The organism is Kitasatospora sp. A2-31 (assembly GCF_022288725.1).
Lineage (GTDB): Bacteria > Actinomycetota > Actinomycetes > Streptomycetales > Streptomycetaceae > Kitasatospora.
Window position 1 is genome coordinate 1 of sequence record NZ_JAKNTA010000004.1, and the last position, 57,329, is coordinate 57,329.

The 57,329-nt window shown below is 73.4% G+C and carries 49 protein-coding genes and 6 tRNA genes (1 of these 55 running past the window's edge); 39 read left to right on the plus strand and 16 right to left on the minus strand.

Annotated elements, in window-relative coordinates; all coding sequences use genetic code 11:
* Both cobT and cobA read left to right on the plus strand, forming a co-directional pair.
* The coding region (gene cobT / locus MCM47_RS12355; protein ID WP_238861506.1) for a nicotinate-nucleotide--dimethylbenzimidazole phosphoribosyltransferase at positions 1-2,595 on the plus strand (2,595 nt) is incomplete at its 5' end.
* A gap of 100 nt (positions 2,596-2,695) precedes the next feature.
* Positions 2,696-4,006, plus strand: a complete 1,311-nt coding sequence (cobA, locus tag MCM47_RS12360) for a uroporphyrinogen-III C-methyltransferase (RefSeq protein ID WP_238861512.1) — start codon at positions 2,696-2,698, stop codon at positions 4,004-4,006.
* 84 nt (positions 4,007-4,090) lie between these two features.
* Here the strand turns inward: cobA and MCM47_RS12365 are convergent, their stop codons facing one another.
* Positions 4,091-6,859: a SpoIIE family protein phosphatase gene (locus MCM47_RS12365; RefSeq protein WP_238861514.1), complete on the minus strand. Its 2,769-nt coding sequence runs from the start codon at positions 6,857-6,859 to the stop codon at positions 4,091-4,093.
* 99 nt (positions 6,860-6,958) lie between these two features.
* Between MCM47_RS12365 and MCM47_RS12370 the strand changes: the two genes are divergently transcribed.
* Complete coding sequence (locus MCM47_RS12370) at positions 6,959-7,768, plus strand: RNA methyltransferase (protein ID WP_238861522.1); 810 nt, start codon at positions 6,959-6,961, stop codon at positions 7,766-7,768.
* Between the two features lie 162 nt (positions 7,769-7,930).
* On the opposite strand, the gene MCM47_RS43995 is transcribed toward MCM47_RS12370, so the two are convergent.
* On the minus strand, positions 7,931-10,303 hold the full coding sequence (locus MCM47_RS43995; protein ID WP_374209119.1) for a serine/threonine-protein kinase: 2,373 nt from the start codon (positions 10,301-10,303) through the stop codon (positions 7,931-7,933).
* A 431-nt stretch (positions 10,304-10,734) separates the two neighbouring features.
* Here MCM47_RS43995 and MCM47_RS12380 point away from each other — a divergent pair, with 431 nt between their 5' ends.
* On the plus strand, positions 10,735-10,932 hold the full coding sequence (locus MCM47_RS12380) for a hypothetical protein (protein WP_238861524.1): 198 nt from the start codon (positions 10,735-10,737) through the stop codon (positions 10,930-10,932).
* Between the two features lie 334 nt (positions 10,933-11,266).
* On the opposite strand, the gene MCM47_RS12385 is transcribed toward MCM47_RS12380, so the two are convergent.
* From MCM47_RS12385 to MCM47_RS12400, 4 genes are all read right to left on the minus strand, one after another.
* A tRNA-Val gene (locus MCM47_RS12385) sits at positions 11,267-11,338 on the minus strand.
* A gap of 41 nt (positions 11,339-11,379) precedes the next feature.
* A tRNA-Val gene (locus tag MCM47_RS12390) sits at positions 11,380-11,451 on the minus strand.
* A gap of 34 nt (positions 11,452-11,485) precedes the next feature.
* A tRNA-Cys gene (locus MCM47_RS12395) sits at positions 11,486-11,559 on the minus strand.
* A gap of 40 nt (positions 11,560-11,599) precedes the next feature.
* Positions 11,600-11,672 (minus strand) — tRNA-Gly (locus tag MCM47_RS12400).
* A gap of 352 nt (positions 11,673-12,024) precedes the next feature.
* On the opposite strand from MCM47_RS12400, the gene MCM47_RS12405 reads away from it, so the two are divergent.
* The 3 genes from MCM47_RS12405 to MCM47_RS12415 all read left to right on the plus strand — a co-directional run bounded on the left by MCM47_RS12405 (position 12,025) and on the right by MCM47_RS12415 (position 15,011).
* Positions 12,025-13,074, plus strand: coding sequence for a chorismate-binding protein (locus MCM47_RS12405; RefSeq protein WP_238861527.1), 1,050 nt, complete (start codon positions 12,025-12,027; stop codon positions 13,072-13,074).
* A 159-nt stretch (positions 13,075-13,233) separates the two neighbouring features.
* A complete protein-coding gene (locus MCM47_RS12410) occupies positions 13,234-14,064 on the plus strand; it encodes an aminotransferase class IV (RefSeq protein WP_238861529.1) in 831 nt (276 codons plus the stop codon).
* 104 nt (positions 14,065-14,168) lie between these two features.
* Complete coding sequence (locus MCM47_RS12415) at positions 14,169-15,011, plus strand: GNAT family N-acetyltransferase (protein WP_238861531.1); 843 nt, start codon at positions 14,169-14,171, stop codon at positions 15,009-15,011.
* A gap of 19 nt (positions 15,012-15,030) precedes the next feature.
* Here MCM47_RS12415 and MCM47_RS12420 read toward each other — a convergent pair whose 3' ends face one another.
* The gene (locus MCM47_RS12420) at positions 15,031-15,531 is read right to left on the minus strand and encodes a DsbA family protein (protein WP_238861533.1); all 501 of its coding nucleotides are present in this window, start codon (positions 15,529-15,531) and stop codon (positions 15,031-15,033) included.
* 118 nt (positions 15,532-15,649) lie between these two features.
* Between MCM47_RS12420 and MCM47_RS12425 the strand changes: the two genes are divergently transcribed.
* The gene (locus MCM47_RS12425) at positions 15,650-16,198 is read left to right on the plus strand and encodes a hypothetical protein (protein WP_238861535.1); all 549 of its coding nucleotides are present in this window, start codon (positions 15,650-15,652) and stop codon (positions 16,196-16,198) included.
* 67 nt (positions 16,199-16,265) lie between these two features.
* On the opposite strand, the gene MCM47_RS12430 is transcribed toward MCM47_RS12425, so the two are convergent.
* Both MCM47_RS12430 and MCM47_RS12435 read right to left on the minus strand, forming a co-directional pair.
* The gene (locus MCM47_RS12430; protein WP_238861537.1) at positions 16,266-16,835 is read right to left on the minus strand and encodes a CGNR zinc finger domain-containing protein; all 570 of its coding nucleotides are present in this window, start codon (positions 16,833-16,835) and stop codon (positions 16,266-16,268) included.
* A gap of 395 nt (positions 16,836-17,230) precedes the next feature.
* A complete protein-coding gene (locus tag MCM47_RS12435; protein WP_030056266.1) occupies positions 17,231-17,644 on the minus strand; it encodes an SsgA family sporulation/cell division regulator in 414 nt (137 codons plus the stop codon).
* A gap of 194 nt (positions 17,645-17,838) precedes the next feature.
* On the opposite strand from MCM47_RS12435, the gene MCM47_RS12440 reads away from it, so the two are divergent.
* From MCM47_RS12440 to MCM47_RS12450, 3 genes are all read left to right on the plus strand, one after another.
* Positions 17,839-18,372, plus strand: a complete 534-nt coding sequence (locus tag MCM47_RS12440; RefSeq protein ID WP_238861539.1) for a TIGR02611 family protein — start codon at positions 17,839-17,841, stop codon at positions 18,370-18,372.
* Positions 18,373-18,527: 155 nt separating this feature from the next.
* Positions 18,528-18,599: transfer RNA gene (locus MCM47_RS12445), tRNA-Val, on the plus strand.
* A gap of 220 nt (positions 18,600-18,819) precedes the next feature.
* Positions 18,820-18,891 (plus strand) — tRNA-Val (locus tag MCM47_RS12450).
* A gap of 75 nt (positions 18,892-18,966) precedes the next feature.
* Here the strand turns inward: MCM47_RS12450 and MCM47_RS12455 are convergent.
* Positions 18,967-19,734, minus strand: coding sequence for a 3'-5' exonuclease (locus MCM47_RS12455; RefSeq protein WP_238861545.1), 768 nt, complete (start codon positions 19,732-19,734; stop codon positions 18,967-18,969).
* A gap of 148 nt (positions 19,735-19,882) precedes the next feature.
* On the opposite strand from MCM47_RS12455, the gene MCM47_RS12460 reads away from it, so the two are divergent.
* The 4 genes from MCM47_RS12460 (at position 19,883) to MCM47_RS12475 (ending at position 24,435) form a co-directional block, all read left to right on the plus strand.
* Entirely contained in the window at positions 19,883-20,437 is a 555-nt protein-coding gene (locus MCM47_RS12460) for a DUF4365 domain-containing protein (protein WP_238861547.1), read from the plus strand.
* Between the two features lie 31 nt (positions 20,438-20,468).
* Positions 20,469-21,632, plus strand: a complete 1,164-nt coding sequence (locus MCM47_RS12465) for a hypothetical protein (protein WP_238861549.1) — start codon at positions 20,469-20,471, stop codon at positions 21,630-21,632.
* A gap of 181 nt (positions 21,633-21,813) precedes the next feature.
* Positions 21,814-23,793: a threonine--tRNA ligase gene (thrS, locus tag MCM47_RS12470; protein ID WP_238861551.1), complete on the plus strand. Its 1,980-nt coding sequence runs from the start codon at positions 21,814-21,816 to the stop codon at positions 23,791-23,793.
* A gap of 81 nt (positions 23,794-23,874) precedes the next feature.
* Positions 23,875-24,435, plus strand: coding sequence for an HIT domain-containing protein (locus MCM47_RS12475; RefSeq protein WP_238861553.1), 561 nt, complete (start codon positions 23,875-23,877; stop codon positions 24,433-24,435).
* A gap of 74 nt (positions 24,436-24,509) precedes the next feature.
* Here MCM47_RS12475 and MCM47_RS12480 read toward each other — a convergent pair whose 3' ends face one another.
* Entirely contained in the window at positions 24,510-26,162 is a 1,653-nt protein-coding gene (locus tag MCM47_RS12480) for a hypothetical protein (RefSeq protein ID WP_238861558.1), read from the minus strand.
* A gap of 222 nt (positions 26,163-26,384) precedes the next feature.
* On the opposite strand from MCM47_RS12480, the gene MCM47_RS12485 reads away from it, so the two are divergent.
* Positions 26,385-26,813 carry a thiol-disulfide oxidoreductase DCC family protein gene (locus tag MCM47_RS12485; RefSeq protein WP_238861560.1) on the plus strand — a complete coding sequence of 143 codons (429 nt, stop codon included), beginning with the start codon at positions 26,385-26,387 and terminating at the stop codon, positions 26,811-26,813.
* Here MCM47_RS12485 and MCM47_RS12490 read toward each other — a convergent pair.
* Positions 26,810-28,870: an elongation factor G-like protein EF-G2 gene (locus MCM47_RS12490; protein ID WP_238861562.1), complete on the minus strand. Its 2,061-nt coding sequence runs from the start codon at positions 28,868-28,870 to the stop codon at positions 26,810-26,812. The genes MCM47_RS12485 and MCM47_RS12490 overlap by 4 nt on opposite strands.
* A 267-nt stretch (positions 28,871-29,137) precedes the next feature.
* Between MCM47_RS12490 and pgsA the strand changes: the two genes are divergently transcribed.
* The 16 genes from pgsA to MCM47_RS12570 all read left to right on the plus strand — a co-directional run bounded on the left by pgsA (position 29,138) and on the right by MCM47_RS12570 (position 45,264).
* Positions 29,138-29,785, plus strand: coding sequence for a phosphatidylinositol phosphate synthase (gene pgsA / locus MCM47_RS12495; RefSeq protein WP_238861564.1), 648 nt, complete (start codon positions 29,138-29,140; stop codon positions 29,783-29,785).
* A 16-nt stretch (positions 29,786-29,801) separates the two neighbouring features.
* A complete protein-coding gene (locus tag MCM47_RS12500; RefSeq protein WP_238861565.1) occupies positions 29,802-30,791 on the plus strand; it encodes a phosphatidylinositol mannoside acyltransferase in 990 nt (329 codons plus the stop codon).
* 73 nt (positions 30,792-30,864) lie between these two features.
* Positions 30,865-32,049, plus strand: coding sequence for a glycosyltransferase family 4 protein (locus MCM47_RS12505; protein WP_238861567.1), 1,185 nt, complete (start codon positions 30,865-30,867; stop codon positions 32,047-32,049).
* A 58-nt stretch (positions 32,050-32,107) separates the two neighbouring features.
* Entirely contained in the window at positions 32,108-32,473 is a 366-nt protein-coding gene (locus MCM47_RS12510) for a 5-carboxymethyl-2-hydroxymuconate Delta-isomerase (protein WP_238861568.1), read from the plus strand.
* 74 nt (positions 32,474-32,547) lie between these two features.
* Positions 32,548-33,048: a hypothetical protein gene (locus MCM47_RS12515; protein ID WP_238862124.1), complete on the plus strand. Its 501-nt coding sequence runs from the start codon at positions 32,548-32,550 to the stop codon at positions 33,046-33,048.
* Positions 33,049-33,224: 176 nt separating this feature from the next.
* Positions 33,225-34,136, plus strand: coding sequence for a pyridoxal 5'-phosphate synthase lyase subunit PdxS (pdxS, locus tag MCM47_RS12520; RefSeq protein ID WP_031072591.1), 912 nt, complete (start codon positions 33,225-33,227; stop codon positions 34,134-34,136).
* Between the two features lie 135 nt (positions 34,137-34,271).
* A complete protein-coding gene (gene pdxT, locus MCM47_RS12525; protein ID WP_238861570.1) occupies positions 34,272-34,895 on the plus strand; it encodes a pyridoxal 5'-phosphate synthase glutaminase subunit PdxT in 624 nt (207 codons plus the stop codon).
* 98 nt (positions 34,896-34,993) lie between these two features.
* Positions 34,994-35,752, plus strand: a complete 759-nt coding sequence (locus MCM47_RS12530) for a YebC/PmpR family DNA-binding transcriptional regulator (protein WP_238861571.1) — start codon at positions 34,994-34,996, stop codon at positions 35,750-35,752.
* A gap of 226 nt (positions 35,753-35,978) precedes the next feature.
* Positions 35,979-36,569 (plus strand): crossover junction endodeoxyribonuclease RuvC, encoded by a 591-nt coding sequence (gene ruvC, locus MCM47_RS12535; RefSeq protein ID WP_238861574.1) that lies wholly within the window; start codon positions 35,979-35,981, stop codon positions 36,567-36,569.
* Entirely contained in the window at positions 36,566-37,177 is a 612-nt protein-coding gene (gene ruvA, locus MCM47_RS12540; RefSeq protein ID WP_238861576.1) for a Holliday junction branch migration protein RuvA, read from the plus strand. The genes ruvC and ruvA overlap by 4 nt, the downstream gene beginning before the upstream one ends.
* A gap of 46 nt (positions 37,178-37,223) precedes the next feature.
* On the plus strand, positions 37,224-38,315 hold the full coding sequence (gene ruvB, locus MCM47_RS12545) for a Holliday junction branch migration DNA helicase RuvB (RefSeq protein ID WP_238861578.1): 1,092 nt from the start codon (positions 37,224-37,226) through the stop codon (positions 38,313-38,315).
* A 248-nt stretch (positions 38,316-38,563) separates the two neighbouring features.
* Complete coding sequence (gene yajC, locus MCM47_RS12550) at positions 38,564-38,968, plus strand: preprotein translocase subunit YajC (protein WP_238861580.1); 405 nt, start codon at positions 38,564-38,566, stop codon at positions 38,966-38,968.
* Between the two features lie 148 nt (positions 38,969-39,116).
* The gene (gene secD, locus MCM47_RS12555) at positions 39,117-40,955 is read left to right on the plus strand and encodes a protein translocase subunit SecD (RefSeq protein ID WP_374209120.1); all 1,839 of its coding nucleotides are present in this window, start codon (positions 39,117-39,119) and stop codon (positions 40,953-40,955) included.
* A gap of 4 nt (positions 40,956-40,959) precedes the next feature.
* Complete coding sequence (gene secF, locus MCM47_RS12560; RefSeq protein WP_238861581.1) at positions 40,960-42,066, plus strand: protein translocase subunit SecF; 1,107 nt, start codon at positions 40,960-40,962, stop codon at positions 42,064-42,066.
* Positions 42,067-42,092: 26 nt separating this feature from the next.
* Positions 42,093-42,644: an adenine phosphoribosyltransferase gene (locus MCM47_RS12565; protein WP_238861583.1), complete on the plus strand. Its 552-nt coding sequence runs from the start codon at positions 42,093-42,095 to the stop codon at positions 42,642-42,644.
* A 169-nt stretch (positions 42,645-42,813) separates the two neighbouring features.
* Positions 42,814-45,264, plus strand: coding sequence for a RelA/SpoT family protein (locus tag MCM47_RS12570; RefSeq protein WP_374209121.1), 2,451 nt, complete (start codon positions 42,814-42,816; stop codon positions 45,262-45,264).
* A gap of 67 nt (positions 45,265-45,331) precedes the next feature.
* Here the strand turns inward: MCM47_RS12570 and MCM47_RS12575 are convergent, their stop codons facing one another.
* The 3 genes from MCM47_RS12575 to MCM47_RS12585 form a co-directional block, all read right to left on the minus strand.
* Positions 45,332-46,489 carry an IS30 family transposase gene (locus MCM47_RS12575; protein ID WP_238740475.1) on the minus strand — a complete coding sequence of 386 codons (1,158 nt, stop codon included), beginning with the start codon at positions 46,487-46,489 and terminating at the stop codon, positions 45,332-45,334.
* A 198-nt stretch (positions 46,490-46,687) separates the two neighbouring features.
* The gene (locus MCM47_RS12580) at positions 46,688-47,917 is read right to left on the minus strand and encodes a DUF349 domain-containing protein (protein WP_238861587.1); all 1,230 of its coding nucleotides are present in this window, start codon (positions 47,915-47,917) and stop codon (positions 46,688-46,690) included.
* Between the two features lie 267 nt (positions 47,918-48,184).
* The gene (locus tag MCM47_RS12585; protein ID WP_238861590.1) at positions 48,185-49,024 is read right to left on the minus strand and encodes a peptidylprolyl isomerase; all 840 of its coding nucleotides are present in this window, start codon (positions 49,022-49,024) and stop codon (positions 48,185-48,187) included.
* Between the two features lie 242 nt (positions 49,025-49,266).
* Here MCM47_RS12585 and MCM47_RS12590 point away from each other — a divergent pair, with 242 nt between their 5' ends.
* The 4 genes from MCM47_RS12590 (at position 49,267) to MCM47_RS12605 (ending at position 53,633) form a co-directional block, all read left to right on the plus strand.
* The gene (locus MCM47_RS12590) at positions 49,267-49,974 is read left to right on the plus strand and encodes an MBL fold metallo-hydrolase (RefSeq protein ID WP_238861592.1); all 708 of its coding nucleotides are present in this window, start codon (positions 49,267-49,269) and stop codon (positions 49,972-49,974) included.
* An 11-nt stretch (positions 49,975-49,985) separates the two neighbouring features.
* Complete coding sequence (gene hisS / locus MCM47_RS12595) at positions 49,986-51,248, plus strand: histidine--tRNA ligase (RefSeq protein WP_238861594.1); 1,263 nt, start codon at positions 49,986-49,988, stop codon at positions 51,246-51,248.
* Positions 51,245-53,035 carry an aspartate--tRNA ligase gene (aspS, locus tag MCM47_RS12600; protein ID WP_238861596.1) on the plus strand — a complete coding sequence of 597 codons (1,791 nt, stop codon included), beginning with the start codon at positions 51,245-51,247 and terminating at the stop codon, positions 53,033-53,035. Before hisS ends, aspS begins: the two co-directional genes overlap by 4 nt.
* A 91-nt stretch (positions 53,036-53,126) precedes the next feature.
* Positions 53,127-53,633, plus strand: a complete 507-nt coding sequence (locus tag MCM47_RS12605) for a GNAT family N-acetyltransferase (protein WP_238861598.1) — start codon at positions 53,127-53,129, stop codon at positions 53,631-53,633.
* Between the two features lie 125 nt (positions 53,634-53,758).
* Here MCM47_RS12605 and MCM47_RS12610 read toward each other — a convergent pair whose 3' ends face one another.
* Positions 53,759-54,724 carry a LysR family transcriptional regulator gene (locus tag MCM47_RS12610; RefSeq protein ID WP_238861600.1) on the minus strand — a complete coding sequence of 322 codons (966 nt, stop codon included), beginning with the start codon at positions 54,722-54,724 and terminating at the stop codon, positions 53,759-53,761.
* Between the two features lie 278 nt (positions 54,725-55,002).
* On the opposite strand from MCM47_RS12610, the gene ppk2 reads away from it, so the two are divergent.
* From ppk2 to MCM47_RS12625, 3 genes are all read left to right on the plus strand, one after another.
* The gene (gene ppk2, locus MCM47_RS12615) at positions 55,003-55,785 is read left to right on the plus strand and encodes a polyphosphate kinase 2 (protein WP_238862126.1); all 783 of its coding nucleotides are present in this window, start codon (positions 55,003-55,005) and stop codon (positions 55,783-55,785) included.
* Between the two features lie 165 nt (positions 55,786-55,950).
* Positions 55,951-56,553 carry a hypothetical protein gene (locus MCM47_RS12620; RefSeq protein WP_238861603.1) on the plus strand — a complete coding sequence of 201 codons (603 nt, stop codon included), beginning with the start codon at positions 55,951-55,953 and terminating at the stop codon, positions 56,551-56,553.
* Positions 56,554-56,644: 91 nt separating this feature from the next.
* Positions 56,645-57,329 carry the 5' portion of a replication-associated recombination protein A gene (locus MCM47_RS12625; RefSeq protein WP_238861605.1) on the plus strand. The gene runs 665 nt beyond the window's last position, so 685 of the gene's 1,350 nt are visible here — the first part of the coding sequence; the start codon lies at positions 56,645-56,647; the stop codon falls past the right edge of the window.

Here is a 57,329-nt window from a genome sequence, read left to right on the forward strand (position 1 = left end):
CCCGCCGCTGCCGCGGAGGCGGCGCCGGCCGAGCCCGCCGCCCAGGCCGAGCAGCAGGCCGGCCAGGCCGGCCAGCCCCGTCGGATCTCCGCCTTCCTGGCGGCGCCCACCCCGCACGGCCTCCCGCAGGTCGAGGCCACCGAGCCGGTCCGGTCCGGCGAGGACGCGGCTGTGGAGCAGTCCGTGCCCATAGCGCCCGCCGACCAGCACGAGGTCGTGACCGCCGAGGCGGCCCAGCCGGCCGGGGCCGCGCAGGAGGGGCCGTCCGTGCAGTCCGCCCCCGGCGCCGAACCCGTGGCCGAGCCGGTGGACGCTGCGGTCGTGGAGCAGCCCGCGGAGCAGTCCGAGGCCCTGCCGGAGGCCGCCGCCGAGACGGCTGTCGGCACCGGCGAGATGCCGTCCGGCCAGGTCGTCGCCGGCCCGGAGGCCGAGCAGGTCCAGCCGGCTCCGGCCGACGCCGCCACCCCGGCCGCGGAGACCGCGGAGACACCGGAGACCGTCGAGACCATCGAGCCCGCGGGTCAGCCCGAGACACCGGCCGGCGAGGCGGCCGGCGAGCCGGCCGTCGCGCCCGAGCCCACGCCGGCCACCGAGCCCGTCGCCGAGGCCGGGGCCGAGGCCCAGCCCGAGGCCGCCCCGGCGGACCAGGCTCCCGGCACCGGTGCCCCCGTCGAGTCCTCCGTGAACGAGGCCGTCGCCGGCGAGCCTGACAGCGCCGCCGAGGCCGTCGCCGCCGAGGCCGGCCCGGACGCGCCCGCCGAGCAGCCCGCCGCCGAGGAGGCCCCGGGCGAGGAGACCGCGCCCGAGGAGACCGCGCCCGAGGAGCCCGCCGAGCCGCGCGGCCCTGCCGCCGTCGGCTTCGACGACGCCGGCCGCGAGGCCGTCCACCAGGTCATCCGCGAGCGCCGCGACATCCGCAACGGCTTCCGCCCGGACCCGATCCCGCACGAGGTGCTGATCCGCGTCCTGGAGGCCGCCCACACCGCGCCCAGCGTCGGCTTCTCCCAGCCGTGGGACTTCGTGGTGATCCGCTCGGCCAAGACCCGCCGCAAGATGCACGAACTGGCCGAGCGCCAGCGCGAGGCGTACGCGGACACGCTCCCCAAGGGCCGGGCCAAGCAGTTCAAGGAAATCAAGATCGAGGCCATCCTCGAGACCCCGGTCAACATCGTGGTGACCGCCGACCGCACCCGCGGCGGGCGCCACACGCTCGGCCGCCACACCCAGCCCCAGATGGCCCCGTACTCGGCGGCGCTCGCGGTGGAGAACCTCTGGCTGGCCGCCCGCGCCGAGGGCCTCGGCGTCGGCTGGGTGAGCTTCTTCGACGAGGACGAGATGGTCCGCGAGCTCGGGCTGCCCGAGCACCTGGAGGTCGTCGCCTACCTGTGCGTCGGCTACGTCGACGCCTTCCCGGACGAGCCCGAGCTCCAGCAGCAGGGCTGGGCCAAGAAGCGTCCGCTCTCCTGGGTCGTCCACGAGGAGCAGTACGGCAACCGCGCGCTGCCCGGCGAGGAGCCGCACAGCCTGCTCGCCGAGACCCTGCGCGGCATCCGCCCGCTGGACGCCAAGGCGCTCGGCGAGGCCTGGGACCGCCAGAAGCGGATGACCAAGCCGGCCGGCTCGCTCGGCATGCTGGAGATCATCTCCGCCCAGCTGTCCGGCCTCTCCCGCAAGTGCCCGCCGCCGATCCCGGAGCCCGCCTGCGTCGCGATCTTCGCCGGCGACCACGGCGTGCACGCCCAGGGCGTCACGCCGTGGCCGCAGGAGGTCACCGCCCAGATGGTCGGCAACTTCCTGGCCGGCGGAGCGGTGGTCAACTCCTTCGCCAAGCAGATCGGCACCGAGGTCTGCGTGGTCGACGTCGGGGTGGCCGCCGAGCTGCCCGAGGCGATCCAGCAGGGCCGCACCACCGGCCTGCTGCCCCGCAAGGTCCGCCCCGGCACCGGCGACATGACGCAGGGCCCGGCGATGACCCGCGAGGAGGCGCTCAAGGCCGTCGAGGTCGGCATCGAGACCGCCCGCGACCTGGTCGCCGCCGGAAACAAGGCCCTGGTCACCGGCGACATGGGCATCGCCAACACGACCGCCTCCGCCGCGCTGATCTCCGTCTTCACCGGCCTGGACCCGGCCGAGGTCACCGGCCGCGGCACCGGCATCGACGACGAGACGCACGCCCGCAAGGTCGAGGTGATCCGCGCCGCGCTCGCGCTGCACCAGCCGGACCCGGCCGACCCGATCGGCGTCCTCGCCGCCGTCGGCGGCCTGGAGCACGCCGCCATCGCCGGCTTCCTGCTCGGCGCCGCCTCGCTGCGCACGCCGGTCATCCTGGACGGTGTCATCGCCGGCTCGGCGGCCCTGGCCGCCAAGGCCATCGCCCCCGAGGTGCTGGCCGCCTGCATCGCCGGCCACCGCTCCGCCGAGCCCGGCCACCAGGCCGCGCTCGCCAAGCTCGGTCTGCGTCCGCTGATCGACCTCGACCTGCGGCTCGGCGAGGGCACGGGTGCCCTGCTGGCCCTGCCGCTGGTGCAGAGTGCGGCCCGCGCGATGCACGATGTAGCCACGTTCGATTCCGCCGGGGTCACCGAGAAGGCCTGACGCCCGCCCGCACCGCTCCGTGTACCGGCCCGAGGGCGCCCGGCACACGGGGCGGTGCCGCGCACCCCCACCACCCTCACCCGACCCAGGAGCACCGCCCATGACCGCGCCCAACCAGCCCTCCGTGCCGGCCGTCCGGCCGGACGGGCCCCACCCCCACCCCGGCACCGAGGGCCGCACGCCCTACCCGGTCGGGCTGCTGCTCGCCGGACGCCGGGTGGTGGTGGTCGGCGGCGGCCAGGTCGCCCAGCGCCGGCTGCCCGCCCTGATAGCCACCGGTGCCGACCTGCACCTGATATCGCCGGCCACCACCCCGGCCGTCCAGGCCATGGCCGACGCCGGCGAGCTGACCTGGCACGAGCGCCCGTACCGGGACGGCGACCTCGCCGACACCTGGTACGTCCTGGTCGCCACCGACGACCCGGCGGTCAACGCCGCGGTCAGCGCGGAGGCCGAGCGCGAGCGGGTGTTCTGCGCCCGCAGCGACGACGCGGCCGCGGCCACCGCCTGGACCCCGGCCAGCGGGCGCGACGCCGGCGCCACCGTGGCGGTGCTCACCGGCGACCCCCGGCACTCCGCCGCGCTGCGCGACTCCATCGTGAACGGCCTGCGGGACGGCTCGCTGGCGGCCCGCCGCCACCGTGCCGAGGACGTCGCCGGGGCGCCGGGCCCGGGGAGCGTCGCCCTGGTCGGCGGCGGCCCGGGGGATCCGGACCTGATCACCGTGCGGGGCCGCCGGCTGCTGGCCGACGCGGACGTGGTCGTCGCGGACCGGCTGGCCCCGCGGGAGCTGCTGGCCGAGCTGCCCGAGCACGTCGAGGTGATCGACGCGTCGAAGATCCCGTACGGGCGGTTCATGGCCCAGGAGGCCATCAACCGGACGCTCATCGAGCACGCCAAGGCCGGCAAGTTCGTGGTCCGGCTCAAGGGCGGCGACCCGTACGTGTTCGGGCGCGGCGGCGAGGAACTGCTGGCCTGTGCCGAGGCCGGCCTGCCGGTGACCGTGGTCCCGGGGATATCCAGCTCGATCAGCGTGCCGGCGGCGGTCGGCGTGCCGGTCACCCACCGGGGCATGACGCACGAGTTCACCGTGATCTCCGGCCACGTCGGGCCGGACGACGAGCGCTCGCTGACCAACTGGGAGGCCGCCGCCCGGATGAGCGGCACCCTGGTGCTGCTGATGGCCGTCGACAAGATCGGCGCGATCGCGGCCAAGCTGGTGGAGTGCGGCCGCCCGGCCGACACCCCGGTGGCCGTGGTCCAGGAGGGCACCACCGCGGCCCAGCGCCGGGTGGACGCCACCCTGGCGACCGTCGCGGCCACCGTCGAGGCCGAGCGGATCAAGCCCCCGGCGGTGATCGTCGTCGGCGACGTCGTCAACGTGCTGGCCCCGGCCTTCACCGGCTCCTGAGCGGCCCGGGCCCGGGGGACACGGGAGCCGGAAGTCGGCCCGGCCGACTTCCCGCTCCCGCCTCCCGCCCCGGCCGCGCCCCGCTCACTCCAGCGGCTGCTCCGTCCAGATCACCTTCCCGGTGGCCGTGTACCGCGTCCCCCAGCGGTCGGCGAACTGCGCGACCAGGAACAGCCCGCGTCCGCCCTCGTCCGTGGTGGCCGCGTACTTCAGGTGCGGCGAGGTACTGCTGGCGTCGGACACCTCGCAGATCAGCGCCCGGTCGCGGAGCAGCCGCACCCGGATCGGCTCCGACCCGTACCGGATCGCGTTGGTCACCAGCTCGCTCAGGATCAGCTCGGTGACGAACGCCGTCTCGTCCAGCCCCCACTGCGCCAGCCGCTCCGCCACCGCCGCCCGCACCGCACCCACCGCAGCCGGGTCGGACGGCACCTCCCACTCCGCCACCTGGTCCGGCGCGAGCACCCGGGTCCGCGCCACCAGCAGCGCGATGTCGTCCTGCGGATGCGCCGGCAGCATCGCGCCCAGGACGTCCGCGCAGGTCTGCTCCGGCGTCCGCGGCGGTCCGGTCAGCGCCGCCCGGAGCAGCTCGAGCCCCTCGTCGATGTCCCGCTCGCGGTCCTCCACCAGCCCGTCCGTGTACAGCACCAGCCGGCTGCCCTCCGCCACCTCCACTTCCACCGTCTCGAACGGCAGCACCGCCAGGCCCAGCGGCGGCCCGGTCGGCAGCTCCGGGAACGCCACCTGACCGTCCGGCGAGACCAGCGCCGGCGGCGGATGCCCCGCACTGGCCAGGGTGCAGCGCCGCGACACCGGGTCGTAGATCGCGTACAGGCAGGTGGCCCCGGTCACCGCCCCCGAACCGCCGGTCGCGGACTCCTCCTGGTCGATCCGGTTCACCAGGTCGTCCAGGTGCCCGAGCAGCTCGTCCGGCGGCAGGTCCAACGTCGAGAAGTTGTGGATCGCCGTCCGCAGCCGGCCCATCGTCGCCGCCGCGTGCAGCCCGTGGCCCACCACGTCCCCGACCACCAGCGCCACCCGGGCCCCCGGCAGCGGGATCACGTCGAACCAGTCCCCGCCGACCCCCGCCTGCGCCGGCAGGTACCGGTGCGCCACGTCCAGCGCGTTCTGCGCCGGCAGGCTCCGCGGCAGCAGGCTGTGCTGCAGCGTCACCGCCATCGCGTGCTCCCGGGTGTAGCGGCGCGCGTTGTCGATGCAGACCGCCGCGTGCGAGACCAGCTCCTCGGCCAGCGCCAGGTCCTCGTCCTCGAACGGCTCCGCCCGGCCCGCCCGCCAGAACCGGGCCACCCCCAGCAGCACCCCGCGCGCCTTCAACGGCACCCGCACCAGCGAGTGCACCCCGTACTCCAGCGCCTGCGCCGCCCCCTCCGGGTCCTGGTCCCGCCACGCCGTGCTCTCCGCCAGCCGCGGCTCCACGCCCGGCAGCCCGGTGTCGAGCGCACCCGCCAGCGGCGTCGACGGCACCACGTCCAGCACCGTGCCGACCGGATAGAACGGAGAGTCGTCCCGCACCCCGGCGAACGCCGCCCGGCGCACCCTCTCCAGTGCCACGCCCGCCGGCGGCTCGTCGCCGTCCAGCACCTGCTGGGCCAGGTCGACGGTGACGAAGTCGGCGAACCGCGGCACCGCCACCTGGGCCAGCTCCTGCGCCGTGCGCGTCACGTCCAGCGTGCTTCCCACCGCGAGGCCCGCGTCGTACAGCAGCCGCAACCGCCGCTGCGCCACCTCGGCCCGACCGGAGAGCGCCAGCAGCTCGGTGGAGTCACGCAGCGTGGCGACCAGGCCGGGCGGGCCGCCGTCGCGGTCGGTGAGCCGGATGTTCACCGCCAGCAGCCGCTCCCCGGACAGCACCACCTCGTCCGTGACCGGCCGGTCGGCGGTCAGCAGCTCCTCGGGCGCCTGGTCCAGGCCCAGCTCCGTCACCTGCCGGCCCTCGGCGTCGGCCGGCAGGTCCAGCAGCCGGCGGGCCTCGTCGTTGCAGAGCAGCAGCCGACCGTCGCCCTCGACGATCAGCACGCCCTCGCGGACGGCGTGCAGCACGGCCGCGTGGTGCTCGTACATCCGCGTCATCTCGGCCGGCCCGAGCCCGTGCGTCTGCCGCCGCAGCCGGCGGCTGATCAGCGCCGTCCCGCAGGTGGCCAGCCCCAGCGCCACCGCCGCGGCGCCGAGCACCACGGGCAGCTGCCGCTCGCTGGCACTGCTCACGTTCTCGATCGTGATGCCGGACGACACCGCGCCGATCACCTGGCCGGTCGGCGCGCGCACCGGCACGGTCGCCTGGACCAGCGGCCCGAGCGTGCCGTCGATCTGCTCGGTCACCACCTGCCCGTCGAGGGCGGGCTCGTAGTTCCCCACGAACTTCTGGCCGATCCGGGCCGGATTGGGGTGGGTGTAGCGGATGCCGTCGGTGTTCAGCACGACGATGAAGTCCACGCCCGCGTTGATCCGCGCCGCCTGCGCCTTGGGCTGCAGGATCGCGGTCGGATCGGGGGACTGCATGGCGGCGACGATGCCGGGCGAGTTGGCGAAGGTCTGCGCCACCGCCACCGACCGGTTGGTCGCCTCCTGCCGGGCGTCGTTGCGGGACTGCACCACCAGGGCCACCACGGCCGCGGCGACCAGGAGCAGCACCACCAGGACCTGGAGCGCGAAGAACTGCCCAGCCACCGAGCGGCGCTTCACCGAATCCGGCCACGCCGCCCGCGGCTGCTGTAGCCGACCGCGTGGGCGCCCACCGGAGGAGCCGGCGGTTCCAGTGGCGATGGAGGAGGCGGTGGAGCCAGAGGCACCAGAGCCCGACGGAGCCCAGGATCGGCCCGGAAAACGGGCCATACGCCATATTCGCACTCTGCGTGCCGAGGGGCCAAGACCAGCCACACCCGACCGTTCGGCCGTTTGGCCTTCTCCACCCCGACTTGGCAGGATCGCAGGGTGTCCGAGCCCAGCATCATCACCGATCCCGCCGACCCGCGCCTCGCCGACTACACCGGCCTGACCGACGTGGAACTGCGCCGCCGACGCGAGCCCGCGGAGGGCCTGTTCATCGCCGAGGGCGAGAAGGTGATCCGCCGCGCCCTCGCGGCCGGCTACCGCATGCGCTCGATGCTGCTGACGGCCAAGTGGCTCGACGTGATGGCCGACGTGATCGCCGGGGCCGAAGCCCCCGTCCACGTCGTGGAGCCCGCGCTGGCCGAGGCCGTCACCGGCTACCACGTCCACCGGGGAGCGCTCGCCTCGATGGAGCGCAAGCCGCTGCCGGACGCCACCGAGGTGCTGGCCGGCGCCCGCCGGGTGGCCGTGCTGGAGGGCCTGGTCGACCACACGAACCTGGGTGCCATCTTCCGCAGTGCCGCCGCGCTCGGGATGGACGCCGTCCTGCTCTCCCCGGACTGCGCGGACCCGCTGTACCGGCGCGCGGTGAAGGTCTCGATGGGCGCGGTCTTCGCCGTCCCCTACGCCCGGCTGGACCCGTGGCCGACCGCCCTGGACGCGGTCCGCGAGGCGGGCTTCAGTCTGCTCGCGCTCACCCCGGCCGAGGACGCCGTCGACCTGGCCGCCCTGGCCCCGCACCGGCTGCCCAAGGCCGCGCTCATGCTCGGAGCCGAGGGGGACGGTCTGACCCGGCGCGCCATCGACGCCGCCGACCACCCCGTGCGCATCCCGATGGCCCACGGCATCGACTCCCTCAACGTCGGCGCCGCCGCGGCCGTGGCCTTCTACGCCGTCACCGCCACCACCTGACCCACCTCGAAGGCGTGGGAAGTCGGCCGGTCCGACTTCCCGTGCGGGCCGGTGGGGCGCTGCCCGGGGTGTGCGGAGGGGCCGTGGAGACCGCGAGGGCGCGCGAGAGGTCGGCCGGTCCGACTTCCTGTGCGGCGCGGAGTCCGGCGCCCTCCCCGGGGATCAGCCTGCCGGTGCCGTGGGCGGGGCGGGGGCCGCGGCCGGGGGTGGGGTCACGGTCACCGTGGGGGCGCCGGGCCAGGACTCCTCGATGGTCCCGTCCGGTCGCACCGTGTAACGGGTGGACGCGGTCGCGCCCGTCTGGCTGCTGCGTTCCTCCCGGACCAGCGCGCCGTTGTCGAGCCGCCAGGCGGCCGCCGCCTGCGGGTCCGCGGCCGAGGACCGCGACGCGAGCGGCACGGGCGTGTCGCCGTTGAAGCCGAAGAGCTGGACCAGGTCGGTCGGCACCGAACCCTCCGTGCGGCGCAGCACCACCAGGCCTGCCGGTGCGCCCTTGTACCGGGCCGGGAGGACGGTGCTCAGCGCGACCTGCGGTCCCGCCCCCGCCGAGCGGCCGTCCCGCAGGGCGATCGGCGGGCCGCCGGCCGGGTCGGGGTAGCTGCGGTTGGGCCAGTCGACCGCCGGGTTCGCACCCTGGGCGGGCACCAGCGCACCGTCGCCGGCCGGGCCGCCCGGCCGGGCCGCGGCTGCGGCCGCGGGGGGCACCGGGGACTGCGGCGGGGCCGACGGCGCCGCGCCGTCCGCCGACTGCCCGGCCACACCGGGCGGCACGGCCGAGCCGTCCGTGCCCGGCCGGTCCGCGGCCGCGGTGGTGACCGTCGTCGCGCCCACCGGGCCGAGACCCTGGTTGCTCCGGTTCTCGCACCCCTGCGCGGCCGCGATCGCCAGAGCGACGCCGACCGTGACGGTGACGAAGACGATCAGACGCTGCCGCAGCAGCCGTTGCCGGGAGTTGCCGGGACGGCCGCCGGGTGCGGGCGTGTGCTGCCGGTCCCGGCTCCGCCCACGCGGGCGGACGGGCCGCTGCCCGCCCTCGCGCGGACCCGGCTGGGCCCCGGGAGCGCCGCCCCGACCGGGGGCCGGGGTCTGCTGCCGCTCGCGCATCGGCCGGGTGGCCTGCACGGCCTCGGCCCCCGGCATCGGTCTGGTGGTGGGCTGGGAACCCTGGTGCCCGCGCCGCTGCGCCGCACCGGTCCGGGCCCCGGGGTGCGAAGCCGGGTGGCCGCCGGGGTGGCCGGCCGCGCGACCACCCGCCGTCCCGTTCCCGGGGCCGCCCGCCGGACCGCCCGTGACCCTGCCCGCAGGGCCGCTGCCCGGGAAACCGCCGGGAGCGCCGTGCCCCCCGGGAGGACCGCCGTGCTGACCTCCGGCGAGCCCCGCGCCGGAACCGGCCGCGCCCGCGTGTCCGCCTGCCCGGCCCGCGGCCGCCCGGGCCCGTGCCACGCCCGCCCCCGGATCCGGCGCCCGCCCGGGCGCGGGGACCCCGCGGCCGGCGGCCGGCGGCACCGGCGCTGCCGCCGCACCGCGCCCGGGGACCCCCGGGCGCGCCCCGCCGGCCGGCCGCCGGCCCGCGGGTCGGGCCGCGCGCTCCGCGGCGGCACCGTCGAACCCGACCCCGCCGACGCCCCCACCGACGCCCCCACCGGTGACCGCACCGCCCGGCACCGCCTGACCGGACGCGGGGCCGCCGGTCACCGCCCCGCCGGGCCCGACCGCACCGCGCGCCGCCAGCTCGCTGAGCCGCTCGTGCAGGGCGGCCGCGCCGGGCCGTTCCGCGGGCTCCTTCGCCAGGCAGGCCCGGATCAGCGGTGCCAGCTGCGGGGGCACCTCCGAGAGATCGGGCTCCTCGTGCACGACCCGGTACAGCATCACCTCGGAGGAGGCCCCGGAGCCGAACGGGGTGTCCCCGGTGAGCGCGTACGCCAGCGTCGCCCCGAAGGCGAAGACGTCCGTCGCGGGCGTCACGGCCACGCCGCGCACCTGCTCGGGCGCCAGGAAGCCGGGCGAGCCGACGGCGGTGCCGACGTGCGTGAGCGTGCTGGCGCCGCGCGACCACGCGATGCCGAAGTCGATGATCCGCGGCCCGCGCGGCGACAGCAGGATGTTGGAGGGCTTGAGGTCCCGGTGGACGACGCCGGCCTCGTGCACCTTGACCAGCCCGTCGGCCAGCGCTGCACCGATCCGGGCGACCTCCGCCCACGCCAGCGGCCCCTCGTCGCCGACCCGCTTGTACAGCGAGGGCCCGGGGACGTACGCGGTGGCCAGCCAGGGGCGGTCGGCCTCGATGTCGGAGCCCACCACCCGGGCCGTGCAGCCGCCACGGATCCGGGAGGCGGCGGCGATCTCCCGGGCGAAGCGGGTGCGGAACTCCACGTCCTCGGCCAGCTCGGCGCGGATCAGCTTGAGCGCCACGCGCTGCCCGCGGCGGTCGGAGCCGAGGTAGACCACGCCCATGCCGCCGGCCCCCAGCCGCCGGTGCAGTCGGTACGGCCCGACGATGCGGGGGTCCTCACGCCTCAGCCGCATCATCGCCATGTTCGCTTCCCCGTCAGCCCGTGGGTGAGGCCCCGTCGGTGTGGGGCATCGTCAGTTCCTGTCCGGCACAGCTTACGGACTGGCCGCTGCGGTGTGCTGATACGCAACACCCGAACCCTCCGTGTGATTGTCCGATCGCGCGCTGACCTGCAGGTCACGGGGGTGCCGAAACGATTCTCGGGGTCGGCTCTCAGGGTTCCCCCGGGGGCGCGGAGGAAGCCGCCTCCCCCTCCGGTAGTACACCGCAAGTCGGAGGCTCATCCTCGCGGAGGCCCGCAGAACAATACGACGGCATGACGTCCGTCCACCCCTCCCGCCATAGCGTTGTCCTCAGCGGTGGACGGGGAGCTCGTCCCCCGAGGTAATCCGTCCACCGCGTCCGCGTCGACCGACCAGCAGGCACCGGCAGTACACGAATCAGGAGTAGGGGCATGGCACCGCAGCTCACGGGATCACCCCGCCGCCGTCGGCCGGCCTTCACCCAGCGCCACGCCGCGGAGCCGACCCGGCACCCGGCGGTCGCGCTGGCCATGGCACTGCCCTGCGCCGTGCTGCTGGTGGTGCTGTTCGGAGGCTGGGAGCAGATGGCGAACCAGGCCCAGGCGCTGGCCGAACTGATCAACCACTGACCCGAACGCCGGGCCCGGCCCTCCGGGCCCCGGCACGGGGCGCGTTCCGGCTGGGAGAGCCGGCCACTGAACGGGCACTGATCCCCTGGGGACGGGGAGTCGGTGCCGCCGGGGAAGGCCGCGCCCGCGTTGACACGCGGACGGGCGAGGAGCGGTGCGCAGAGCACCCCGGCAGGCGGAGACGCCGCGTACGGACGTCGGTGAGGGCGACCGTACGCGGCTCTTCATCTCCCGTACGACCCCGTGACCTTCCCGCGCGGTCCGAACCACCGGGCGGGGCAACACGAACGGCCGGGGTCATGACCCTCGCGGATCACGGCCCCGGCCGTTACTGTGCGCGATACTGGGATTGAACCAGTGACCCCTACCGTGTCAAGGTAGTGCTCTCCCGCTGAGCTAATCGCGCCTGGTGTGGCGGTCGTGCAGCAGACCCCGAAGGATCCGACGTGCGCGATACTGGGATTGAACCAGTGACCCCTACCGTGTCAAGGTAGTGCTCTCCCGCTGAGCTAATCGCGCGGGGAGGTCTCCCGGTGGAACCGGGTGATCCTCTTGGAGGTGGAGACGGGATTTGAACCCGTGTACACGGCTTTGCAGGCCGTTGCCTCGCCTCTCGGCCACTCCACCAGGCAACACTCGAAGAACGATCTTACACTGTTCTCCATCGAGCGGACGACGAGATTCGAACTCGCGACCCTCACCTTGGCAAGGTGATGCTCTACCAACTGAGCCACGTCCGCCTGTCTCCCGGGATCTTCACCGCTTTTCTTCGGCTGCGCTCCCTGGCGACGTGTTGAACTCTAGCGGATTCCCGGGCCAGCTAAAAATCCGTTCCCGCAGCGTGCCGAGGGGGTGGTCCCGGAGTGCCGTCCCGTCAGCGGTTCCGCGGGCCCACCGGCCCCCCACCAGCGGCGTCCGGGGACGATCATCCGCAGGCCGGCCCGCGTGCACCCGCCCGACGACCCGGTGCCGCCCGGCCACGGCCTGGAGAACGGTGCCCGCGCGCCCCCGCACGCCACCGCCGAGCCCCCTTCGCGCCCCCGACCTACACTTCAGGCACCGCAGCCCAGCCCCACCCCGTGCAGGAGAACCGTGTCCGGCCACCCCGACCCCCTCAGCCCGCTCGCCCGCTTCGGCGGCCGCGTCGCCACCGGGCTGCGCGACGTCACCTCGGACCCGGCCGCACTGGACTCCGCCGGCTTCTGGGCCGTCGCCCACGACTTCGAGGGCCGGCTGACCTGCGCGCGCTTCGACGACGTGCGCCCGGCCCCGGCCGCCCCCTCCGGCGCAGGCTGGCTCGGACCGTCCCCCGACAGCTGGCGCAGCTCCCTGGACCACGCGGCCTACACCGCCGGGGTCCGGCGGATCCGCGAACACATCGCGGCCGGCGAGGTCTACCAGGCCAACCTCTGCCGCGTCCTCAGCGCGCCACTGCCCGACCCGGACCGCGCCGACGTCGACGCCCTCACCGGCCTGCTCGCCCACGGCAACCCCGCCCCCTACGCCGGCACCATCCGCCTGCCCGGGCACGGCGTCGAGATCGCCACCGCCTCGCCCGAGCTCTATCTGCGCCGCGACGGCCGCACCGTCCTCTCCGGCCCGATCAAGGGCACCGGCCGGACCGAGGCCGACCTGCTGGAGAAGGACTACGCGGAGAACGTGATGATCGTCGACCTGGTCCGCAACGACCTCGGCCGGATCTGCGAGACCGGGACGGTCACCGTGCCCGACCTCTGCGCGGTCGAGAAGCACCCCGGGCTGGTCCACCTCGTCTCCACCGTCCAGGGCACCCTGCGCGCCGGGGCCGGCTGGCCCGAGCTGCTGGACGCGACTTTCCCGCCCGGTTCGGTCACCGGCGCCCCCAAGTCCAGCGCCCTGCGGATCATCGACGCCCTGGAGACCGCCCCGCGCGGCCCCTACTGCGGCGCCATCGGCTGGGTCGACGCCGACCGTGGTGTGGGCGAACTCGCCGTCGGCATCCGCAGCTTCTGGATCGACCGGACGGCGCCCGGGGCGCCCGTGCTGCGCTTCGGCACCGGCGCCGGCATCACCTGGGGCTCGGACCCGGAAGGCGAATGGGCGGAAACCGAACTGAAGGCCGCCCGCCTGGTCGCGATAGCGTCGGGCACCGAGACCGACTGACGGCCGGTACCGGAGCGTGGACGGACCGGCCGGCCACCGGGCCCGGCCGGCCATCCGCACCACCTCCTCGCGCTCGCGCGCCCGACGGCCCGGCCCAGGCCACCCGCACCCCTCCCACCGTCCGACCGCCCGCCCCAACGCCCAGAGGAGCAGCCCTCGATGCAGCACCCGACCAAGAGCTGGGTCAACGGCGCACTCGTCGACTCCGCCGACGCCGCGCTCTCCGTCCTCGACCACGGACTCACCACCGGCGACGGCGCCTTCGAGACCCTGAAGGCCGTCGACGGCCGGGCCTTCGCCGTCACCCGCCACCTGGACCGGCTCACCCGCTCCGCCCGCGGCCTCGGCCTGCCCGACCCCGACCACGACCTGGTCCGCGAGGCCTGCGCCCAGGTCCTCGCCGCCAACCCCATGCCGCTCGGCCGGCTGCGCCTGACCTACACCGGCGGCGTCGCCCCGCTCGGCTCCGAGCGCGGCGACGGCGCCCCCACCCTGGTCGCCTCCATCGGCGCCGTGGCCCGCCGCCCCGACACCACCGCCGTCGCCACCGTCCCGTGGCGCCGCAACGAGCACAGCGCCGTCGCCGGCCTCAAGACCACCTCGTACGCCGAGAACGTGGTCGCGCTCGCCGCCGCGCACCGCGTCGGCGCCTCCGAGGCCCTGCTCGCCAACACCGCGGGGCGGCTCTGCGAGGGCACCGGCTCCAACGTCTTCGTCGTCCTCGGCGGCCGCCTGCTCACCCCCGCCCTCGCCTCCGGCTGCCTGGCCGGCATCACCCGCCGGCTGGTCGTCGACTGGTGCGACGCCGAGGAGACCGACCTGCCGCTGGACGTGCTCCGGGAGGCCGACGAGATCTTCCTGACCTCCACCCTGCGCGACGTCCAGGCCGTCACCCGCGTCGACGACCGCGAACTGCCCGGCCCCGGCCCGGTCACCGCCAAGGCGATGGCCGTCTTCGCCGAGCGCAGCGGGGACGACCTGGACCCGTGACCCCTACGGCCGGGGGCGCCGGCGGCCGGACCCCACCGGCGCCCTCCGGCTGCAGCGGTGCACCGGCGGATAGAACGCCCGCACGGAGGGGAAGGGACCTCGACATGACCACCACGCTGCGGCCCGAGGGCCCGGAGACACCCACCACCGCCGGCGGCCGCACCAGACGCTGGCAGATTCGCGCCAACGGCCGGCCGGTCGGCGCCCTGCGCACCACCAGCGTCCCGCGTGGCAGCCAACTCTGGGGCGAGATCGCCGAGTTGGAGATCCACGAGGGGCGCGGCCGGGGCCGCGGGACGATCGGCGCGCTGGCCGCCGAGGAGGTGCTGCGCGACTGGGGCTGCTCCCGGGTGGACGTGGACATCCCCGAATCGGCCCAGGCCGCCCGCGGCCTCGCCGCCACCCTCGGCTACACCGAGCGGATGCGGAACATGGCCAAGCACCTCACGGTCCCGCCCGAACTGCCCACCGGCGTGGCCGCCCGCCGGATCGGCCCGGAGGACTTCCCCGGCTGGCTCGCCGAGGCGAAGCAGGGCTACCTGCGGGACCTCCGCGCCTCGGGCCTGAGCGAGCAGCAGGCCCGCGCCAAGTCCGACGCCGACCACGTGTACCTGCTGCCCCAGGGTGCGGACACGCCCGGTGTCGTCCTGCGCCGGCTCCACGGGGAGGGGCCGGACCCGCTGGGTGCCCTCTGGCTGGCCCTTCGGGTCCGGGACCTGCCCGACGGTTCCCCGCTCGCCTGGGTGATGGTCGTGGAGGTGGCCGAGGCCCACCGCGGCCACGGCCACGGCCGCACCCTGATGCTGCTCGCCGAGCGAGAGTGCCTGGCGGCCGGGGTGCGCGACCTCGGCCTGAACGTCTTCACCGGCAACGAGGTCGCGATCCGGCTCTACGACTCGCTCGGCTACGGCATCACCAACCGGGTCTACGGCAAGCCGTTGATCTAAGCAGTGTGTTGACGCTCCGTCAGGAAATCTTCGAGGCCTCGATCAGTGCGGCGATCCGCTCCCGCAGCCCCTCCTGGCTCTGCCCGCCGTCCAACCGCTGCCCGGCGATCACGTACGTCGGAGTGCCGGTGACCCCGATCGCCTTGCCCTCCGCCTGGTCGGCGTCCACGATCAGCGTGTGCCGGCCGTCGACCAGTGCGGTGTCGACCTCCTCGGCGTCCACGCCGACCTCGCGGGCGACCTCCAGCAGCACCGCCTCACCGCGCGCCTCCAGGTCCTCGACCCGGCCCAGCAGCGCCTCGACGTACGGCCACCCGCGGCCCTGCGCGAACGCCTCCTCGGCGGCCTGTGCCGCGGCGTAGGCATGCTTGTGCTTCTCCAGCGGGAAGTGCCGCAGCTCGATCGGGAGCGCGTCGCCGTACTCGGCGCGCAGCGCCCGGACGTCGTCGAGCGCCGTGCGGCAGTCCGGGCACTGGAGCTCGCACCAGAACTCGAGGCGGGGGAGGGAACCTTCGATCATGCCCCCAGTGTTCCACTAGTGGGCGCCGCCCCGTCCCGGTGGTGCGCCCGCCGACGGCCGCAGCCACGGGAGGTCCGATGACCAGAGTGAGCACGAGCACCGGGCGCGGTGCGCCGCGGTGCGCCGGGTCGTCCGGGGGGCGGCCGTGTTGACGGCGGCGGTGGCCTTCGCGCTCACCGCGGCCGCAGTGGCCGTGGCCGGTCTGCGCGCCCACCGCCGGCGGTTCCGCTCCGCGACCCGCTGGTTCGCCGCCGCGCTGCTCCCGGCCGGGCTCTACCTGTCCGGCCTGTTCCCGGTCGCGCGGACCATCGGCGACGAGCTGGCCGACTGGGCGACCGACCTGGTCTTCAGCCCCCGGATCTGGACGGGCCTCGCGCTGCTCGCCGTCTCGGCCGCGCTGCTGGTCACCACCCGCCTGGTGGGGCGGCGCCGGGCCGGGGGCGCGGCCGTGTCCGGCCCGGCCGCAACGGGTGCGGCCCCGGCCCGGCCCGCCGTGGCCGGTTCGCCGCCGGCGCCGGCCGGCCTGACGAACGCGGGCGCCGCTGCACCCGAGGCGGTGGCCCCGAAGGCGGCGGCCCCGAAGCGCGGCAAGGCGGGCAAGCGGGACGACGGCCTCGGCGACGAGTTCGACGACATCGAGGAGATCCTCCGCCGCCGCGGCATCTGACCCGAGGCGGCGAGGCGCCGGGGGTCGGGGCCGGGGGCGGAACGGGCGAGCGAGGCGGCGCCTCGGCTCAGGCGGAGGGCACGGCCTCCGCCGAGCGCTGGCGCGCCCGGTAGGCGGCCACGTGCAGCCGGTTGCCGCAGGTGCGGCTGTCGCAGTAGCGCCGGGAGCGGTTGCGGGAGAGGTCCACGAAGACCCGCGCGCAGTCGGGCGCCTCGCACCGGCGCAGCCGGTCCCGCTCCCCGGCGGTCAGGATGAAGGCCAGCGCCATGCCCAGCTCCGCCGCTAGGTGGTCGTGCAGGGCGGCGTGCGGGGCGAAGTAGTGGATGTGCCACCCGTGGTGGTCGTGGTTGGTCAGGCGCGGCGTCGTGCCGGCGTCCGCGACCAGGGCGTTGATCAGCTCCGAGGCCTCCTCGGTGCTCTCGGTGACGAACACCTCCCGGAGCCGGGTGCGCAGCCGGTGCACGTTGCGCAGGTCGTCCTCGGTCAGCGAGTCGACCTCGCTGATCTCCTGGCGGACCACGAAGGCGTCGAGTGCGGCCACGTCGGGCAGCAGCTCGGTGCCGCACACCTCGGGTGCGGTGTTGAGCAGCTCGACGAGGATGCTCAGCGCGCACTCGGTGTCGTGGGTGATCAGCACGGTGGGGGCTCCTCGCCCGGAGGGGGCCGTCGGCACCCCGCGTCTACGGTCAACCTCAGACCTTACCGGGCCCCGTCGCGCACGGCGGTCGCTTCGCTCGAAGGGTTGTGCGGGAGTGCGGGGCGGAGGCCGCGGCATCCGGCGCCGGACGCCGCGGCGGGCGGAGAGACGACGGCGCCCGGCAGCGAGGCCGGCCACCCGTGCGGATGGCCGGCTCCGATGCCGGGCGCCTGCGGTGCTGGGGCCCGCTCCGGTGCGAGCGGACCGTTCACCGGCCCCGAGACCGCGTCGTGCGCGGCTGAGTCATGCTGCCGTGCCCCCGAGTAGGACGGCTGCGGTGACGGCAGGGGGTACGGCCCCGCCGACTGCGGGGTGCGACCACCTCCCGGACGGGGTCAGCTTTCGGCGAGGATGTGGGACAGCTCCCGGTCGAGGTCGAAGTGACGGTGTTCGGTGCCGGGCGGCACGGCGGCGTCCGTCCGCTTGAGGAAAGACTCAAGCGCGCGGGCCGGGGCCTCCAGCAGGGCTTCTCCTTCCGGAGAGCTCAGCGCGATGCAGACCACCCCTTGCCCGTGGCTGCGCGAGGGCCACACCCGGACGTCGCCGGTGCCCGTGGGTCGGTGCAGCCCCTCCGCAAGGAGATCTCGGGCGAACACCCACTCCACGGTCTCGTCGGCGCCCGTGTGGAACGTCGCGTGCACGGCATAGGGGTCGGCGGTGTCGTAGCGCAGGCCCGCGGGGACGGGCAGTGAGGACTCGCTGGACACGATGAGGCGCAGGTGCAGCTCGCAGCTGACCGTGGTGTTCATAAGCGCCATGGCCTTTCGCTCAGTGTGCGCTCGGGGAATCGCACGTCGGCGAACGGACCATCCCACCTCCACGACCGATGTAAACCCCTCTGTCCGGATTCGGGGCCGAGTCGTACCCCTTACGGCGCATTGCGGATTCGGCACGGAGTGCCCGTCGCCGCATTACCGGGCCACTTCTCGGTTAGTTTCCTGGCATGACTGTGCGAAGCGACAAGGCGCGCGGGAACGCGGGCGGGAACACGAGAACGGGTGATGCGGTCGTGCCGGACGAGTCGGGGGCCAGGCCGGGCGACGGCGACGGCGGCGACGCCGCCGGGGAGGAGCGGACGGGCGAGGCGGCCGCGGACGGCGGGCGGGGGCTCGGCTCCCGGGCGCCGCACTTCATCCGCCGCTCCCGGCCCCTGCACCTGAGCTGGCAGGTGGCCGTCTTCGTGGTCGGCCTGGCGGTGGTCGGGGCCGGCGTGATCATGCTGCCGCTGCCGGGGCCCGGCTGGGTGGTCATCTTCCTGGGCATGGGCATCTGGGCCACCGAGTTCGTCTGGGCCCAGCTGGCCCTGCGGTGGACCCGCCGCAAGGTGTCCGAGGCGGCCCAGAAGGCGCTGGACCCGAAGGTGCGGCGCCGCAACATCACCCTCACCGTGATCGGCCTGGCGGTGATCGCCGGCATCGGCGCCTGGTACCTGTCGAGGTACGGGCTGGTCATGCCGTGGAAGATCGGCGAGCGCTGATCCGTCCCCGCCGCAACCGGTGGCGGGCCGTCCGGGGCGGGACGGGCGGGGCGGGGGAGGGCGGACCGGCGGGGGGCGGGTACCGGGTGCCGGAGGGCCGGGCCGGGGGGTGTTCGGACCACCCCGCCGGATGCGGTAATGTTTTCCCTGCACCCGGGCGATTAGCTCAGCGGGAGAGCACTTCGTTCACACCGAAGGGGTCACTGGTTCGATCCCAGTATCGCCCACCGGAATGCATTGTGATATGTGAGGCCCAGCCGATTATCGGCTGGGCCTCACATGTATTTCCGCAATGTGCTGAACGGCCGTCCGGAAGTCCCCCGGGAATCGGCTGAGGAACAGTCACCTTCCGCGCGGGGCGCGAGTTCTGCAGGTGTGCCAGGCGGCGTCGACCGGTCCGAGTTGTACGACACCCCCCGAACGGTGCTACTGTTCTTCTCGTTGCCCGGGCGATTAGCTCAGCGGGAGAGCACTTCGTTCACACCGAAGGGGTCACTGGTTCGATCCCAGTATCGCCCACCGGACAGCACGCAGGCCCTGATCGGAAGACCGGTCAGGGCCTGCGGCGTTCGCGGGCGGACGGCCAGGGCCTCCCTAAGCCGCGACCTCGCAGCTGTGCTCCGGCGAGAGTCGCCGCCCGCAGCCGCACCGGGCCGGCCGCAGCGGCCAGGAGGCGTCCACCCGCTCCGGAGTCCCCGAGCGGTCGAACCAGTTCTGCAGGCCCCGGGCCTGCGCCGCGTGCCAGATCGCCTGCCGCAGGTGCAGCTCCGCGACCGACAGCCCGCCCAGCGCCGCCGGGTAGCGCGAACCGATCGCCCGGACCAGCTCCAGCGAGGCCGTCGCGTCCGCCGCGGCGTCGTGCGCCCCGGCCAGCTCCACCCCGTAGTGCGCGCAGAGGTCCGTCAGGGTGCGCCGGCCCTTGCGGTAGCGGTCCACGTGCTTGTCCAGCACCCGCGGGTCCAGTATCAGCAGTTCCTGGGGGCCCAGCGCCTGCGCCAACGACACCGCCCGGTGCCGGCGCAGCTCCCGGTCCAGCAGCGTCAGGTCGTACGGCGCGTTCATCACCACCACCGGGCGCCCGGCCCGGGCCTGCTCGGCCAGCGCGCGGGCCAGCTCCGCCACCACCGCCCGGGCCGGGCGGCCGTGCGTGCGCACCCGCTCGTCGGAGATGCCGTGGATCGCACGGGCGCCCTCCGGGATCGGCACGCCCGGATCGGCCAGCCAGGTCGCCGTCCGAGCGGGTGCACCCGGGGTGAGCTGGACGACCAGGGCGGCGGAGACGATGCGGTCGGTCTCGACGTCCACACCGGTGGTCTCGGTATCGAAGGAGGCAAGCGGGCCGGTGTACCAGTGCTGCTGCATGACTGCCCCTCAGGTCCTGCGTTTCCCCGAGGGTGATACCGCTCCTGACGTCCGCTCAACCGTTTGGCCCCGACCCGGCCGGGAACCCTGCGGTCAGGTGTCCTGTTCGAATCCGGACGGGCCCGGGGCCGGGGGAGGCAACGGGGCGATGGTGCTGACACAGCCGCAGCCCGAGGACGCGGCGGAGGTCCTGCGGGGCGACCTGGCGGTGACGGCCTGCATGGAGACCCTGCAGGTCGGCTACCTGCACGCGGTCGCGGCCGCGGCCGGCTGCTCGCTCTCCCAGCCGTTCCCGGACAACGGCATCGACTGGCAGGTCAGCCACGGCTCCCGGGCGCACGAGGTGGACGACGAGGTCACCGTCAAGATCCAGCTCAAGGCCACCCAGCAGATCGCGCCCCGGCCGCGCGGCGCCCACTTCAGCTTCACCCTGGACAACGACCACCTGCGCAAGCTGGCCCGGGAGCGGGTCGCGGTGCCGCGGATCCTGGTCGTGATGCTGCTGCCCAGCCGGGTCGACCGCTGGCTGGAGGCCCGGCCCGACGCGCTGGAACTGCGGCACTGCTGCTACTGGGTCAACCTGGCCGGGCACCCGGTCACCGGGCAGCGCCGGACCAACGTCCGGGTGCCCACCGCGAAGGTCTTCGACGACCGCGCACTGTGCGACATCATGGCGCGGGTCGGCGCGGGCGGCAGCCCGTGACGGCGCCGCCCCCAGCGGGAGGAACAGGACCATGACGCTGCCATCCGGGCCCCACCACGGCACCCGGCCCATGCCCGACCCGGCCGCCGTCGACCCGGCCGTGCTCGCCACCCTCCTGGCACGGCACGGCTGGATCCGCCGCGGCGGACCGACCGCCCGCTACGGGCGGTGGACGCCCCCGGACGACGCCGGCTCCGGCACCAGCCTGCTCGTCCCGGCCGACGACGGCTTCGACGACGCGGTCGAACTGCTCGCCGACGCCGTGACCGCCCTGTCGCACTCGCGCAGCCCCTCCGCCCGCGCCATCCTGCTCGCCCTCACCGTCCCCGGTGACGAGCTGCAGTGGCGCCGCGAGCTCCCCGGCCCGGCCGGCACCGCGCCCTGGGAGGACGCCGAGCGGCTCCGCCGCGCCGCCCGGGGGATGCTCGCGGCCGGCGCCAAGGCCGGCCGGACCAGGGCCGCCTACTTCGGCGCCCGGCTGGACGCCTGGGCCGGCGACTTCCTGGAGCGCGTCCTGGTCGTCGAGCACGGCCCGGCCGCCCAGAGCGGTGCCGGGCTCACCGCCCACACGCCGGCGCCCGAGGGCAGGGCGGCGGTCACCACCCTGGTCCGCGCCCTGGAGGCGCTGCGCGACGCGGTGGACTACCGGCGGGTCAGCGGCGGACCGGAGGCCTTCGAGAACGCCGTCCAGGCCGGGGTCAGCCGCGAGCTGGTGGAGTCCGTCGCCGAGCTGGTCCGCGGTGCGACGGCGGCGCAGCTCTCGGTCGCCTGGTCCGCCGCCGCCGGGGCCCCCGGCGGCTTCGGCGACCGGCGGATCGTCCTGGAGTTCTCCCCGGGGGACCTCCCGGCACTGGCCGAGGCCGCCGCGCTGCTGGAGCGGATCGAGCCGGCCGTCGCCGTCACCGTGGTCGGCATGGTCGTCCGGCTCAAGCGCGCCGACCCCGCCGGGCCCGGCACCGTGCGGCTGCGGGTGCTCGGCGGTGCCGAGGTCGGCGAGGTGAAGGTGCGGCTCGCCGACCCGGCCTACCGGCTGGCGGCCGAGGCCCACCTGGCCGGCACGCCGGTGCGGGTCAGCGGCAGGCTGGAGCGGCGCGGCGGCTTCCGCCGGCTCACCCACCCCCGCGGCCTGGAGCCGTGCGGAGTGGAGGACGGGGAGCACGAGCGGCTGCTGAAGAGCATGGGCGAGGGGCACTAGGCCCGGCCCGGTCGACGGGCGGCCGGCAGGACCGGCCGGACCGGGCCCGGGCGGGGGCCCGAGCGGATCCGGCCGGGAGGCCGAACGGATCTAGGTGACGGTGGGGCCACCGGTCTCGGTACCATCGGTCAGACGCAGCGCAGTGTTGCGTCCTCTGAATCCAGCACGTCAGGAGAGACCGGTGACGGACGTCCGGGTAATCATCAACCGCGAACCCGATCGGGAAGAGCGCGTGGTGACCACGGGCACTACGGCCGCCGAGCTCTTCGCCGACGACCGCTCGATCATCGCCGCCCGCGTCGGCGGCCAGCTCAAGGACCTCGCGTACGCCGTCCAGGACGGCGACGAGGTCGAGCCGGTCGCGATCGGCAGCAAGGACGGCCTGGACATCCTGCGCCACTCCACCGCCCACGTCATGGCGCAGGCCGTGCAGCAGCTCTTCCCGGAGGCCAAGCTCGGCATCGGCCCGCCGGTCAAGGACGGCTTCTACTACGACTTCGACGTCGAGAAGCCGTTCCACCCCGATGACCTCAAGGCCATCGAGAAGAAGATGCAGGAGATCATCAAGCGCGGGCAGAAGTTCTCCCGCCGCGTGGTCACCGACGAGTCCGCCCGCGAGGAGCTGGCCGCCGAGCCGTTCAAGCTGGAGCTGATCGGTCTCAAGGGCTCCGCCGCCACCGCGGGCGAGGGTGCGGACGTCGAGGTCGGCGCCGGCGAGCTGACCATCTACGACAACCTGGACGCCAAGACCGGCGAGCAGTGCTGGGGCGACCTCTGCCGTGGCCCGCACCTGCCCTCCACCCGGCACATCCCGGCGTTCAAGCTGATGCGCAACGCGGCCGCCTACTGGCGCGGCAGCGAGAAGAACCCCATGCTGCAGCGCATCTACGGCACCGCCTGGCCGAGCAAGGACGAGCTCAAGGCGCACCTCGACTTCCTGGTCGAGGCCGAGAAGCGCGACCACCGCAAGCTGGGCAACGAGCTCGACCTCTTCTCCATCCCGGAGGAGATCGGCTCCGGCCTGGCCGTCTTCCACCCCAAGGGCGGCATCATCCGCCGCGCCATGGAGGACTACTCGCGCCGCCGGCACGAGGAGGAGGGCTACGAGTTCGTCTACACCCCGCACGCCACCAAGGGGAAGCTCTTCGAGAAGAGCGGCCACCTGGACTGGTACGCCGACGGCATGTACCCGCCCATGCAGCTCGACGAGGGCGTGGACTACTACCTGAAGCCCATGAACTGCCCGATGCACAACCTGATCTTCGACGCGCGCGGCCGCTCGTACCGTGAACTGCCGCTGCGCCTCTTCGAGTTCGGGACGGTGTACCGGTACGAGAAGTCGGGTGTGGTGCACGGTCTGACCCGCGCCCGCGGCTTCACCCAGGACGACGCGCACATCTACTGCACCCGCGAGCAGATGGCGGACGAGCTCGACTCGACGCTGACCTTCGTGCTGGACCTGCTGCGGGACTACGGCCTGACCGACTTCTACCTGGAGCTGTCCACCAAGGACGAGCAGAAGTACGTCGGCTCGGACGAGACCTGGGAGGAGGCCACCGCGGTCCTCGCCAAGGTGGCCGAGAAGCAGGGCCTGCCGCTGGTTCCGGACCCGGGCGGCGCGGCCTTCTACGGCCCGAAGATCTCGGTGCAGGCGAAGGACGCCATCGGCCGTACGTGGCAGATGTCGACCATCCAGCTCGACTTCAACCTGCCCGAGCGGTTCGACCTGGAGTACACCGGGGCGGACGGCTCGCGCCAGCGGCCCGTCATGATCCACCGCGCGCTGTTCGGCTCGATCGAGCGCTTCTTCGCGGTGCTGCTGGAGCACTACGCCGGCGCCATGCCGCCGTGGCTGGCCCCGGTCACCGTCACCGGCATCCCGATCACCGACGAGCACGTGCCGTACCTGCTGGAGGTCGCGGCCGAGCTGAAGAAGCGCGGGATCCGGGTCGAGGTGGACACCTCGGACGACCGGATGCAGAAGAAGATCCGCAACGCCCAGAAGTCCAAGGTCCCGTTCATGCTGATCGCCGGGAACGACGACGTCGAGGCGGGCGCGGTCTCCTTCCGCTACCGCAACGGCGAGCAGAAGAACGGCGTGCCGGTGGCCGACGCGGTCGCCGAGATCGTCGACGCCGTGGAGCGCCGCATCCAGGTGTGATGCGGTGGCACGACGTGTGGCGTGGGGCAGGCTCCGCAGGGAGTCTGCCCCACTCTGCTTTGCAAGCACCGCCGGGCGAATATGCTGATCAGCATGACGACTGAGCCGGAACTGCAGCGGGGCGTCGGCGAGCCGGACGGCTTCCGCCGCCTCTGGACCCCCCATCGGATGGCGTACATCCAGGGCGAGAACAAGCCCACCGGCCCGGCTCCGGACGACGGTTGCCCGTTCTGCTCGATCCCGTCGCTGAGCGACGAGGACGGGCTGGTCGTCGCGCGGGGGAGCGCCGTGTTCGCGGTGCTCAACCTGTACCCGTACAACGGCGGGCACCTTATGGTCGTCCCGTACCGGCACGTCGCCGACTACACCGAGCTGGACGCGGCGGAGACCGCCGAGCTGGCCGGTTTCACCAAGAAGGCGATGACGGCGCTGCGGGCGGCCTCGGGCGCGCACGGGTTCAACATCGGGATGAACCAGGGCGCGGCGGCGGGTGCCGGGATCGCGGCCCACCTGCACCAGCACGTGGTGCCGCGGTGGGGCGGGGACACCAACTTCATGCCGGTGGTCGGCCACACCAAGGTGCTGCCGCAGCTGCTGGCGGACACCCGCAAGATGCTGGCCGAGGCCTGGCCGCAGGACTGAGTGCCGGGCGAGCGGGAGGGCCCGCCGCCGAGAGCGATCTCGGTGGCGGGCCCTCCCGTCGTGCCGGGGCCGGGTCAGCCGGCGTCGTACTGGTCGACTTTGTACGGCCGGGTGCCCTGCGCCTCGGACTTGATGATCGAGGCGCGGTTCTTGAAGAAGCGCTCGGCGTCGACGTCGTGCTCCGCCAGGAACTCCAGCGTGGCCTTGAGGACGGCCTGGGTCACCGGGTGGGAGACGTTCAGCGCGTTGTCCGCCATGGAGCGGGTGTTCCAGGGCGGCGCGGCCCAGGCGTGGCGCAGGCCGAACGGCTCGGGCAGGCCGAGGCCGCCGCCGAGCCAGCCGAGCAGGCCGGGGGCGCGGTAGAAGGGCGCGCGGACGGCCTGGCGCACCACCTCGTCGTTGTCGATGAGGGGGAGCTTGAGGGTCTGCTCCTCCCAGAACCTCACCGTCTTCGCGACCGTCTTCTCCTTGTCCTTGGGCTTGTCGAAGAAGAGGCCGTTGACCGGTCCGAGGGCGAAGGCGGCCACCGTGACGTTGAGCGTGTTGGCCAGCAGGGTCACGGTGACGGTGAAGGTCAGGACCAGCTTGCCGTCGTGCGTGACGAACTGGGTGGCGAGGTAGTGCCGGGGGCCGCCGGGGAAGGTCTGCCTGTCGGCGATGGCCTGGACGGCGAAGTCGCGCATCCGGTCGCCGTCCATGTCGGCGTCGCCGGCGGGCGGGCGGCTGATCTCGTCCGCGCCCTCGCCGACCTCGAAGACGACCCACTGCTTGACGGAGACGTTGGGGATGCCGCTGTTGGCGACCTCGCTGATGCCGAGCGACTTGAGCTGGCTCGCGATCCGGCGGACGAGGTCCCAGGGGTGGAAGGCGCGGAAGTCGCCGTGGCCCTCGGCGGGGAGCAGCACGTCCGCCATCTTCCACTCGCCCCAGCGCTTCCCGGCGCCGAGGATGCCCTTGGTGCCGGCGTAGTGCTGGACGTTGGTCTCCTGCTCGGACTCCAGCCGGCCGAGTTTGGCCCGCAGGTCGGCGGCCTTCTTGTCCAGGTCGTCGCGGGGGACGGCCTTGGGGACGGTGGCGGCGACGGCGTTGCCCTCGACGAGGTCCAGCCAGCGGGTGCGCAGGTCGAGGGCGCTGCTGAGCACGATCCGCTTCGCGAGGTACCAGCCGACGACCGGGGCGAGCATCACCAGACGGAGGTAGATGCCGAGCAGGCCGCCGGCGGGGGGCTTGATCGCCAGGAGCAGGGCGACGGCGACCGCGGCGGCCAGCACGAGGGCACCGAAGAACGCGGCGTTCTTGGGGTTGTCGCGCTTGAGCCAGGCGCGGAGCTGGAAGGCGCCGAGCCAGAGCAGGGTGCCGGGGAGGAAGAGCACGCCGGTGACGACCGTGACGGTGGTGAGCCGGCGGTCGCGGGCGGTGCGGAGGTCCTCGGCGGCCAGGCAGTGCTCGACGACCTGGCGGGTGTCGATGCCGAAGGAGGGCACCAGCGGCTTGCGGTCGCCGCCGAGCGCGCGGGAGATCACGGCGCGGCTGAACGCCTCGCCGAGGTTGGGGCGGAAGAGGGCGAAGCGGCCCTTCTTGGCGGTGGCGGCGGTGACGGCGGCGACGAAGTCGTGGACCTCGCTGTCGCGGTAGGCGGCCGAGGAGAGCGCCTGGGTGACGGCGGTCTGCGGGCCGGCGTCGGTCCGGGGTATCTGCGCACCCGGGGTCATGTCGAGTGTGGTCACGGTCGCGTCCCCTCCTCCCCTTGTCAGCGGCAGGTTACCGTGCCCCGGCACCGCTGCGCGGATGATCGTCTGAAGTACCGTCACGATCGGGCCACCCGGGGCCCGTGAGGCATGATGCCCACCTTCGGGGGCCGTGACGCACCTGGTGACGGGCGTGGGGGCGCAATGGTGCACGATGGGCGCGAAGGGGTCGTGCCGAGGAGTCGGAGCGAGGGAGTCGCAGTGAGGGATCCGGTGCTGGTCTTCGACGGGGACTGCGCGTTCTGCTCGACCTGCGTGGTGTGGGCGGAGCGGTATCCGCGGCAGACGCTGGCCTCGGCGGGCTGGGAGGCGGTGCCGTTCCAGTTCGCGGACCTGGCGGGGCTGGACGCGCTGGCCGGTGGCCGCGGCGAGGTGTCGTGGGAGCGGGCCGAGCGCGAGGTGCTCTGGGTGACGCCGGCCGGCCGGGTGTACGGCGGGGCCCAGGCGGTGGCGCGGCTGCTGATGCGCTCGGGCGGTGCCTGGGCGTACCTGGGCGGGGTGCTGGCGCTGCCGCCGGTGCGTCCGGTGGCGGGCGCCGTGTACCGGTGGGTGGCGAGGAACCGGCACCGGATGCCGGGCGGGACGCCGGCCTGTGCGCTGCGCCCGCCGACGGGTCCGACCAGGACCTAGGTCCGGTCCCCGGTGTAGCGGGTGGCGAGGGCGGCGGGCATGGGTTCGTGGCGTAGGTAGGCGCGGGAGAACTCGGCCGTCCCGTGGGTGAGCGAGCGCAGGTCGACGGGGTAGCGGACGAGTTCGAGTTCGGGGACTTCGGCGCGCAGCAGGGTGAGCGCGGGGCCGCCGGTCTCGGTGCCGAGCACGCGGCCGCGGCGGGCGGAGAGGTCGGTCAGGACGGCGCCGAGGTAGTCGTCGGGCAGCAGGACGCTGACCGCGGCGACCGGTTCGAGCAGCCGGATGACGGCGTGCTCGGCGGCGTCCCGCAGGGCGAGTGCGGCCGCGGTCTGGAACGAGGAGTCCGAGGAGTCGACCGAGTGCGCCTTGCCGTCGGTGAGGGTGACGCGGACGTCGACGAGCGGGTAGCCGGTGGAGACGCCCTTGGCGAGTTGGGCGCGCACGCCCTTCTCGACGGAGGGGATGAAGTGCTTGGGGACGGCGCCGCCGACGACGTGCTCGTCGAATTCGAAGCCGGCGCCGGCCGGGAGGGGTTCGACCTCCAGGTCGCAGATGGCGTACTGGCCGTGCCCGCCGGACTGCTTGACCAGGCGGCCGTGGCCGGCGGCCGCGGTGCCGAAGGTCTCGCGGAGGGCGACCCGGGGTTCGACGGTGTCGACGTGGACGCCGTGGCGGGTGCGGAGCCGGTCGAGGACGACGTCGGCGTGGGCCTCGCCGGTGCACCAGAGGACGAGCTGGTGGGTGTCGGGATTCTGTTCGAGGCGTAGTGCCGGGTCCTCGGCGACGAGCCGGGCGAGGGCCTGGGACAGCTTGTCGTCGTCGGCCTTGCTGTGGGCCTCGACGGCGATCGGCAGCAGCGGCTCGGGCAGGGTCCAGGTGTCGAGCTTGACCGGGTGGCCGGGCTCGTGGGCGGTGTCGCCGGCGCGGGCGCTGGTGAGTTTGGCGGCGCAGACGAGGTCGCCGGCCACGGCGTGCGGGACGCTGCGCTGGAGCTTGCCGAAGGGGCTGGTGAGCCCGGTGACGCGTTCGTCGCCGTCCTGGTCCCCGGGGTGCTCGGGGCCGGTGAGGTGGATGCGGGTGTCGGGCCGCAGCGTGCCGGCGTAGATGCGCAGCAGGCTGATCCGGCCGACGTAGGCGTCGCCGGTGACGCGGACGACCTGGGCGGCGAGGGGGGCGTCGGGGTCGCACTCGGGGGCCGGGCGGGTGCGCTGGGTGGGGTCGGGGAAGGCGGTGGTGATGAGGTCGAGGAGCTCGGCGGCGCCGAGACCGGCGTCGGTGGTGGGGACGGCGGGGTGGAGGGTGCAGGCGAGGACCTCGCGGCGCAGGCCGTCCTCCAGCGAGTCGGTGTCGAGGGTGTCGCCGGCGAGGTAGCGCTCCATGAGGGTGTCGTCCTGGCCGGAGATGGCCTCGACGAGGCTGTCGCGGGCGGGGGCGGTGTCGGGCAGCGGGTCGGTCTGCCCGTAGGTGTGGCCGGTGAGCAGGTCGACGCTGCCGTCGGGGTGGCCGTCGTGCTGCACGGGCAGGAAGAGCGGGCGCAGGGTGTCGGGGCCGAGGCCGAAGGCGTCGTGGCAGGTGGTGAGGATGTCGTCGAAGCTGCTGCGGGCGATGTCGAGCTTGGCGACGGCGATGGCGCGCGGGATGCCTTCGGCGGCGCACTCGCGCCAGAGCGCGCGGGTGGGCGCGGTGACCGGGTCGGTGGCGGAGACCACGAAGACGGCGGCGTCGGCGGCGTGCAGGGCGGCGCGCAGGTCGGCCGAGAAGTCGGGGTGGCCGGGTGGGTCGAGCAGGTTGACCTTGATGCCGTTCCATTCGAGCGGGAGCAGCGAGAGCTGGACGGACCGCTGCTGCTGGTGCTCGATCTCCTCGTGGTCGGAGACGGTGGTGCCGTCGGAGACGCGGCCGGGGCGGCCGATGGCGCCGGCGGCGAGGGCGAGGGACTCGGCGAGGGTGGTCTTCCCCGCGCCGCTGCAGCCGATGAGGACGACGTTGCGCAGGCGGGCAGGGTCCGTGACGGTGGGCGCCGCCTGGCCGGCTCGTGCGGTGCTGCGGTCGGGCATCGGGGTCTCCTCCCGTCGCGCCGAGGCTGTCGTGAAAAGTCTAGGGGCCGCGGCGTCCCGTACGCGCGGGCGGTGACGCTGGGTGCGCGGGCGTGTGCCGGGGGTGCGGGGCGGCGGGGGTGCGGGGGCGGTGGGGCGGTGCGGTGCGCAGGAGCGTGTCGCCGGCGTGGCTACGATGGGTGCGCCGGATGGGCTGATCCGTTCGGCCGTCTGCCGCGTACGCCGCCGCAGGCGGGTACCAGGGAGATCGGAGCGGTCGGGAAGGCCATGCTCAACAAATACGCGCGTGCCTTCTTCACACGTGTCCTGACCCCGTTCGCCGCGTTCCTGATCCGGCTGGGTGTGAGCCCGGACGCCGTGACGCTGATCGGCACGGCCGGTTCGGTGGCCGGTGCGCTGGTGTTCTTCCCGCGCGGGGAGTTCTTCTGGGGCACCATCACGATCACGCTGTTCATCTTCTCGGACCTGGTGGACGGGAACATGGCGCGGCAGCTGGGCCGGTCCACGAAGTGGGGCGCGTTCCTGGACTCCACGCTCGACCGGGTGGCGGACGCGGCGATCTTCGGCGGCCTGGCCATGTGGTACGCGGGCAAGGGTGACAACAACCTGCTCTGCGCGGTGGCGATCTTCTGCCTGGCGAGCGGCCTGGTGGTGTCGTACACCAAGGCGCGGGCGGAGAGCCAGGGTCTGCCGTGCGACGTGTCGGGGCTGGTGGAGCGGGCCGAACGGCTGGTGATCAGCCTGGTGGCGGCCGGCGTCGCGGGTCTGCACCAGTTCGGGGTGCCGTACGTGGAGTGGCTGCTGCCGGTCGCGCTGTGGCTGGTGGCCGCGGGCAGTCTGGTGACGGTGTTCCAGCGGATGCTGACGGTCCGCCGGGAGGCGTTCGAGGCCGATCGCGTGGCGGCCGGGAGCTGAAGGGGGCGGGCCTGCGGTGAAGGACCGATTGGTGTACTCGGCGTACGCGCTGGGCTGGGCGGTGCTGAAGCACCTGCCGGAGGCCGCCGCGCGCGGCCTGTTCGACGCGATCGCCGACTTCGCCTGGCGCAAGCGCGGCAAGCGGGTGCTGCAGCTGGAGGCCAATCTGCTGCGGGTGCGCCCGGAGGCGGACCAGGCCGCGCTGCGGGAGCTGTCGCGGGCCGGCATGCGCTCGTACATGCGCTACTGGATGGAGTCCTTCCGGCTGCCGGTGTGGAGCCGGCAGCGGGTGGCCCGGGACGTCCGGGTGGAGGGCTTCGAGGAGCTGCGGGCGGCCATGGAGTCGGGGCGGGGCGCGGTGATAACGCTCCCGCACATGGGGAACTGGGACCTCGCGGGCGCCTGGGTGGCGCTGGAGGGCTACCCGTTCACGACGGTCGCGGAGCGGCTGAAGCCGGAGGAGCTGTTCGACCGGTTCGTGGCGTTCCGGGAGGGCCTGGGCATGGAGGTGCTGGCGCTCACGGGCGGCGGCGTCAACGTGGTCGGCACCCTGGCGCGGCGGCTGCGGGAGGGGCGGCTGGTCTGCCTGGTGGGCGACCGGGACCTCTCCGAGGCCGGGGTCGAGGTGTCGTTCTTCGGCGAGGCGACCAGGATGCCGGCCGGTCCGGCGGCGCTCTGCCAGCGGACCGGGGCGGCGCTGCTGCCGGTCACGCTCTGGTACGACGGCCCGGTGATGCGGGCACGGATCCACCCCGAGGTGCCGGTGCCGCCGGAGGGTGACCGGGCGGAGAGGACGCGGACGATGGTGCAGGCGATGGCACAGGTCTGGGAGGCCGGGATCCGCGAGCACCCCGAGGACTGGCACATGCTGCAGCGGTTCTGGCTCGCCGACCTGCCGGCCCGTGCGGCGGTGGAGGCCCCGGCCGAAGCCCCGGCCGGCCGACCGGCCGCGGAGGCGGTGGGCGGGCCCGCCGCGGAGCCCGCCGCGGAGGCGTCCGGCTCCTGATCCCCGTCCGAGCCCGCCCGGCCCGTCCGAGAGCGGGCCCGCCCGACCCGTCCGAGAGGAACACGAGGAACCCGTGAAGATCGGCATCGTCTGCCCGTACGACTGGGACGTCCCCGGCGGGGTGCAGTTCCACATCCGGGACCTCGCCGAGCACCTGATCGGCCTGGGCCACGAGGTGTCGGTGCTGGCGCCCGCCGAGGACGACGAGGCGCTGCCGCCGTACGTGGTCTCGGCCGGGCGGGCGGTGGCGGTGCCGTACAACGGCTCGGTGGCGCGGCTGAGCTTCGGCATCCTGTCGGCGGCGCGGGTGCGGCGGTGGCTGAACGACGGGCGGTTCGACATCCTGCACGTGCACGAGCCCGCCTCGCCGAGCCTGTCCATGCTGGCGGCGTGGTCGGCGTCGGGGCCGATGGTCGGCACCTTCCACACGTCCAACCCGCGTTCGCGGGCGATGATCGCGGCCTCGCCGATCCTCCAGCCCGGCCTGGAGAAGATGCGCGCGCGGATCGCGGTGAGCGAGTACGCGCGGCGGACCCTGGTGGAGCACCTGGGCGGGGACGCGGTGGTGATCCCCAACGGCGTCGACGTGGGCTTCTTCGCCGAGGCGGAACCGGATGCGCGCTGGACCGGCGGCGCGGCCGCGGGCGAGCCCGGCACGATCGGCTTCATCGGGCGGATCAACGAGCCGCGCAAGGGCCTGCCGACGCTGCTGGCGGCGCTGCCGAGGATCCTGGCGGAGCGCCCGGGCGTGCGGCTGCTGGTGGCCGGCAAGGGCGACGAGGAGGAGGCGGTCGCCGGGCTGGCCCCGGAGGTGCGCCGGCAGGTGGAGTTCCTCGGCATGGTCAGCGACCGGGACAAGGCGCGGCTGCTGCGCAGCGTCGACCTCTACGTGGCGCCGAACACCGGTGGGGAGAGCTTCGGCATCATCCTGGTCGAGGCGATGTCGGCGGGTGCGCCGGTGCTGGCCAGCGACCTGGACGCGTTCAAGCAGGTGCTGGACGGCGGGGACGCCGGGGAGCTGTTCCCGGTGGAGGACGCGGACGCGCTGGCGCGGGCGGCGCTGCGGCTGCTGGGGGATCCGGGGCGGCTGGAGGAGCTGCGCAAGGCGGCGTCCCGGCACGTGCGGCGGTTCGACTGGTCGACGGTCGGCGCGGACATCCTGGCGGTCTACGAGACGGTGACGGCGGGCGCGGCGGCGGTGGTCGAGGAGGACCAGCGGGGCAGCCGGCGCGGCCGGTTCGGGCTGGCTCGAGATTGACCGGCGGCCCGCGGCGGTTAGGGTCTCCCGGACCGATCCCCGAGTGCTGGAGGCTCCGATGCCGCAGATCTCCGTCGACTACTCGCCCGAGCTGGCCGGCTCGTTCGACCGCCGTGAGCTGGGCCTGGCGATCAACCGGCTCGCGGTGAAGACGATCAACGCGAGCCCCGAGGCGTGCAAGACCGTCTTCCGCGAGGTGCAGGACTTCGTGGTGGGCGAGAGCGCGGGCCCGGACTCCCAGGTGTACGTGGAGTTCCAGATCTTCCCCGGCCGCACCCCGGAGGCGAAGGCGGCGCTCACCGAGGCGGTCATGGCGCTGCTGGCGGAGCGGGTCGTTCCCGCGCCAGGCACGCGGCTGTTCACCGCGGTGAACGTCCAGGACATCGACCGGGACAGCTACCGCAGCGCGACCCTCGACGGCTGACCGGCGGGCACCCGGTAGCGTAGCGCCCCGTGACTACCTGGATCTGGGCCGGCGTGGCCGTGGTGCTGTTCGGCATGTACCTGAGTTGGACGGCCGGCCGGCTGGACCGGTTGCACGCCCGGATCGACGCCGCCCGCGCGGCGCTGGACGCGCAGCTGGTCCGCCGGGCGTCGGTGGCGATGGAGCTGGCGACGTCCTCGCTGCTGGACCCGGCCGCCTCGCTGCTGCTGCTGGACGCGGCGCACGCGGCCCGTCAGGCCGAGGACGACCAGCGCGAGGTGGCGGAGAGCCAGCTGAGCATGGCGCTGCGGGCGGTCTTCGCGGAGCCGGAGCAGGTTGCCGCGCTGACGGCCGAGCCGGGCGGCGAGGAGGCGGTGCGCGACCTCACGGCCGCGGTGCGGCGGGTGCCGATGGCGCGCCGGTTCCACAACGACGCGGTGCGCGCGGCCCGGGCGGTGCGCGAGCACCGGCTGGTGCGGTACTTCCGGCTGGCGGGGCGGGCGCCGTTCCCGCTGGCGTTCGAGATGGACGACGCCCCGCCGCCGGCGCTCACGCCCGAGGGCGCCCCGGCCTGAGGCGGGCTTCCGGACGCGCAGGGGACGTCGCGCGGAGCGGATCGAAAAAGTACGTCCGGATCCGGCCTGTTTGTCGTATCCCGTCGGCCGGGCTGGACTTGGTGGCGCATGGAACGGCCGTTTCTTCCGCCTACCATAGGGCGATAGCACTGGTTCATCTTCGAGTGAGGTCTCACGTGTCCACCACCCCCACCACCGCAGACCAGCCGCAGATCGGCACCGCCCGGGTGAAGCGCGGCATGGCCGAGCAGCTCAAGGGCGGTGTGATCATGGACGTGGTCAACGCCGAGCAGGCCAAGATCGCCGAGGACGCCGGCGCTGTGGCCGTCATGGCCCTGGAGCGGGTTCCGGCCGACATCCGCAAGGACGGCGGCGTCGCGCGCATGTCGGACCCGAACATGATCGAGGAGATCATCGCCGCGGTCTCGATCCCGGTCATGGCCAAGTCCCGGATCGGCCACTTCGTCGAGGCCCAGGTCCTCCAGTCGCTGGGTGTCGACTACATCGACGAGTCCGAGGTGCTGACCCCGGCCGACGAGGTCAACCACTCCGACAAGTGGGCGTTCACCACCCCCTTCGTCTGCGGTGCCACCAACCTGGGGGAGGCCCTGCGCCGCATCGCCGAGGGCGCGGCCATGATCCGCTCCAAGGGTGAGGCCGGCACGGGCAACGTCGTCGAGGCCGTCCGCCACCTGCGCCAGATCAAGAACGAGATCGGCCACCTGCGCGCGCTGGACCACAACGAGCTGTACGCGGCCGCCAAGGAGCTGCGTGCCCCGTACGAGCTGGTCAAGGAGGTCGCCGAGCTCGGCAAGCTGCCGGTCGTGCTGTTCTCCGCCGGTGGCGTGGCCACCCCGGCCGATGCCGCGCTGATGCGCCAGCTGGGTGCCGAGGGCGTCTTCGTCGGCTCCGGCATCTTCAAGTCGGGCGACCCGGCCAAGCGTGCCGCCGCGATCGTGAAGGCCACCACCTTCTTCGACGACCCGAAGATCATCGCGGACGCCTCCCGCAACCTGGGCGAGGCCATGGTCGGCATCAACTGCGACACCCTGCCGGAGACCGAGCGCTACGCCAACCGCGGCTGGTAGTCCCGGCCCGCGTCCGGCGTCGGCCCGCCGCAGCGCCTCGGCGCTCGGCGGGCCGCGCCGCGTACGCCCCCGGGCGGCGGTGCGCCGCCCGCGGCAACGATCACACGACGTACCGATCGAAGAAGGTTTGAGACCGTGAGCACTCCAGTCATCGGCGTTCTGGCCCTGCAGGGCGACGTCCGCGAGCACCTGGTCGCGCTGGCCGAGGCCGACGCGCTCGCCCGCCCGGTGCGCCGCGCCGAGGAACTGGCCGAGGTCGACGCGCTGGTGATCCCCGGCGGGGAGTCCACCACCATGTCCAAGCTGGCGCTGCTGTTCGGCGTGATGGACCCGCTGCGCGAGCGGGTCGCCGCCGGCATGCCGGTGTACGGCACCTGCGCGGGCATGATCATGCTGGCCGACAAGATCCTGGACGGCCGTGACGACCAGGAGACCGTCGGCGGCATCGACATGACCGTGCGCCGCAACGCGTTCGGCCGCCAGAACGAGTCCTTCGAGTCCGGGATCGCCTTCAAGGGCATGGACGACGCGCCGGTGCACGGCGTGTTCATCCGTGCGCCGTGGGTCGAGGCGGTCGGCGCCGCCGTCGAGGTGCTGGCCGAGCTGCCGGCCGCCGACGGCCCGGAGAGCCGGATCGTCGCCGTCCGCCAGGGCAACCTGCTGGCCACCTCGTTCCACCCCGAGCTGACCGGCGACCACCGGGTGCACGCCTACTTCGTGCGGATGGTCGAGGACCACCTCGAGGCCGCCGCGCGGTAGCGCCTCGCCGCCGCACGCTGACCGTGTGCGCTCACCGGTGGCGGCACCGGTAAGATCTCATCTGTTCATTTCCCTTTGGCGACGTAAAGGAGCTGGCGATGTCCGGCCACTCTAAGTGGGCTACCACCAAGCACAAGAAGGCCGTGATCGACGCCAAGCGCGGCAAGCTCTTCGCCAAGATGATCAAGAACATCGAGGTGGCGGCGCGGACCGGCGGACCCGACCCGGCCGGCAACCCGACGCTCTACGACGCCATTCAGAAGGCCAAGAAGAGCTCGGTCCCGATCGACAACATCAACCGCGCCGTCAAGCGCGGTGGCGGTCTGGAGGCCGGCGGCGCCGACTACCAGACCATCATGTACGAGGGCTACGGCCCGAACGGCGTCGCGGTGCTCATCGAGTGCCTCACCGACAACCGCAACCGCGCCGCCTCCGACGTGCGCGTCGCGATGACCCGCAACGGCGGCTCGATGGCCGACCCGGGCTCGGTGTCGTACCTGTTCACCCGCAAGGGTGTCGTGATCGTCCCCAAGGCCGACGGCGTGGACGAGGACAAGCTCTTCGAGGTCGTCCTCGACCAGGAGCCCGAGGAGATCAACGACCTCGGCGAGTCGTTCGAGATCGTCTCCGAGGCCTCCAAGATGGTCGCCGTCCGCACCGCCCTGGTGGACGCCGGCATCGACTACGACTCGGCCGAGGCCAACTTCCTCCCGAGCATGCAGGTCGAGCTGGACGTCGACGGCGCCCGCAAGATCCTGAAGCTGATCGACGCCCTCGAGGACAGCGACGACGTGCAGAACGTCTTCGCCAACTTCGACATCAGCGACGAGGTCGGTGCCCAGCTCGACGCCGAGTGATCGTTCGCACTCCCCGGCCCGGTGGTCCCCTGGACCGCCGGGCCGGTGTCGTCGGCGGCGATGTCGTACCCGGGGGGTAGCCTTCGCAGGTCGCCGGGCGTGCGGCGAGGCGCTGTGGGCCGAAGGGGTCGGACGCCGGGCCGGCGACGAACGGTGACCCGCCGCGAGCCCGCGGGGTCGAGCGGGCCGGAGGCGGACGGCGAATGACAGAGAGGCGGGGCCTGACGTGCGGGTACTGGGTGTGGACCCGGGGCTGACCAGGTGCGGGATCGGCGTGGTCGACGGTGCGCCGGGCCGCCCGCTGCGGATGGCCGGCGTCGGCGTGGTGCGCACCCCCGCCGAGGCGGAGATCGGGCAGCGGCTGCTTCTCGTCGAGCAGGGCATCGAGAGCTGGCTCGACGAGCACCGGCCGGACCTGGTCGCCGTCGAGCGGGTGTTCGCCCAGCACAACGTCCGCACCGTGATGGGCACCGCCCAGGCCAGCGCGGTCGCCATGCTCTGCGCCACCCGGCGCGGCATCCCGGTCACCCTGCACACCCCCAGTGAGGTCAAGGCCGCCGTCACCGGCTCGGGCCGGGCCGACAAGGCCCAGGTCACCGCCATGGTCCAGCGGCTGCTGCGGCTGGACGCGCCGCCCAAGCCGGCCGACGCCGCCGACGCGCTGGCGCTGGCCATCTGCCACATCTGGCGCGGCGGGGCGACCGGCAGGATCGCCGCCGCGGTCGCGAAGGCCGCGCCCGCCCCCACCGCCGCACCCGGCCGCGCCCCGGCCCGCGCCCCGTACTCCGCCCGAGCCCCCCGAGGAGCCGCCCGATGATCGCCTTCGTCCAGGGCCCGGTGGCCGCCATCGCCGCCGGCACCGTCGTCGTCGAGGTCGGCGGCGTTGGCATGGCCGTCCAGTGCACCCCGAACACCGCGGCCGGCCTGCGGCTCGGCGAGTCCGCCCGGCTGGCGACCTCGCTGGTCGTCCGGGAGGACTCGCTCACCCTGTACGGTTTCGCGGACGACGACGAGCGGGCCGTCTTCGAGATCCTGCAGGCCGCGCCCGGGGTCGGCCCCCGGCTCGCCCAGGCGATGCTCGGCGTGCACAGCCCGGACGAGTTGCGGGCGGCCGTCGCCGCGGGGAACGAGAAGGCCCTGATCGCCGTCCCCGGCATCGGCAAGGCGAAGGCCGCCAAGCTGCTGCTGGAGTACAAGGACAAGCTGGGCGCGCCGCACGGCAGCGTTCCCGCACAGAAGCCGGTCGCCGCCGGGCCCGCGCCGTGGAGCGAGCAGCTGCACTCCGCGCTGGTCGGCCTCGGCTACGCGCCGCGCGAGGCGGACGAGGCCGTCGCGGCGGTCACGCCTGAGGCCGAGGCGCAGACCACGACCGACGTGGGCGCGCTGCTCCGGCTCGCCCTGCGCAGCCTCAACCGTTCCCGCTGAAGCCATCTGGCGACCTGTCACCTTGTCGATAATGGAGCCCGAACCGATGAGCCCGTACGACTCCGACCCGGCCGACCGGCTGGTGGCGGCCGCCGCCGACGGCGAGGACCAGGCGGTCGAGGCCGCGCTGCGCCCCAAGCTGCTGGACGAGTTCATCGGCCAGGAGCGGGTCCGCGAGCAGTTGTCCCTGGTGCTCCAGGCGGCCCGCAAGCGCGGCACCGCCCCCGACCACGTGCTGCTGAGCGGCCCGCCCGGGCTCGGCAAGACCACCCTCTCGATGATCATCGCGGCCGAGCTGAACGCGCCGATCCGGATCACCTCCGGCCCCGCCATCCAGCACGCCGGCGACCTCGCGGCGATACTCTCCTCGCTCACCGAGGGCGAGGTGCTGTTCCTCGACGAGATCCACCGGATGTCCCGGCCCGCCGAGGAGATGCTCTACATGGCGATGGAGGACTTCCGCGTCGACGTGATCGTCGGCAAGGGCCCGGGCGCCACCGCCATCCCGCTGGAGCTGCCGCCGTTCACCCTGGTCGGCGCGACCACCCGGGCGGGCCTGCTGCCGCCGCCGCTGCGCGACCGCTTCGGCTTCACCGGCCACATGGAGTTCTACGCCCCCGCCGAGCTGCAGCGGGTCGTCCACCGCTCGGCCGCGCTGCTCGACGTCGAGATCGACCCGGCCGGGGCCGCCGAGATCGCCGGCCGCTCCCGGGGCACCCCGCGCATCGCCAACCGGCTGCTGCGCCGGGTGCGCGACTTCGCGCAGGTCAGGCACGACGGCGTGGTGACTCCGGAGATCGCCGCCCAGGCGCTGGAGGTCTACGAGGTCGACGCGCGCGGGCTGGACCGGCTGGACCGCGCAGTGCTGGACGCGCTGCTGCGGCTGTTCGGCGGCGGCCCGGTCGGTTTGTCGACACTGGCGGTCGCGGGCGGGGAGGAGGCCGAGACCGTGGAGGAGGTCGCCGAGCCGTTCCTGGTCCGCGAGGGCCTGCTCGCCCGCACCCCGCGCGGCCGGATCGCGACCGCGGCGGCCTGGCAGCACCTCGGGCTCACACCGCCGGTGCAGACCGCTCCGGTCCAGACCACCCGCGGCGCGGTGCCCGCCCAGCCCGATCTCTTCCAAGGCGGTGAGGGCTGAACGGGTGAGCCGGGGGCGAACCGGTCACCCGCCCGCCCCCGCGGAGCCCACGCGCAGAAGCCAGGGAAGAAGTCCGGGGAAACTGTGCAGGCGGAGGGTCGCCACTTTCGGCGGCAGGATGCGATGCTTGGCGTTGTCCGATCACTTCGGGGTCGCCTAGACTCCGCCGGACCGCCCCTCTCACCTGACGGGCCGACCAATACCACACAGGCCGCCGGCCCGGCGGCCCGTAAAGGACCCTGGCTGCAGTGAACCTCATCATCCTTCTCCTCCCGATCATCGCGATCGTGCTCATGTTCCGGTCGCAGAAGAAGCGCCAGCAGCAGATGCAGCAGATGCAGACGGCGCTGGAGCCCGGGGCGGGGGTGCGCACCATCGGCGGCCTGTACGCCCAGGTGAAGGCGGTCAACGAGGAGACCGTCGAGCTGGAGATCGCGCCGGGCGTGGTCTCCCACTTCACCAAGAGCGCGATCGCGGCGGTGCTGGACCCGCAGGAGTACGACGCGATCATCAACGGCCGCCCGGCCGACGACGAGCTGCCCGAGCCGGCGGCCGACGTCGACGCCGAGCCGGCCGGTGAGAAGCCGCTCTCGCTCGCCAAGGAGGGCGCCGAGCAGGGCGAGGCCGAGGGCGGCGCTCCCGCGAGCAAGTAGTACCGGCCGGGCACTCGCCCGGTCGCGCGGCGCAGTGCCGCGAGCCCACAGGATCTCATGGGCCCCAGATCCGCCATGCCCCCGTCCAGCCACGAGCCGGACGGGGGTCCGGTAGGGGAGGTGGCATGGACAGGGAGAAACGAGCAAGGTGGCAACACCCAAGTCGCGCCCGCGCGACGGTTACCCAGGGCGGGCGCTGACCCTCATCCTGGTGATCACCGTCGGCCTGGTCGCCCTCATGTTCGGGACGGGCAACACCAAGCCCCGCCTCGGGATCGACCTCGCAGGCGGCACCAGTATCACGCTGAGTGCGAAGTCGACCGACCCCAAGGCGATCAACAAGTCCAACATGGACATCGCCACCGGGATCATCGAGCAGCGCGTCAACGGGATGGGTGTCTCCGAGGCGGAGGTCCAGACCCAGGGCGACCGGAACATCGTCGTCAACATCCCCAAGGGCGGTGACAAGCAGAGCGCGGTCGACCAGGTCGGCACCACCGCGAAGCTGTACTTCCGCCCGGTCCTCGCCCTCGCCCCGAGCGGCATCCAGGCGCAGGCCCCGACCTCGGCCCCCTCGGCGAGCGGCAGCGCCACTCCGGGTGCGAGCCCGTCCGCGGGCGCCACCGGCTCGGCCTCCGCGAGCGCCCCGGCCGGTACGCCCAGCGCGAGCGCCACCAAGCAGGGCCGCGCGGTCGGCGAGGCCCTCGCCGACGCCAGCCCGTCCGCGACCGCCTCCGGCTCGGCCGCCGCCAGCCCGGGGGCCACCGCCTCCGGCTCGGCCGCCGCCACCCCGAGCGCGGCCGCCACCCCGAGCGCCGGCGCCACCGCGCCGGCCAACCCGGACCTGAGCGCCGCGATGACCTCCGGGACCGTGCCGCCGGAGCTGGCCGCCGCGTTCGCCGGCCTGGACTGCTCCAAGCCCGAGCAGCGCAACCAGAACTACCAGAAGGCCGAGGAGCAGCCGACCGTCGCCTGCACCCAGAAGGACGAGCGCGGCGTCTACTACAAGCTCGCCCTCGGCCCGGTCGCGGTGAAGGGCGCCGACGTCTCCAAGGCGCAGGCCAGCATCGACACCCAGCAGGGTGCCGGCTGGCAGGTCCAGCTGCAGTTCAACGGCAAGGGCACCGACGACTTCACCAAGGTGACCGGCCAGCTGGCCACCCAGGCGGACCCGACCAACCAGTTCGCCATCGTGCTGGACGGCAAGGTCGTCTCGCACCCGTACGTGCGCAGCGCCATCCCCGGCGGCTCGGCCGTGATCTCCGGCAGCTTCACCCAGGCCGAGGCGCAGGACCTCGCCAACGTGCTGAGCTTCGGCGCCCTGCCGCTGGAGTTCACCACCGACGACGTCACCACGGTCTCCCCGCAGCTCGGCGGCGACCAGCTGGAGGCCGGTCTGATCGCCGGCGCCATCGGCATGCTGCTGGTGGTCGTCTACTCGCTGGTCTACTACCGCGGCCTCGGCCTGGTCTCGATCGCCGGTCTGGTCGTCTCCGCGATCCTGACCTACTCGATCATGAGCCTGCTCGGCGCCGGCATCGGCTTCGCGCTGAACCTGCCGGCCGTCTGCGGCGCCATCGTCGCGATCGGTATCACCGCGGACTCCTTCATCGTGTACTTCGAGCGCATCCGCGACGAGGTCCGCGAGGGCGCCCCGCTGCGCCCGGCGGTCCAGCGGGCCTGGCCGCGCGCCCGGCGCACCATCCTGGTGTCGGACTTCGTGTCCTTCCTCTGCGCCGCGGTGCTCTACCTGGTCTCGGTCGGCAAGGTGCAGGGCTTCGCGTTCACGCTGGGCCTGACCACCGCGCTCGACGTCGTCGTGATCTTCCTGTTCACCAAGCCGCTGATCACGCTGCTGGCCCGGCGGAAGTTCTTCGCCGACGGTCACCCGTGGTCCGGCCTGGACCCGAAGCGCCTGGGCGCCCGCCCGCCGCTGCGTAGCAGCCGTCGCCGTCCCACCTCGTCCGCCGCCGCGAAGGGGGCCTGACACCGTGTCGCGCTTCTCCAATCTGGGCCACCGGCTCTACCAGGGCGAGGTCAGCTTCGACTTCGTCGGGCGCCGCAAGCTCTGGTACAGCATCTCCGGCGTGATCGTGCTGGTCGCGGCGATCGGCCTGGCCATGGGCCTGCACCTGGGCATCGAGTTCAAGGGCGGGCAGGTCTACACCGTCTCCAAGCCGGGGCTGTCCGTCTCCCAGGCGCAGGAGGCCGCCGACAAGATCGTCTCCTCGCACCCGCTGGTGCAGTCGGTGGACGAGGGCAAGAAGATCCGGATCCAGGTCAGCTCCGAGGAGAAGGTCTCCTCCTCGACCTTCACGGACAAGCTGTCCAAGGAGATCGGCGTCCCGGTCGCCGAGATCGACACCCAGGTGATCGGCCCCAGCTGGGGCGAGCAGATCTCCAAGAAGGCACTCACCGGCCTGATCATCTTCATGGTTCTGGTGACGGCCTACCTGGCGATCGCCTTCGAGTGGCGGATGGCGGTGGCCGCCCTGGTCGCCCTCATCCACGACCTCCTGATCACCATCGGGGTCTACGCGCTGGTGGGCTTCGAGGTCACCCCCGGTACGGTGATCGGCTTCCTGACCATCCTCGGGTACTCGCTCTACGACACGGTCGTCGTCTTCGACACCGTGAAGGAGAACACCAAGGGGCTCACCAAGCAGAACAAGCTCACCTACAGCGAGGCGGCCAACGCGGGCCTCAACCAGACCCTGGTGCGCTCGCTCAACACCACGGTGGTCGCCCTGCTCCCGGTGGCGGCGCTGCTGTTCATCGGTGGCGGCATCCTGGGTGCCGGCACCCTGAACGACATCTCGCTGGCGCTGTTCATCGGCCTCGCGGCCGGTGCCTACTCCTCGATCTGCGTCGCCACCCCGCTGCTGGCACAGCTCAAGGAGGAGCAGCCGGACATGAAGGCGCTGGCCAAGCGGGTCGCCCAGCGCCGTGCCGCGGACGCCAAGGCGGCCGCCGAGGGCGGCTCCGGGGCTCCCGCGGGCGAGGAGTTCGCCGACGAGGACCTGCCGGCGGGTATGGTCGGTCAGCGCGGCCGGGCGTCCGGCGCCCGCGCCAAGGGCCGTCCGTCCACCAAGCGCTGAAGCGCGACCGACCGTAAGGACTCCTCGTGACCACCGCCGACACCGCACTGGCCGAGCTGCTGAACAGCCGCATCCGGGACGTCCCGGACTACCCGAAGCCGGGTGTGCTGTTCAAGGACATCGCGCCGCTGCTCGCCGACGCCGAGGCCTTCGGGGCGCTCACCCGGGCGCTCGCCGAGCGGGCGACGGCCCTCGGGGCGACCAAGGTGGTGGGCCTGGAGGCGCGCGGCTTCGTGCTGGCGGCCCCGGCGGCCTTCGCGGCCGGGCTCGGCTTCGTGCCGATCCGCAAGCAGGGCAAGCTGCCCGGCGAGGTGTTCCGCCGTTCGTACGAGCTGGAGTACGGCGAGGCCGTGCTGGAGGTGCAGTGCGACGCCTTCGCGCCCGGTGAGCGGGTGCTGGTGGTGGACGACGTGCTGGCCACCGGCGGCACCATCGGGGCCTCGCTGGACCTGGTGAAGGAGGCCGGTGCCGAGCTGGCGGGCGTCGTGGTGCTGATGGAGCTGGGCTTCCTGGACGGGCGCGCGCGGCTCTCCGAGCACCTGGGCGGCGCTCCGCTGGAGACGCTGGTCACGGTCTGAGGTCCGCGCAGGGCCAGGCCGAGGGCGGCGGTCGGATCATCCGACCGCCGCCCTCTGCGTGTCCGGGGCCGGGCGGCTGAACACCGGAGCGCCGGGCTCGGTACCATGAAGATTCATCCCCTCCCCGGTTGTGCGAGGCAGAGCCGGCCGTGCGAGGGGCCCGGCCCAGGTGCCCCGAGGAGTGTCCTTGCCCGACGAGGTTGTGCCCACGGCCGCAGCGGCCGCCCCCGACAACCGTTCCACGCCCTCGGGGGCCACCCCGGCACGCCCGGCGCCGACCTCCTCGCGTCCGGCGGCTCCCGCGAGCCGGCCGTCCTCCTCCGGCGGTATGCGCGCCCGGCTGGCCCGCCTCGGCGGCCAGCGCTCCAGCGTGCTCAACCCGGTGCTGGAGCCGCTGTTCCGCTCCATCCGGGCCAACGACCCCAAGGCCGACCCGGCCCTCCTGCGGGACATCGAGCGGGCGTACGCGGTGGCCGAGAAGTGGCACCGCGGGCAGAAGCGCAAGAGCGGCGACCCGTACATCACCCACCCGCTGGCGGTCGCGACCATCCTGGCCGAGCTGGGCATGGACGCGCCCACCCTGATGGCCGGGCTGCTGCACGACACCGTCGAGGACACCGACTACGGACTGGAGACCCTGCGCCGGGACTTCGGTGACTCGGTGGCGCTGCTGGTGGACGGCGTCACCAAGCTGGACCGGGTCAAGTTCGGCGAGGCCGCGCAGGCCGAGACCGTCCGCAAGATGGTCGTCGCGATGGCCAAGGACCCGCGCGTCCTGGTCATCAAGCTGGCCGACCGCCTGCACAACATGCGCACCATGCGCTACCTGAAGCGGGAGAAGCAGGAGAAGAAGGCCCGCGAGACGCTGGAGATCTACGCCCCGCTGGCGCACCGGCTGGGCATGAACACCATCAAGTGGGAGCTGGAGGACCTCGCCTTCGCGATCCTCTACCCCAAGATGTACGACGAGATCGTCCGGCTGGTCGCCGAGCGCGCGCCGAAGCGGGACGAGTACCTGGCGACCGTCATCGACCAGGTCCAGGGCGACCTGCGCGGCGCCCGGATCACCGCCTCCGTCACCGGGCGGCCGAAGCACTACTACTCGGTCTACCAGAAGATGATCGTCCGGGGCCGGGACTTCGCCGAGATCTACGACCTGGTGGGCATCCGGGTCCTGGTCGACACCGTCCGCGACTGCTACGCGGCGCTGGGCACCATCCACGCGCGGTGGAACCCGGTGCCGGGGCGGTTCAAGGACTACATCGCGATGCCCAAGTTCAACATGTACCAGTCGCTGCACACGACGGTGATCGGTCCCGGTGGCAAGCCCGTCGAGCTGCAGATCCGCACGTTCGACATGCACCGCCGCGCCGAGTACGGCATCGCCGCGCACTGGAAGTACAAGCAGCGCGCCGTCGCCGGCGCCTCCAAGGTCCGCACCGACACCCCGACCCAGACCCGCAAGGACGACAAGGCCGGCGCCGTCAACGAGATGGCCTGGCTGCGGCAGCTGCTGGACTGGCAGAAGGAGACCGAGGACCCGAGCGAGTTCCTGGAGTCGCTGCGCTTCGACCTCTCCAACAACGAGGTCTTCGTCTTCACCCCCAAGGGCGACGTCATAGCGCTGCCGGCCGGCGCCACCCCGGTGGACTTCGCCTTCGCCGTCCACACCGAGGTCGGCTACCGCTGCATAGGGGCCCGGGTCAACGGGCGGCTGGTGCCGCTCGAGTCGACCCTCGAGAACGGCGACAGCGTCGAGGTCTTCACCTCCAAGGCGGAGAACGCCGGCCCGTCCCGGGACTGGCTGGGCTTCGTCAAGTCTCCGCGCGCCCGCAACAAGATCCGCGCCTGGTTCTCCAAGGAGCGCCGCGAGGAGGCCATCGAGCACGGCAAGGAGGCCATCGCCCGGGCGATGCGCAAGCAGGGTCTGCCGATCCAGCGGATCCTCACCGGCGACTCGCTGGTCACCCTGGCCCACGAGATGCGCTACCCGGACATCTCCTCGCTGTACGCCGCGATCGGCGAGGGCCACGTCGCCGCGCAGAACATCGTGCAGAAGCTGGTCCAGGCGCTCGGCGGCGAGGAGGGTGCCACCGAGGACCTCGCCGAGACCGCCACGCCGACCCACGACACCCGCCGGGCGGTGCGCCGCCGGGCCAAGGGCGACCCCGGTGTCATCGTCAAGGGCGTCGAGGACGTCTGGGTCAAGCTGTCCCGCTGCTGCACCCCGGTGCCGGGCGACCCGATCGTCGGCTTCATCACCCGCGGCAACGGCGTCTCCGTGCACCGCGCCGACTGCGTCAACGTCGACGCGCTCAGCCAGCAGCCCGAGCGGATGATCGAGGTCGAGTGGGCGGCCACCCAGTCCTCGGTCTTCCTGGTCGCCATCCAGGTCGAGGCGCTGGACCGCTCCCGGCTGCTCTCGGACGTCACCCGGGTCCTCTCCGACCAGCACGTCAACATCCTGTCGGCGGCGGTCCAGACCTCGCGCGACCGGGTGGCGATGAGCCGGTTCACCTTCGAGATGGGCGACCCGAAGCACCTCGGGCACGTGCTCAAGGCGGTCCGCGGCGTCGAGGGCGTCTACGACGTCTACCGCGTCACCTCGTCCCGCAAGTAGCGGCGACGGCGAAGGGCCCCGGGGTGCTGGCGAATTCGAGGGGTCGTTGCAACACGTGGTGAGTTGATCAAGCCGCGAGCAGTGTAAGCAGACGCTCGGCTGGGGTTTCCCAGCCGAGCGTTTTGCGTGGGCGGCTGTTGAGTCGGTCGGCGACGGCGGCCAGGTGCTCGGGGGTGTGGACGGACAGATCGGTGCCCTTGGGGAAGTACTGGCGGAGCAGGCCGTTGGTGTTCTCGTTGGAGCCCCGCTGCCAAGGGCTGGCGGGCTCGCAGAAGTAGACCGGGACGCCGGTGTCGCGGGTGAAGCCTCGGTGGGCGGCCATCTCGCAACCCTGGTCCCAGGTCAGGGACTGCTGCAACTGCTCCGGAAGCGTCTTGAAGACGTCGGTGAGCGCGCGGCGCACGGCGTTGGAGGTGTGGCCGGTAGGCAGGTGGACGAGGACCAGGTAGCGGCTGCTGCGTTCGACCAGGGTGGCGATCGCGGAGCGCGACTTGGGGCCCACGATGAGGTCGCCCTCCCAGTGGCCGGCGACGGCTCGGTCGGCGGCCTCGACGGGTCGCTCGCTGATCATCAGCATGTTCTTGACGGGGCGGGACCTGCGCCTGTCCGTCTGACGGCGCGGGCGGCGGAGCCGTCGCCCGGTTCTCAGGTTGCGAGTCAGGTCGCGGTGCAGGTCTCCCCGGCCCTGGGTGTAGAGGGCCTGGTAGACCGTCTCGTGGCTGACGTGCATCCCGGGATGCTCGGGGAAGCCTTCGCGGAGCGCGCGACAGATCTGCTCGGGGCTCCACTGGATTGCCAGCCGGTCCTGGATGAAGTCCCGCAGTTCAGGGCTCTGGCCTATCTTGCTCGGCTTGGGGCGGGGCCGGCGCTGGTCGGCACGGCGCTGGGCGGCGTGCGGGCGGTAGTACCAGCCGCCCTTCGGCAGCACCGTGCGGTTGCGCCTGATCTCACGGCTGACGGTCGAGGGGCTGCGGCCCAGCTCCGCCGCGATGGCCCGGATCGTGGCCTTCTCCCGCAGCCGGTCGGCTATGTGGATGCGCTCGGTCTCGCTGAGGTAGCGGGAGGTCTCGGGCGCCGCGGGCTCGGCCGGTGCGACAGGAGGCGGCACCACCTCGTAGATCGGTGGTGCCGCCTTCTTCCGGCCCGACGCGTTGCGGCCGTTGCGCCATCGCTTGCCGGTGCGGACGTTGATGCCGACTACCGCGCAGGCCTCGGCGAACCCCATTCCTTGATCCACAAGCCGGAAGTATTCCTCCCGCTCCCGCACCAAGGCCCTCGGCCCTTGACCTACCGTCCGGTTCTCCCGGATCTCGAACATTGCACCCCTTGAACTGGGGTGTTGCAACGACCGGTAGAACTCAAGTGCTCCCCGGGGCCCTTCGGCGTTCTGCTGCGGTCCCTGGCTCGGACGCTCGGCGGCGGATCAGCCGCTGAACTCCTCCTGGCTCTTGTGGGCCTGCTCCAGCAGGGTCTGCACGCCGGCCAGCTCGGACTCCAGCTTGGCCACCTTGCCGGCGTTCCCGGCCGCACGGGCCTTGTCCAGGTCGGCCTGGAGCTTGTCCGCCTTGGCCTGGAAGAGGCCGACCATGCCGGCGGCGCGGGCCTTCGCCTCCGGGTTGGAGCGCTTCCACTCGGCGTCCTCGGCCTCGCGGATCGCCCGCTCGACCGCGTTCAGCCGGCCGTCCAGCTTCGGACGGGCGTCCCGCGGCACGTGCCCGATCGCCTCCCAGCGCTCGTTCACGTCACGCAGCGCGGCCTTGGCGGCCTTCAGGTCGGTGATCGGCAGGATCGCCTCGGCCTCGGCCGCCAGCGCCTCCTTCAGCTTCTGGTTCGCCACCTGCTCGGCGTCCCGCTCGCTGAACACCGCGGACCGGGCCTGGAAGAAGACGTCCTGGGCGCCGCGGAACCGCGCCCACAGCTCGTCCTCGACGTCCCGCTGCGCGCGGCCGGCGGCCTTCCAGCGGGCCATGAGGTCGCGGTAGCGGGCCGCGGTGTCGCCCCACTCCGTGGAGGAGGAGAGCGCCTCCGCCTCGGAGACCAGGCGCTCCTTGGTCTGGCGGGCCTGCTCGCGCTCGGCGTCCAGGGTCGCGAAGTGCGCCTTGCGGTGCTTGGAGAAGACCGAGCGGGCGTGCGAGAAGCGGTGCCACAGCTCGTCGTCGCTCTTGCGGTCCAGCCGCGGCAGGCTCTTCCAGGTGTCCACCAGGGCGCGCAGCCGGTCGCCGGCCTCCCGCCACTGGGTCGACTCGGCGAGCTGCTCGGCCTCGGTGACCAGCGCCTCCTTGGCCGCCCGGGTCTCGTTCTGGGCCTTGGCGCGGGCCGCCTTGCGCTCCTCGCGACGGCTCTCGATCTCAGCGGCGAGCGTGTCCAGCCGCTTGGCCAGTGCGTCCAGGTCACCGACCGCGTGCCCCTCGGTGACCTGCGCGCGCAGGTGCTCCAGCGCGGTCAGGGCGTCCTTGGCGGCCAGGTCGGTGGTGCGCACCCGCTTCTCCAGCAGGCCGATCTCCACCTCGATGCCCTGGTACTTGCGCTCGAAGTAGGCGAGGGCCTCCTCGGGCGAGCCGGCCTGCCAGGAACCCACGACGCGTTCGCCGTCGGCCGTCCTGACGTAGACCGTGCCCTGCTCGTCGACACGGCCCCACGGGTCGCTGCTCATAGCGCGTCCTCCACATGACGTCGCGCCCGCGCCGGGGCGGCGCGCGTCCGTCGTCCACAGTTGATGTGCGGCGGACCGATGAGTCCGCCGTCCCCGTCCGCCGTACTGGTGCTTCGCCGAGGGTGACGGCTTGGCGGGTCCGGGCACCCTATACAACGCCAACATAGGCGACCAGGCCCGGTGCTGTCCGCATCCGGGCCGGGCGATTTCGCTCCGGGGCCGGGCCGGGCCCGCTCTCGCGGTGACCCGGCTCGGCCCCGGCGCGGCTCAACTCTTCGCGGTGGTAACCGAGTTGAAGGTCACGTCGGCCATCGGATGGCCGTCCGTGCCGCCTTCCAGGGTGCCCGCGGCGGCGATCTTCTGAACCACGTCCAGACCGCCGGTGATCTTCCCGAACGGGGTGTAGTTCGGGGGGAGCTGGGTGTCCTTGTAGACCAGGAAGAACTGGCTTCCGTTGGTGCCCGGACCGGCGTTGGCCATCGCCACGGTGCCGGCCGGGTAGGTGGCCCCGGTGAGGTTCTCGTCGGCGAACTTGTAGCCCGGGCCGCCGGTGCCGCCGGGGGCGGTCGCACTGGCGGTCGGGTCACCGCACTGCAGCACGTAGATGCCGCCCGTGGTCAGGCGGTGGCACTTGGTGTGGTCGAAGTACTTCTCGCCGGCGAGGAAGGCGAAGGAGTTCACCGTGTGCGGCGCCTTGGCGGCGTCCAGCGACAGCGTCACCTTGCCGCAGTTGGTCTCCAGGGTCGCCGTGTAGGCGGCCGAGGTGTCGACGCTCATGGCCGGCTCGGCCTGCCACTGCTTGCCGTTGGGCGAGCCCGGCGCCGGGTCGCCGCAGCCCTCGACCGGCTTGCGGGTCGGGGTGGTCGGCTCGGCGGCCGGCTGGGTGGGCGCGGCCTGCGCGCTCGACGAGGAGTCCTTCTTGTCGTCCGAGTCGAAGGCGCCGGTGCCGACCAGGACGCCGCCCCCGGCCAGCACCACGACGGCGAGCGACGCGCCGAGGATGGTGTTGCGCCGCTTGCGGGCGATCGCGGCCTGGGCCCGGCGCTGCGCCTGGCGCTCGTACTTCTCGCGGGCGAGCTGCCGCCGCCGCTGTTCGCTGGTGACCACCGGCCGTGTCTCCTGAGGATGTACTGGAAATGTGTGCGGATGCTGGAGCGGATCATCGCATCCATCGGCGGTCAAGTGTAGGTACCGCCGCCGTAAGAACGCGGTGAACCTGTCAGGACGGTCGGCCCGCGCCCCCCATCTGGTTCGCAACCGGACCCGGACCGCCGGTAGGCTGCCTTTACATCACGTCTCGTAGCCGCATCTCGTAGCCGTCAGTGCCGACCGAACCACGAAGGACGCGCGTGTTCATCGCCGGATTCCCCGCTGGAGCCTGGGGCACCAACTGCTACCTGGTCGCGCCGGGGCCGGGCGAGGAGTGCGTCATCGTCGACCCCGGCCATCAGGCCACCCGCGGCGTCGAGGAACTGGTCCGCGAGCACCGGCTGAAGCCCGTCGCCGTCGTGCTCACCCACGGCCACATCGACCACGTCGCCTCGGTCGTGCCGGTCTGCGGCGCCAAGGGGATCCCGGCCTGGATCCACCCCGAGGACCGCTACATGATGGCGGACCCGGAGAAGGCGCTCGGCCGCTCGCTCGGCACCCAGCTGATGGGCGAACTCACCGTCGGCGAACCCGACGACGTGCGCGAGCTCACCGACGGCAGCGTGCTGGAGCTGGCCGGCCTCCGGCTCACCGTCGACCACGCGCCCGGCCATACCAAGGGGTCGGTGACGTTCCGGACGCCCGGCGCCGAGGACCTGCCCCCGGTGCTCTTCTCGGGCGACCTGCTCTTCGCCGGCTCCATCGGGCGCACGGACCTCCCGGGCGGCGACAGCGAGGCGATCATGAACTCGCTGGCCCGGGTGTGCCTGCCCCTCGACGACGCGACCGTGGTCCTCTCCGGCCACGGCGGACAGACCACCATCGGCCGTGAGCGCGCCACCAACCCCTACCTCAGGCAGGCGGCGGGAGCGCTCGGCGCTCCGGCCTTCCCGCGACGAGGAATGTGACGGAAGAGAAGTTGAGCACCTTCACCGCCCCCAAGGGCACCTACGACCTGCTGCCCCCCAGCTCCGCGACCTTCCTGGCGATCCGCGAGCGCATCGCCGCGCCCGCCCGCCGGGCCGGCTACGGCTACATCGAGACCCCGGTCTTCGAGGACGTGAAGCTGTTCTCCCGCGGTGTCGGCGAGTCCACCGACATCGTCACCAAGGAGATGTTCTCGCTCACCCAGCGGGGCAAGGAGGAGCTCGCGCTGCGCCCCGAGGGCACCGCCTCGGTGCTGCGCGCCGCCCTCCAGGCCAACCTGCACAAGCTGGGCAACCTGCCGGTCAAGCTCTGGTACTCGGGTTCCTACTACCGCTACGAGCGCCCGCAGGCCGGCCGGTACCGCCAGTTCTCCCAGGTCGGTGCCGAGGCGATCGGTGCCGAGGACCCGGCGCTGGACGCCGAGCTGATCATCCTGGCCGACGACGCCTTCCGCTCGCTGGGCCTGAGCGACTACACGCTGCTCCTCAACAGCCTCGGCGACAAGCAGTGCCGCCCGGTGTACCGCGCCGCGCTGATCGAGTTCCTCGCCGGCCTGGACCTGGACGAGGACACCCGCCGCCGCGCCGAGATCAACCCGCTGCGCGTCCTCGACGACAAGCGCGAGTCGGTGCAGGCCCAGCTCACCGGCGCCCCGATGCTGCGCGACTTCCTGTGCGAGGCGTGCAAGGAGTACGACGAGAAGGTCCGCGAGCTGCTCACCGCCAACGGCGTGGCCTTCACCGACGACCCGAAGCTCGTCCGCGGCCTGGACTACTACACCCGCACCACCTTCGAGTTCGTGCACAACGGCCTCGGCGCGCAGTCCGCGATCGGCGGCGGCGGCCGCTACGACGGCCTCTCCGAGATGATCGGCGGCCCCGCGCTGCCGTCCGTCGGCTGGGCCCTCGGCGTGGACCGCACCTACCTGGCCCTGGAGGCCGAGGGCGTCGTCCTGGACCTGCCGGCCGCCACCTCCGTGTACGCCGTCGCGCTCGGCGAGGAGGCCAAGAACGTCCTGTTCGCCAAGGTCGTCGAGCTGCGCCGGGCCGGCGTCGCCACCGACCTCGCGTTCGGCGTGAAGACCATCAAGAACGCCATGAAGTCCGCGGACCGGTCCGGCGCCCGCTTCGCCCTGATCGCCGGGGACCGGGACCTCGCCGACGGCGTCGTCCAGCTCAAGGACATGACCACCGGCGAGCAGAACCCCGTCGCCCTCGACGCACTCGTCACCACCCTGAAGGAGAAGCAGCTGTGATCCGCACGCACGACGCGGGCACGCTCCGCCCGGAGCACGCAGGCACCACCGTCACCCTGGCCGGCTGGGTCGCCCGCCGCCGCGACCACGGCGGCGTGGCCTTCATCGACCTGCGCGACGCCTCCGGCACCGTGCAGATCGTGGTCCGCGACCTGGACTCGGTGCACGGCCTGCGCGCCGAGTACTGCGTCAAGGTCGTCGGTGACGTCCGCGTGCGCCCCGAGGGCAACGAGAACCCCGAGATCCCGACCGGCGCCGTCGAGGTCGTGGTCAGCGAGATCGAGGTGCTCTCCGAGGCCGCCCCGCTGCCGTTCCCGGTCGCCGAGTACGAGCCCGGCACGGTCAACGAGGAGGTCCGCCTCCGCTACCGCTACCTGGACCTGCGCCGCGAGGGCCCGGCCAAGGGCCTGCGCCTGCGCTCCAAGGTCAACAACATCATCCGCCGGGTGATGGAGGAGAACGACTACCTCGACATCGAGACGCCGTACCTCACCCGCTCCACCCCCGAGGGCGCCCGCGACTTCCTCGTCCCGGTCCGCCTGCAGCCCGGTCACTGGTACGCGCTGCCGCAGTCGCCCCAGCTGTTCAAGCAGCTGCTGATGGTGGCCGGCATGGAGCGCTACTACCAGATCGCCCGCTGCTTCCGCGACGAGGACTTCCGCGCCGACCGCCAGCCGGAGTTCACCCAGCTGGACATCGAGGCCTCCTTCGTCGACCAGGAGGACATCCTGGCCCTCGGCGAGAAGATCATCGGTGCCGTCTGGCGCGAGGTGCACGGCTACGAGATCCCCAACCCGCTGCCGCGGATGAGCTACGCGGACGCCATGGGCCGCTACGGCTCCGACAAGCCGGACGTCCGCTTCGGTCAGGAACTCACCGACCTCACCGAGTACTTCAAGGGCACCTCGTTCCGCGTCTTCCAGGCCCCGTACGTCGGCGCCGTCGTGATGCCGGGCGGTGCCTCGCAGCCGCGCAAGCAGCTCGACGCCTGGCAGGACTGGGCCAAGGCGCGCGGCGCCAAGGGCCTCGCCTACGTCCTCATCGACGCCGAGACCGGCGAGCTGCGCGGCCCGGTCGCCAAGAACCTCTCCGAGGAGCACCTGGCCGGCCTCGCCGCCGCCGCGGGCGCCAAGAACGGCGACGCGATCTTCTTCGCCGCCGGCAAGGAGCGCCCCTCGCAGGAGCTGCTCGGCGCCGCCCGGCTGGAGATCGGCCGCCGCTGCGAGCTGATCGACGAGTCCCAGTGGGCCTTCCTCTGGGTCGTCGACTTCCCGATGTTCGAGCCGATCGAGGACGACAAGGGCGAGTTCCAGGGCTGGCACGCGGTGCACCACCCCTTCACCGCCCCGACCGCCGAGTCGCTCGCCACCTTCGACACCGACCCGGGCAGCGCGCTCTCCAACGCCTACGACCTGGTGCTCAACGGCTCGGAGCTGGGCGGCGGTTCGATCCGTATCCACCAGCGGGACGTGCAGAAGCGGGCGTTCGACGCGATCGGCCTGTCCGAGGAGGAGGCCGCCTCGCAGTTCGGCTTCCTGCTGGACGCCTTCAACTACGGCCCGCCGCCGCACGGCGGCGTCGCCTTCGGCCTGGACCGGATCGTCACCCTGCTCGGTGGGTACGACACCATCCGGGACGTCATCGCCTTCCCGAAGACGTCCACCGGCGGCGACCCGCTGACCGGCGCCCCCACCCCGATCACCCCGGCGCAGCGACGTGAGGCCGGCGTCGACGCCCAGCCGAAGGTCCGCGAGGACGCGAAGCCCGAGGGCCAGCCCAAGGGCTGATCCCCATCGGCTAACCTTTCACGGCCCCGGACGGCCCACCGCCGTCCGGGGCCCGTCCACAACGGTGTGTGACAGAGGAGAGGGTTCCCCCATGAAGGTGACCACCAGAGTCGAGTCTCCGCAGGACGCCCCCGCCACCAGACGGGTCCACATGGCGGCCTTCCCCGGCCCCGACGAGGCCGACCTGGTGGACGCGCTGCGCCGCGACCCGGCCTGGCTGCCGGACCTGTCGATGGTCGCCGTGGACGAGTCCGGCCTGGTGGTCGGCCACGCGCTGCTCACCCGGCTGCGGATCGGCGACGGCGAGGGCCTCGCGCTCGCGCCGGTGGCGGTCGCCCCCGAGTGGCAGCGCAAGGGCGTCGGCGAGCTCGTCGTCCGGGCCGCGCTGTCCGCCGCCGAGGACGCGGGGGAGAAGCTCGTGGTGGTCCTCGGCGACCCGGGGTACTACGGCCGGTTCGGTTTCCTCCCGGCCCAGCGGCACGAGATCACCGGGCCGTTCGAGGTGCCGGACGCGTACTTCCAGAGCCTCGCCCTGCCGGGCTACGACGGCGCCCCGCGCGGGCTCTGTCGCTACCCGGAGCCCTTCGAGGCCGTCTGAGACCTCGCGTGCGGCCTCACGGGGACGCCTGGGACCTCACGGGACGCCGGGATCCTCACGCGAGGACGGCCGACCCCGCTCCGCGCCCGTCCCGAGTCCGCCCCGGCCCCGCCGCTCGATCCGCGCTAGACCGCCCGGACCGGTGGGACGGCCCGGGCCGCGGGGGCGCTCTCCCGGTCCGGGACCTCCGGCCCGGCCCGGCCGCCGATCGTCGCCCGGCAGCTGCGCACGAACGCGGCCATGGCCGGCGTCAACTCCCGCCCCTTCAGCCAGTAGAGCCCGACCTGGCTCGGGCTCAGCCCCCGCACCGGCCGGTACGCGACGTCCTCCCGTACCGCCAGCCGGCTCATCGTCTCCGGGGCGAAGCCGATGCCCTGACCGCACACCACCGCGGTCAGCCACTCGTCGGCGTTGTGCGCCACCGCGCCGATCCGCACCGGCCGCCCGCCCCGCTCGCGGACCGCCAACCAGTAGTCCCGCCAGGGCCCGGCCTCGTGCGGTATCGCCACGAACGGCTCGTCGAGAAGGTCCGCGAAGTCGATCACCGACCGCCGGGCCAGCGGATGCCCCGCGGGCAGGGCCGCGCAGCGCGGCTCCTCGCCCAGCACCGCGACGTTGTACTGCTCGGACAGCGAGGGCGGGGCGTGCCACAGCGTCAGGTCGATCTCGCCGGTGGCCAGGCCCGAGGTCGGATCGAACCAGTTGTTCTGCCGCAACTCCACCTGCCAGCCGGGCATCCGCCGGGTGAAGTCCGCCACGGTGCGGCGGCTCATCACGTTGATGATGCCGCCCTCGAACCCCACCCGCAGCGTCGAGACCTGCTCGGCCGCCGCCGCCCTGGTGGCCCGCAGCGCGTCCTCCCAGCCGGCCAGCACCGCCCCGGTGTGCTCGGCCAGCGCCCGCCCGGCCGGGGTGGGCGACATGCCCTTGCGCGAGCGCTCGAACAGCTCCACCCCGAGCAGCGCCTCCAGTTGGCGGATCTGCTTGGTCAGGGTCGGCTGGGAGACGAACAGCCGCGCGGCGGCGGCCGTCAGCTGCCCCTCCTCGCATACCACGGCGAAGCTGCGCAGCAGCCGGGTGTCGACATCCATGCCCCAAGGTTATGGAACGGGATATTGGACCGGCCCGGCAGGTCTGGGCCAAGGTTGATCACTCGGCCTGCGGGCCGGTCCACGGGGGAGCCCGGCAGCGGCGGTTCAGGGGGCCGCCGCTGCCGCGCCGGACGTCCGCTGCCCGTACGGGCCGTGCACAGCGCCTACGGTGAGGGATCGTCGGTTCACCGTAGGACGGAGGCACCCGGGTGGCAGCCAAGGAGAGTCGCGAGCACGGCCGTGAGCACAGGCGCGAGCACGACCGTGCGCCGGAGCGGCTGGCGCGGAAGCCGTACGAGCACGAGCTGCTGCGGCTCCAGCACGAGCTGGTGCAGCTCCAGGAGTGGGTCCGTGCCGAGGGCGCCCGGCTGGTGGTCGTCTTCGAGGGGCGCGACGCGGCCGGCAAGGGCGGAGCGATCAAGCGGGTGACGGAGTTTCTGAACCCGCGCATCGCGCGGGTCGTGGCCCTTCCCAAGCCGACCGAGCGCCAGCGCACCCAGTGGTACTTCCAGCGGTACGTGGAGCAGCTGCCGGCCGCCGGGGAGATCGTGCTGTTCGACCGCAGTTGGTACAACCGCGCCGGGGTCGAGAAGGTGATGGGCTTCTGCACCGACGAGGAGCACCGGCAGTTCCTGGACCAGTGCCCGACGTTCGAGCGGATGCTGATCGACTCGGGCATCCTGCTGCGCAAGTACTGGTTCTCGGTCAGCGACACCGAGCAGCAGCGGCGGTTCCGCGACCGGTTGGAGGACCCGATGCGCCGGTGGAAGCTCTCGCCGATGGACCTGGAGTCGATCACCCGCTGGGAGGACTACTCACGGGCCAAGGACGAGATGTTCGCCCGCACCGACACGCCGGAGTCGCCCTGGTACGTGGTGGAGAGCGACGACAAGCGGCGGGCCCGGATCAACATGATCGCCCACCTGCTGTCCGGCCTGCCGTACCGCGAGGTGGCCCCGCCGCGGATCGAGCTGCCGGAACGCCCGCCCTCCCGGGGCTACCGCCGGCCGCCGCGGGAGGCCCAGACGTACGTGCCGGACCACGCGGCGCGGTTGGGCTGACGGGGAGCGGGGTGCGGGGCGCCTCCCGGCGTTCGAGGGCCCGGTGACGGCTCCTCCGAACGGCTCCGTGGCGGTTGCCGCGGCCGGTGCCAGGCCGTCGGATGGACGTGGCCCCGAGGGCAGGGGCGCCGCCGCGGCGCCCGGACGACGTCAGGAGACCCGCCCATGTACGTGCGCACCGGCTACTTCACCGGCGACCCGAGCACCATCGACCAGGCGCTGGACGGCCTGCGCGCCGAGGCCGTCGGGCTGCTCTCCGCCCAGCCCGGCTACCGGGGCTACGGGCTCTTCGCCGACCGGGAGCGCGGCGTGATCATGATGGGCTCCTGGTGGGACACCGCGCAGCACGAGCGGGACAGCGCCGAGCGACTGCGGCAGCGGCGCGACGAGCTGCTGGCGCCGTTCGCCACCACGACCGCCGTCGAGGTGATGGAGGCCACGGTCGTCACGCCGCCGGCGCCGGTCGGCCCGGGCGCCGGCTTCCGGCTGGTCCGGTTCGACATCGAGCCGGACCGGTGCGACGAACTGGCCGAGGGCTTCCGCACCGGCGCGCTGCCCGCCCTGCAGGGGATGGACGGCTTCGTCAGCGCCGCGCTGCTGCTCAACCGCGCGGTGGGCCGCGGCTCGGTGGGCGTGGTCTTCGCGGACCGGGCGACGCTGGCGGCCTCCCGGGGGCCGCAGGCCGCCGCCCGGGCGAAGGCCGCCGCCGCCGGCGCGGCCGTCCGCTCGCTGGAGGAGCTCGACGTGGTCCTGCTGGAGCGCTCGTAGCGCCCGCCCCGGCCGAGGCCCCCGGGGGGCCGGAGCCGGTGGTCGCCCTCGGCCGCGCGGGGCTGTCGGCGCCCTCGCATAGGCTTCCAGTGTGGACGAACCGGACCTCTTCACCGCCGCCGCCGAGGAACGCCAGGCCAGGGAGCCCGGCCGGGCCCCGCTCGCCGTGCGGATGCGCCCGCGGACCCTCGACGAGGTGGCCGGGCAGCGGCAGCTGCTGAAGCCCGGCTCCCCGCTGCGCCGCCTGGTCGCCGGCTCGCGAGGCCCGGCGGCGACCAGTTCGGTGATCCTCTGGGGCCCGCCCGGCACCGGGAAGACCACGCTGGCCCACGTGATCAGCCAGGCCGTCGAGGGCCGGTTCGTCGAGCTGTCGGCCATCACCGCGGGCGTCAAGGAGGTCCGCGCGGTGATCGACGGCGCCCGCCGCGCGGTGGGCATGAGCGGCAAGGAGACGGTGCTCTTCCTGGACGAGATCCACCGCTTCTCCAAGGCGCAGCAGGACTCGCTGCTGCCCGCGGTGGAGAACCGCTGGGTCACCCTGATCGCCGCGACCACCGAGAACCCGTACTTCTCGGTCATCTCCCCGCTGCTGTCGCGCTCCCTGCTGCTCACCCTGGAGTCGCTGACCGACGAGGACATCCGCGCGCTGCTGCGCCGCGCGGTGGCCGACGAGCGCGGCCTGGAGGGCGCGCTCGAGCTGTCCGCGGAGGCCGAGGAGCACCTGGTCCGGCTGGCCGGCGGGGACGCCCGGCGGGCGCTCACCACGCTGGAGGCGG

Coding starts and splice junctions, on each gene's coding strand:
- cobA (WP_238861512.1), top strand. CDS start 2,696: ATGACCGCGCCCAACCAGCCCTCCGTGCCGGCCGTCCGGCCGGACGGG.
- MCM47_RS12365 (WP_238861514.1), bottom strand. CDS start 6,859: ATGGCCCGTTTTCCGGGCCGATCCTGGGCTCCGTCGGGCTCTGGTGCC.
- MCM47_RS43995 (WP_374209119.1), bottom strand. CDS start 10,303: ATGGCGATGATGCGGCTGAGGCGTGAGGACCCCCGCATCGTCGGGCCG.
- MCM47_RS12380 (WP_238861524.1), top strand. CDS start 10,735: ATGGCACCGCAGCTCACGGGATCACCCCGCCGCCGTCGGCCGGCCTTC.
- MCM47_RS12410 (WP_238861529.1), top strand. CDS start 13,234: ATGCAGCACCCGACCAAGAGCTGGGTCAACGGCGCACTCGTCGACTCC.
- MCM47_RS12415 (WP_238861531.1), top strand. CDS start 14,169: ATGACCACCACGCTGCGGCCCGAGGGCCCGGAGACACCCACCACCGCC.
- MCM47_RS12420 (WP_238861533.1), bottom strand. CDS start 15,531: ATGATCGAAGGTTCCCTCCCCCGCCTCGAGTTCTGGTGCGAGCTCCAG.
- MCM47_RS12435 (WP_030056266.1), bottom strand. CDS start 17,644: ATGAACACCACGGTCAGCTGCGAGCTGCACCTGCGCCTCATCGTGTCC.
- MCM47_RS12440 (WP_238861539.1), top strand. CDS start 17,839: ATGACTGTGCGAAGCGACAAGGCGCGCGGGAACGCGGGCGGGAACACG.
- MCM47_RS12455 (WP_238861545.1), bottom strand. CDS start 19,734: ATGCAGCAGCACTGGTACACCGGCCCGCTTGCCTCCTTCGATACCGAG.
- MCM47_RS12460 (WP_238861547.1), top strand. CDS start 19,883: ATGGTGCTGACACAGCCGCAGCCCGAGGACGCGGCGGAGGTCCTGCGG.
- MCM47_RS12465 (WP_238861549.1), top strand. CDS start 20,469: ATGACGCTGCCATCCGGGCCCCACCACGGCACCCGGCCCATGCCCGAC.
- MCM47_RS12475 (WP_238861553.1), top strand. CDS start 23,875: ATGCTGATCAGCATGACGACTGAGCCGGAACTGCAGCGGGGCGTCGGC.
- MCM47_RS12490 (WP_238861562.1), bottom strand. CDS start 28,870: ATGCCCGACCGCAGCACCGCACGAGCCGGCCAGGCGGCGCCCACCGTC.
- pgsA (WP_238861564.1), top strand. CDS start 29,138: ATGCTCAACAAATACGCGCGTGCCTTCTTCACACGTGTCCTGACCCCG.
- MCM47_RS12510 (WP_238861568.1), top strand. CDS start 32,108: ATGCCGCAGATCTCCGTCGACTACTCGCCCGAGCTGGCCGGCTCGTTC.
- MCM47_RS12515 (WP_238862124.1), top strand. CDS start 32,548: ATGTACCTGAGTTGGACGGCCGGCCGGCTGGACCGGTTGCACGCCCGG.
- MCM47_RS12530 (WP_238861571.1), top strand. CDS start 34,994: ATGTCCGGCCACTCTAAGTGGGCTACCACCAAGCACAAGAAGGCCGTG.
- ruvA (WP_238861576.1), top strand. CDS start 36,566: ATGATCGCCTTCGTCCAGGGCCCGGTGGCCGCCATCGCCGCCGGCACC.
- ruvB (WP_238861578.1), top strand. CDS start 37,224: ATGAGCCCGTACGACTCCGACCCGGCCGACCGGCTGGTGGCGGCCGCC.
- MCM47_RS12575 (WP_238740475.1), bottom strand. CDS start 46,489: ATGGGGTTCGCCGAGGCCTGCGCGGTAGTCGGCATCAACGTCCGCACC.
- MCM47_RS12580 (WP_238861587.1), bottom strand. CDS start 47,917: ATGAGCAGCGACCCGTGGGGCCGTGTCGACGAGCAGGGCACGGTCTAC.
- MCM47_RS12605 (WP_238861598.1), top strand. CDS start 53,127: ATGAAGGTGACCACCAGAGTCGAGTCTCCGCAGGACGCCCCCGCCACC.
- MCM47_RS12610 (WP_238861600.1), bottom strand. CDS start 54,724: ATGGATGTCGACACCCGGCTGCTGCGCAGCTTCGCCGTGGTATGCGAG.
- MCM47_RS12620 (WP_238861603.1), top strand. CDS start 55,951: ATGTACGTGCGCACCGGCTACTTCACCGGCGACCCGAGCACCATCGAC.